Genomic DNA, 41,414 nt, shown 5'->3' with positions numbered 1-41,414 from the left:
CGGGGGGGCGGGGGGGGCTCTAGTCTGCGGCTTCCCGGGAGAGCTCGGCGAGGAAGGCGGTGAGGAGGCGGGCGGTCTCGTCCGGGCGTTCCAGGGCGGGGAGGTGTCCGGCCCAGTCGAGGTCGACGTGGCGGGCGGCGGGCAGGAGGTCCGCGAGGTCGTCGGCGACGGCGCGGAAGTCGGGCACGTCGTGGGCGCCGCCGACGACGAGGGCCGGGGCCGTGATCCGGGCGAGTTCGTCGCGGGTGACCTCGGGGTCGACGGCATCGAACTCGGCGGCGAGCTGGACCTCGAAGGCACGGCGCTGCATCCGCCGGACGAGGTCCCGGGCGGCCTCGTCGGCGTCGGGGCCGAGCCAGGTGCCGACGTTGAGCTCGACGGCGGCGTCGACGTCCCCGGCTTCGAGGAGGGCGTCCTCCCTGCGGCCCCAGGCGCGGAGTTCCTCGCTCGGCACCATGCAGGGGGTGGCTGGGGCGAGCAGGGCGAGCGCGGTGACGCGGCCGGGGTGGCGGGCGGCGAGCTCCAGGGCGACGGCGCCGCCGAAGGAGGAACCGACGACGGCGGCACGGTCGGCGCCGACGTGGTCGAGGAGGGCGCGGACGTCCTCGGCGTGGGTGTGCGGGGCGTCGACGGGGGTGTCGCCGAAGCCGCGGAGGTCGCAGCGGACGACGCGGTGGCCCGCTTCGGCGAGGGCGTGGAACTGCCCGTCCCACATGCGGCGGTCACAGACGCCGGAGTGCAGCAGGACGACGGTGGAGGGGCCTTGACCGGCCAGGTCATGAGAGAGCGTCACCGGTCGACCCTAGACCGGCCCGTGGGGGCGGGCCACCGGATAAGACGACCGGACGCGGACCGGACGCGGACCGACCGCGGACCGACCGCGAACAGGGACTTGAACACGTTCAAGAAGAGGCCTACAGTCATGACTGCCAGCTTTTGAACGCGTTCAAGGGAGCGTGGGGCATGGACCTCACTGTCATCGCGTACACCGTCTACCTGCTGATCAGCGTGGCCCTCACCGTCTGGGTCGCCCGTACGCTCAGCCGCAACGGAAGGATCTTCCTCTCCGACGTGCTGCACGGCGACGAGAAGCTCGCGGACGCCGTCAACCACCTCCTCGTGGTCGGCTTCTACCTCGTCAACTTCGGCTTTGTCGCCCTCTACCTGAGCCAGGACGCCGCCGTCCTCGACGCCCGCGCGCTCTTCGAGGCCCTCTCCGTCAAGCTCGGAGTCGTCCTGCTCGTCCTCGGCGTGATGCACCTGGGCAACGTCTACGTGCTCAACAAGATCCGCCGCCGCAGCGTGATGGAGCGCGAGCAGACACCGCCGGTCCGCCCGCAGGGCTGGACCCCCACCGGCAAGGGCGGCCCCTGGGCCCCGCCCGCGCCCCAGGCCTGAGAGACCGGCACCATGGCGACACCGGCGACACCGGCGACACCGGTGACCCACCTGACCGTGCTCTACGACGCCGAGTGCCCGCTCTGCGTGCACCTCAGGCACTGGCTGATGCGCCAGCCCCAGCTCGTCCCCCTCGACCTGGTCCCGGCCGGCTCGCAGGAGGCCAGGCGCCGCTTCCCCGCCCTCGACCACGCCGCGACCCTGCGGGAGATCACCGTGGTCGGGGACCGGGGGCAGGTCTACCGGGAGACCGACGCCTGGATCGTCTGCCTCTGGGCACTGGCCGAACACCGCCCCAGGGCCAACTGGCTCGCCACACCCGCCGGCCGGCCCCTCGCCCGGGTCACGGTCCTCGCCGCCGCGAAGTGGCGCGAGGTCCTCAAGGGTCCGGCCTGCGAGGACGGACGCTGCGAGGCGCCCGCCCCGCCCGGCTAGGCTCGGCCCCGTGACGGAAGAGAACAAGGCCGAAGAGAAGAAGGCCCCGAAGAGCGAGCAGACCCGCACGCTCATCCTCGAAACCGCGCTCCGGCTGTTCAAGGAGCGCGGTTACGACAAGACGACCATGCGGGCCATCGCCCAGGAGGCCGGGGTCTCCGTCGGCAACGCGTACTACTACTTCTCGTCCAAGGAGCACCTCGTCCAGGGCTTCTACGACCGGATCGCCCAGGAGCACCAGGCGGCCGTCGAGTCCCTCCTGACCGGTGACGAGAAGGATCTGACGGCCCGGATCAAGGGCGTCTACCTCGGCTGGCTCGACATCGCGGAGCCGTACCACGAGTTCGCGGCCCAGTTCTTCAAGAACGCCGCCGACCCCGACAGCCCGCTCAGCCCGTTCTCGCCGGAGTCCGAGGGGCCCCGTGAGGCCGCCATCGAGGTCCACCGGCGGGTCATCTCCGGCGCCTCGGTCAAGGTGGACCCGGAGCTCGCCGAGGCCCTCCCCCAGCTGCTCTGGCTCCAGCAGATGGGCCTGGTGCTGTTCTGGGTGTACGACCGCTCGGAGGACGCGGCGAACAGCCGGCGGCTCGTCGAGCGGCTCGCCCCGGTCACCGCCCGCGCGATCTCGCTCTCCCGCTTCCGGATCCTGCGCCCCCTGGTCAAGGAGACCCACGACCTGCTCTCCGACTTCATGCCGACGGCGGCCGGAATGGCGGCCTCGGGGAAGCCCAAGCGGGCCACCCCGAAGCCGCGCGACTAGGGCCCGTCCGGCGGATCATGGCCGGACAGGCCCTGGGCGACGCGTCCGGGGGCGCCTCGCCCCCGGACGGGCCCTAGATCCAGTTCAGCTCCCACAGGCGCCAGATGCCTGTGCCGTCGGAGAGGTACTGCGAGCCGCCGACCGACTCCGTCGACAGGACGTAGTCCTTCTTCTGCCAGAGCGGCACGAGCGGGACCTCGTCCGCGACCTCGGCCTGGATCGCCTTGAAGTCGCCGGTCGCCCGCGAGCGGTCGCTGTACTGCTGCGTCGAGGTGATCAGCCGGTCGATCTTCGTGCTGGAGAACCCGTTGTGCAGGGTGTTCGCCGTGCCGACGAGCGGCGCGGTGAAGCTGTCGGAGTCGGGGAAGTCGGGGAGCCAGCCGACGGTGTACGCGTCGTAGTCGCCGCGCGCGTAGCCCTTCTGGAAGCTCTTCCAGTCGGCCTCGACGACGTTCACCTTGAAGAGGCCGCTGTCCTCCAGCTGCCGCTTGATCTCGGCGGCCTCGGCGGCGTACGTCACGTCCTTGCGGAAGCCGAAGGTGAACTCCACCGGCCACTGCACGCCCGCGTCCTTCAGGAGCGTCTTCGCCTTCGCCGCGCTCGGGCCCGGGTTCTCGTCGTAGAACGCGGTGTTGTGCCCGACGAAGCCCTGCGGGATGAGCGAGTACAGCGGCTCGACCGTGTCCTTGTAGGCGCGGGCGGTGATCTCCGGGCGGTCGATGACCGCGGCCACGGCCTGCCGGACGGCCTTCTTCGCCATCGGCGAGCCGGACCGGACGTTGAAGTTGAGGTTGCGGATCTCCGCGCTCTCCGACTCGGTGAGGCGGGTGCCGCCCTCGGTCTCCAGCGTCGAGAGGAAGGTCGGCGGCATCTGCCGGTGCGTGACCTGGACCTCTCCCGACTTCCACGCGGCGGCGAGGTCCTCGGACTGGGTGTAGTACTTCACGAGGACCGGACCGCCGGCCTTGGTGACGGCGCCCTTGTAGTTCGGGTTCGGCTCCAGGAGCGCGGACTCGCCGGGCTTGTACTCCTTGAGGACGTACGGCCCGGAGCCGTCGACCGCCGAGTCGCCGCGCAGCTGCTTGGCCGGGTACTTGTCCTTGTCGACGATCGACCCGGCACCCGTGGCCAGCTTCAGCGGGAAGGTCGCGTCACGGTCGCTCAGGTGGAAGGTGACGGTGCGGCCCTCGGCCACCACGCTCTTCAGCGTGGGGAAGAGCGGCTGCGGACCGACGTCCGTCTTGATCCGCAGCATCCGGTCGAAGGAGTACTTGACGTCCTCGGCCGTGATCTTCCGCCCGGTGGAGAACGTCAGGTCGTCACGGAGCGTGCACTTGTACGTGGTGAGCTTGCTGCCGACGAAGTCGCAGCTCTCGGCGGCGTCCGGCACGGGGTTCGTGAAGCCCGGCTTGAACGTCAGCAGGGACTGGAAGACGTTGCTGTACATCGCCCAGGAGCCGGCGTCGTAGGCACCGGCCGGGTCCAGCGACGTGACCTCGTCGGTCGTGCCGACGTTGATCGCGTCCTTCCGCGCGTCGTCGGAGGGCAGGAGTTGCCACCCCCCGACTCCGGCCGCCACCAGTACTCCACAAGTGATGAGGATCCGCAGACGGACCGTCGACCGCATTGCCGTGCTTCCTTTTTTCGTACCACCCCAGGCACGACGCCCCCCGAAAACGCCGCATTGACGTCAGCCAATCACACGGCTTTCACAAGTGGAAGAGAAAACTTTCACACCGCAGGTATATGTCCGGGATATGAGAATTTAAGCCGATGAGCAGCACGTATCGACCTCGGCGCGGGGAGTGACAATCTCCGATTACGCCTGTTTCGAGGCGAGTTCGACGATGGTGATGTCGGACGGCGCGCCGACCCGGACCGGGGGTCCCCAGGCACCCGCGCCCCGCGAGACGTACAGCTGCGTGTCCCCGTACCGCTCCAGGCCGGCGACCGTCGGGTTGGCGAGCTCGGCGAGGTAGTTGCCCGGCCAGAGCTGGCCGCCGTGGGTGTGACCGGAGAGCTGGAGGTCCACACCGTGGCGCACGGCGTCGTGGATGACGACCGGCTGGTGCGCGAGGAGCACGGAGGCCCGGGACCGGTCACGGTCGCCGAGCGCGCGCACGAAGTCGGGCCCCTGCCCCGTCTTCTCCCCCGCGACGTCGTCGACGCCGGCGAGGTCGAAACCGGCCGCGATCTCCACCCGCTCGTTGCGCAGCGGCCGCAGCCCGAGCTCCCGCACGTGGTCGACCCAGGCGTCGGCCCCGGAGAAGTACTCGTGGTTGCCCGTCACGAAGAAGGAACCGTGCCGGGCCCGCAGCTGCGCGAGCGGCTCGGCCGCCGACCCGAGGTCCGCCACGCTGCCGTCCACGAGGTCGCCGACCACGGCGATCAGGTCGGGCTGCGTGGAGTTGATGGCGTCCACGATCCGCCGGCTGTGCCCGCGCCCGAGGATCGGCCCGAGGTGGATGTCGGACACGACGGCGATCCGGTACCCGTGCGCGGCGCGCGGCACCTTGGCCAGCGGCACGGTCACCCGCTTGATCGTGGGCCCGCGCAGCACGCCGTACGTCCCGTACCCCACGGTCCCGAGCGCGACGGCGGCGGCGGACCCGCCGACGACCCGCGAGACGAAGAGCCGCCGGGAGACGCCCCCGGCGCCCCCGGCGCCCCCGGCGCCCCCGGCGCCCCCGGCGCCCCCGGCGCCCCCGGCGCCCTCGGAAGGAGAATCGGGCGGGACGTCCGCGCCCTCGGACCCGTCCGCCACAGGCGCCGCCGGTACGGCCACGGGCACGGCCACCGGGGCGGCCACGGGCGCCTCGACCGGGGCCGCCCGCCGCTCCAGCGCCTTCCTCAGGAGGGGCCGCACGGCCTCCCCCACGAGCAGCGCCAGGACCAGGTAGAGCAGCACGGGAAGCCACAGGTATCCCGGCCAGGCCACGGCCCGCTCCACCCAGAACGGCGCACCCAGCCACCCGGTGGACATCGCGGCGACCGACAGCAGCGGCAGCGCGACGGCGGCCGCGGTCCCCGCCTTCCGCGCCACCCCGCCCGGCGCGGTGACATCCCGCACGAGCCGCCGCCACACGTACCAGTGGACGCCCCCGAACAGCCCGAGCACCAACGGGACCACCAGATAGACGAGCACGAACGAACCCCCCTCGTTGTCTTCTACGAACTGTGACCGGTCTCGCGCCGCACGGGGCGCACTCCACGGAACCCGAGCACCCCGATCGCCGTCCCCAGAACAAAGGACGTGACGGCGAGCAGCAGGTGAACCCAGAAATAGGGGGTCGGGTCGCCCGCGTCGTCGAAGGCCAGGCCGCTCCCGTCGTTCCAGAGGTTCTTGACGAAAGTGATCCAGATGAACCAGCTCCACACCCCGAAGGCGAGCAGGAACCAGGAGACGCGGCGGCTGAGCTTCATGGCCCCAGTATCTCCGTCGGGGTCGCGGCCCCCGCTTCCGGGTGGACGGGGGTGGGCGAACCGCCCTGCGGGGTTCGGATCCTCAGGTCGGGGCGGTACGTTCTCGGTCGTGTCTGTATCGAAGAGGGCCGCCTGGGCGGTCGCCGCTGGGGTGCTGCTGCCGCTTCTCGTCTCCGTGCCCGCCGCGCACGCGGACGGGAAGAAGGACGAGAAGGAGAAGCAGCCCAAGCCGCCCGCGATCATGTCGACCGTGGGTGGTGCGCTGCTCGGGAAGCCCGGGACGCAGGTGCGGTTGGGGCCCGGGGCGCCGGTGCTGCCGAAGGAGCTGTCGGCGCGGTCCTGGATCGTGGCGGACGCGGAGAACGGGCAGGTCCTGGCCGCGCACAACGCGCACTGGCGGCTGGCGCCCGCGTCGACGCTGAAGATGCTCTTCGCGGACACGCTGCTGCCGAAGTTCGGCAGGACGCAGAACCACCTGGTGACCCCGCAGGACCTGGCCGGGATCGGCGCCGGGTCGAGCCTCGTGGGCATCAAGGAGAAGCAGAGCTACAGCGTCCACGACCTGTGGCTCGGCGTGTTCCTGCGGTCGGGCAACGACGCCGTGCACGTCCTGTCGGCGATGAACAACGGCGTCCCGCAGACCGTGAAGGACATGAACGAGCACGCGGCCGAGCTCCAGGCGCTCGACACGCACGTGGTCTCGCCGGACGGTTACGACGCCCCGGGCCAGGTCTCGTCCGCGTACGACCTGACACTCATCGCCCGCAACGGCATGCAGAAGCCGGAGTTCCGGGAGTACGCCGCCACGGCCCGCGCCGCCTTCCCCGGCGAGCAGAAGCCGGGCAAGAAGCGCGAGACCTTCGAGATCCAGAACACCAACCGGCTCCTGACCGGCGACCTCGGCGTCGCCCCGTACCAGGGCATCGCCGGGGTGAAGAACGGCAACACCACGCACGCCGGGTCGACGTTCACGGGGGTCGCCGAGCGCAACGGGAAGGTGCTGCTCGTGACGGTCATGAACCCGTCGTCGAAGGAGCAGCACGCCGTCTACAAGGAGACGACCCGGCTGCTCGACTGGGGTTTCGCGGCGGCCGGGAAGGTGACCCCGGTCGGTGAGCTCGTGCCGCCGACGACGGCCCGTACGGGGACGGGCGCGGGGACGGGGACCGCGGACGGCGGGTCCGCGCCCGCGCCGGGCAAGGAGGCGCCGGGCACCTCGCCCGCTCCGGTCGCCGCCGAGGAGCGCTCCGGCGGGGTCGGGATCGCGCTGGGCGTGGCGGGCGGGGTGCTGGTGCTGCTCGCCGGTGCCGTGTTCCTGGTCAATCGGCGGTGGCCGCTGGGCGGGGCCGCGGGGCGTCGTCGTCCGTCGGAGGCCGCTCCTCGGGACGTGAACCCGTAGCCGTCCAGGCCGCGCAGAACAGCAGCAGTTTCGCGGTGAAGTTGATCCACAGGAGGAGGGCGACCGGGGTGCCGAACGCCCCGTACATCGACTTCGACGCGACCCCCTTCATGTAGCCGCCGAGCAGCAGTTTCAGGAGTTCGAAGCCGACCGCGCCGATGAGCGCCGCCACGACGAGCCGGCGGCGCGGCGGGGTGACGCCCGGGAGGAGCGTCAGCAGGTAGGCCAGCATGAGGAAGTCGGCGAGGACGGCGACGAGGACGGCGGCCGCTTCGAGGAGGTAGTGGCCGGCCGTCCCGTCGCCGGAGATGCCGAGGCGGTCGGCGGTCCAGCCGACGGCGGTGGAGCCGAGCCAGGACGCGGCGAGCGAGGCGAGGGCGACGCCGCCGAGGCCGAGGAGGACGAGCGTGTCCTTGCCCTTGCGGGCGAAGGGGTTGCCCTCGTCGGTGTCGTCGAGGCCCCAGACCGCGCGCAGGCAGTCCCGCATGGAGCCGATCCAGCCGATGCCGGTGACGAGGAGGAGGACGCCGGCGATGAGTCCGACGGTGCCGGCGTTGGCGACGAGTCCGTCGATGTCGAGCTGGTCGGAGATGCCGGGGACCTGGTCGGCGATCTTGTTCTCGATCTTGTCGAGCTGCTCGGTGGTGAGGAGCGCGGCGCCGATCGCCGCGGCGACGGTGATGAGCGGGAAGAGGGCGAGGAAGGAGAGGAAGGTGATCGCGGCGGCGAGCCGGCTCCAGTGGACCGCGTCGAGGGTCTCGTACGAGCGCCAGGCGTGGGTCCGCATGAGGCGGGTGACCAGCGGGCCGATGACGGGGAGCTTCGTCAGCCAGTCCATGTCGTGCGCGTACTCCTCGGTCGCGGGTGGGCGGGTGGGCTCGTACGAGGGTCTCCCGGCGACGGCCCCGGGGCGGTGAGCGACATCCCGTACGGCCGTACCAACGAACCGGCACGCAATGCGGCATATACGACAGATGCGGCGATACGGTCACCTCCATGACGGTCACCCACACGATGACGGACGCCACTCCCCGGTCCCTGCTCGTCCTCGGCGGCACCTCCGAGATCGGGCTCGCCACCGCCCGCCGACTGATCGCCCGCCGCTGCCGCACGGTCTGGCTGGCCGGGCGCCCCTCCCCCGCGCTCGCCGCCGCCGCGGAGTCACTGCGCGTGCTCGGCGCCGAGGTCCACACCGTCCCCTTCGACGCGCTCGACACCGACACCCACGAGGAGCGGCTCGGCAAGATCTTCGCCGAGGGGCCCGTCGACATGGTGCTGCTCGCCTTCGGGCTCCTCGGCGACCAGGCGCGCGACGAGTCCGACCCCGTGGCCGCCGTGCGGGTCGCGCAGACCAACTACACGGGCGCGGTCTCGGCCGGTCTCGTGTGCGCGGGCGCGCTCCAGGCGCAGGGGCACGGTTCGCTGGTGGTGCTGTCCTCGGTGGCGGGCGAGCGGGCCCGGCGCGCGGACTTCATCTACGGCTCGTCGAAGGCCGGGCTCGACGTCTTCGCGCAGGGGCTCGGGGACGCCCTGCACGGCACGGGGGCGCGTGTCATGGTCGTACGCCCCGGGGTCGTGCGCTCGCGCCGGACGGACGGACGGCGGCTGGACGCGCGGCTCGCGGACGCGCACCAGAGGGACGCCCGCCGACGGGGCTCCCGGCGGGCCGGTGCGGGGCTGACGGACGCCCGGCTGTCGACGACGCCGGAGGCGGTCGCGACGGCGATCGAGCTGGGGCTGCGGCGGCGCTCGGAGACGGTGTGGGTGCCGGGGGCGCTGCGGGTGGTGATGACGGCGGTGCGGCACGTGCCGAGGCCGCTGTTCCGGCTGCTGCCGGTGTGACCGTCAGCAGCCGGGCCGCGTGGTGACCGGGGTCCCGCCCTGCGTGGGGACCGCGGAGATCGGGCGGCCGCTGCCGAACTCGTAGTCGTACAGCTTCCGCCACACGCCGTCGGGCCCCTGCTCGTACAGCGCGAAGGAGCCGCAGGTCCAGGCCGCCTCGTAGCCGGCGAGCTCCTCGTACGCCCGGTCCATGCCCTCCTCGGAGATGGCGTGGGCGATGGTGACGTGCGGGTGGTACGGGAACTGGAGCTCGCGGGCGAGCGGTCCCGTCTCGTCGCGGATCTCCTGCTGGAGCCGGTTGCAGGACGGGACGCCCTCGTCGAGCTTCACGAAGACGACCGGGGAGAGCGGGCGGAAGGTGCCCGTGCCCTTGAGCCTCACGGGGAACGGCTCGTGGTCGGCGGCGACCCCGGCGAGGTGCGCCTCGATCTCGGGGAGCCGCTCCTCGTCGACCTCGGTCGGCGGTACGAGGGTGACGTGGGTCGGGATGCCGTGCGCGGCGGGATCCCCGAAGCCCGCGCGCCGCTCCTGGAGCAGGCTGCCGTAGGGCTCCGGGACCGCGATCGAAACGCCGAGCGTTACGGTCCCCACGTCGTTCTCCTCCGTCGTCCGTCGAGTGGTGTGCGGGTGGTGCAGTCGCCAGTGTGCGTCCTGCACCGCCCTCGTGGCCAGGGTCCTAGGACCGTGCCCCGCGCCTCAGTGCTTCGCGGGCAGGAAACCGATCCGCTCGTAGGTCTGCGCCAGCGTCTCCGCCGCGACCGCGCGCGCCTTCTCCGCGCCCTTGGCCAGGATCGAGTCCAGCGTCTCCGTGTCGTCCAGGTATTCCTGGGTGCGGGCCCGGAACGGCGTGACGAAGTCCACGACGACCTCGGCGAGGTCGGTCTTCAGGGCGCCGTACATCTTGCCCTCGTAGCTCTTCTCCAGGTCCGCGACGGAGGTGGAGGTGAGCGTGGACATGATGGTGAGCAGGTTGGAGACGCCGGCCTTGTTCTCCGGGTCGAAGCGGATCACCGTGTCGGTGTCGGTGACGGCGCTCTTGACCTTCTTGGCGGTGGCCTTCGGGTCGTCGAGGAGGTTGACGAGGCCCTTCGGCGAGGGCGCCGACTTGCTCATCTTGCTCGTCGGGTCCTGGAGGTCGTAGATCTTCGCCGTCTCCTTGAGGATGTACGGCGCGGGGAGCGTGAACGTGTCGCCGAAGCGGCCGTTGAAGCGCTCCGCGAGGTCGCGGGTGAGCTCGATGTGCTGGCGCTGGTCCTCGCCGACCGGGACCTGGTTCGCCTGGTAGAGCAGGATGTCCGCGACCTGGAGGATCGGGTACGTGAAGAGGCCGACGGTGGCGCGGTCGGAGCCCTGCTTGGCGGACTTGTCCTTGAACTGGGTCATGCGGGAGGCCTCGCCGAAGCCGGTGAGGCAGTTCATGACCCAGCCGAGCTGCGTGTGCTCGGGGACGTGGCTCTGGACGAAGAGCGTGCAGCGCTCCGGGTCGAGGCCGGCGGCGAGCAGCTGGGCGGCGGCGAGCCGGGTGTTGGCGCGGAGCTCCGCCGGGTCCTGCGGGACCGTGATGGCGTGCAGGTCGACGACCATGTAGAAGGCGTCGTGGGTCTCCTGGAGGTCCACCCACTGGCGGACGGCACCGAGGTAGTTGCCGAGGTGGAACGAGCCTGCGGTGGGCTGGATTCCGGAGAGCACGCGGGGATTCTCAGAGGCCATGCACATCATTGTCTCAGGTGCGACGGACGGGAAAGCCCCGGGCGGCGCGGACCCGGGGCTTCCGTATCGCTGGTGCGCGCTCCGTGAGGGTCAGAGCGGCAGGCCCGGCGCCGGGTACGCGGCCATCAGCTCCGCGACCTCCGCGCGGACCGTGTCGAGCGCGGCCTCGTCGCCGGTGCCGGCCGCCGCGACACCGCGGTCGATCCACTCCGCGACCAGGGCCATGTGCTCCGTGCCGAGTCCGCGCGAGGTGAGCGACGGCGTGCCGATGCGGATGCCGGAGGGGTCGAAGGGCTTCCGGGGGTCGTAGGGGACGGTGTTGTAGTTGACGACGATCCCGGCCCGGTCGAGGGCCTTCGCGGCGGTCTTGCCCGGGACCTGCTTGGGCGTGAGGTCCATGAGGATCAGGTGGTTGTCGGTGCCGCCGGAGACCAGGTCGAAGCCGCGGGCGAGGAGCGCCTCGGCGAGGGCCTTGGCGTTGGCGACGACGTCGTGCGCGTAGTCGCGGAAGGACGGCTGGGCCGCCTCGCGCAGGGCGACGGCGATGGCGGCGGTGGTCTGGTTGTGCGGGCCGCCCTGGAGGCCGGGGAAGACGGCCTTGTCGAGGGCCTTGGCGTGCTCCTCGGTGGACATGAGCATGGCGCCGCGCGGGCCGCGCAGGGTCTTGTGGGTGGTCGTGGAGATCACGTCCACGTGCCCGGCCGGGGAGGGGTGGGCGCCGCCGGCGATCAGGCCGGCGATGTGGGCGATGTCGGCGACGAGCACGGCGCCGGCCTCGCGGGCGATCTCGCCGAAGGCGGCGAAGTCGATCGTGCGGGGCAGGGCGGTGCCGCCGCAGAAGATCACCTTCGGGCGCTCCTTGAGGGCGAGCTCGCGGACCTCGTCGAAGTCGACGAGCCCGGTGTCGTGGCGCACGCCGTACTGGACGCCGCGGAACCACCTGCCGGTCGCGGAGACGCCCCAGCCGTGGGTGAGGTGGCCGCCCATCGGCAGGGACATGCCCATGACGGTGTCGCCGGGCTCGGCGAAGGCGAGGTAGACGGCGAGGTTGGCCGGGGAGCCGGAGTAGGGCTGGACGTTGGCGTGGTCGACGCCGAAGAGGGCCTTGGCGCGCTCGATCGCGAGGGTCTCGACCTGGTCGATGTTCTGCTGGCCCTCGTAGTAGCGGCGGCCGGGGTAGCCCTCGCTGTACTTGTTCTGGAGGACGGTCCCGGAGGCTTCGAGGACGGCGGCGGAGACGTAGTTCTCGCTGGGGATGAGGCGGAGGGTCTCGCCCTGGAGCCGCTCCTCGGCGCCGACGAGGGCGGCGATCTCGGGGTCGGCGGCGGCGAGCGCGGGGTGCTGCTGCGGGGTGGTCACGGTGTCGTCCTCCGGGCGTTCGGCGGATGCGGTACGGATCCGGTCCCGGAGCTGAGGTGCGCACGGGACCGAAGGTGTCGGGGCCCGTGATGCCCAGGCGGGCGGCACCTCGTGTGGTGGAGCGCGCACGGCTTCCCCGGGGTCGCTTCCCCGTACGCCAGTCGCCGTGCGTGTTTCCACAGTAGCGGGCGCGCCGTCGGGGAGGTTTCCCGGTCCGGCATGCGAGCGACGATAAGAAGGGGGCCACACGCACCCCCCGAGCCGCAGGACGAACGGAGATCCCGTGTCGAGGACTGAAGACGCGATCGCTGCCGCGGACGCGCACAGCGCGCACAACTACCACCCCCTTCCGGTCGTCGTCGCCTCGGCGGACGGCGCCTGGATGACCGACGTCGAGGGGCGCCGCTATCTGGACATGCTCGCCGGGTACTCGGCGCTCAACTTCGGCCACGGCAACCGGCGGCTGATCGAGGCGGCGAAGGCGCAGCTGGAGCGGGTGACGCTGACCTCGCGCGCCTTCCACCACGAGCGCTTCGCCGAGTTCTGCACGCAGCTCGCCGCGTTGTGCGGGAAGGAGGCGGTGCTGCCGATGAACACGGGGGCGGAGGCGGTCGAGACGGCCGTGAAGACCGCCCGCAAGTGGGGGTACGAGGTGAAGGGCGTGCCGGACGGGCACGCGAAGATCGTGGTGGCGGCGAACAACTTCCACGGCCGGACGACGACGATCGTCAGCTTCTCGACGGACCACGAGGCGCGGGACCACTTCGGTCCGTACACGCCGGGGTTCGAGATCGTCCCGTACGGGGACCTCACGGCGCTCGACGCGGCGGTGACCGAGAACACGGTGGCGGTGCTGCTCGAACCGATCCAGGGCGAGGCGGGGGTGCTGGTCCCGCCGCCCGGATACCTGGCCGGGGTCCGGGAGCTGACGCGGCGGCGGAACGTCCTGTTCATGGCGGACGAGATCCAGTCGGGTCTGGGCCGGACGGGGAGGACGTTCGCGTGCGAGCACGAGGGCGTGGTGCCGGACGTGTACATCCTGGGGAAGGCGCTGGGCGGCGGTGTCGTGCCGGTGTCGGCGGTGGTCGCCGACCGTGAGGTGCTCGGGGTGTTCCGGCCGGGCGAGCACGGTTCGACCTTCGGCGGGAACCCGCTGGCCTGCGCGGTCGCCCTGGAGGTCATCGCGATGCTGCGTACCGGCGAGTACCAGGAGCGGGCGGCGGAGCTCGGCGAGCACCTGCACGCGGAGCTGCGGCTGCTCGTCGGCGGCGGGGCGGTGGAGGCGGTGCGCGGGCGCGGCCTGTGGGCGGGGGTGGACATCGCGCCCTCGCGCGGGACGGGCCGGGAGATCTCGGAGCGGCTGATGGAGCGGGGTGTGCTGGTGAAGGACACGCACGGGTCGACGATCCGGATCGCGCCGCCGCTGGTGATCGGCAAGGAGGACCTGGACTGGGGGTTGGAGCAGTTGAGGGGGGTTCTGGCGGAGTAGCGGGTTCCGTCGGGAGGGGGTGGCGAGGGGCCGACCGGCTCCCCGGCGAGGGGCGGCCGGTTCCCCGGCGAGGGGCCGGCCGGCCCCTGGCGGGGAACCAACTGGGTCCATTGACACGGCAGTTGGTCTAGGCCAATGATGCTCGCCATGTCGAGACTCCGTCTGCGGCCCGCCCTGCGCGCCGCGCTCGCCGCCCTCGTCCCGCTCGCGCTGCTCGGCGCGTTCGCGGGGCCCGCCCACTCCGCCCCCGCGGCGGCCTGGCCCGAGCCCGTCCCGGTGGTCTCCCACGTCGAGACCGCCGACCCGGTCGTCTTCATCACCATCGACGACGGCTGGAACCACGACCCGGAGGCGGCGCGGCTGCTGCTCGACCGCCGGGTGCCCGCCTCGCTGTTCCTGCTCCCGGGCGCGTACTCGTACGACTCCGGCTACTTCCACACGCTGCTCGACCAGGGCCGCTCGCGCGTCGAGAACCACACCGTCAGCCACCCGGACCTGACCGCGCTCGACGCGGCCGGGCAGAAGGCGGAGGTGTGCGGGGCGCGCGACCAGCACCTCGCGCGGTTCGGCGACGGGCCCCGGCTGCTCCGGCCGCCGTACGGCACGTACGACGGGACGACCCGGACCACCGCGCGGCAGTGCGGGGCGAAGGCGCTGGTCACGTGGACGTACGACCTGACCACGTGGGGGTCCTGGACCCCGCCGGCGCCCGCCCTGAAGCCCGGCGACATCATCCTGCTGCACTTCAACGAGACGGTGGCGCAGGACCTGGAGCGGGCCCTGGACCTCGCCGAGGCGGCCGGGCTGAAGCCCGCGCCGCTGCGGGAGTACGTCGCCGAGTAGGCGGTCCTCAGAGAATCACGTGCGGGAGGAAGCGGGCGTACTCGTCGGTGACGGGCCCCGCCGACTCCCGGATGCCGAGCCCCGCCGCCTCGTCCTCGACGACCCACGCGCCGAGCACCACCCGGTTGCCGTCGAAGTCGGGCAGCGGGGCCAGCTCCTGGTAGCAGCAGGCCTCCCCGTCGCGGACGAACGGCTCCGTGCCGGCCTCGTGCAGCGTGACGCCCGCGCCCTCGCGGCCGAGCAGCGGCTTGGCGACCCAGCCCGTCGTCGAGGCGAGCTCGCGCGGGCCGTCGAGGTAGGCGGGGAGCAGGTTCGGATGACCCGGGTTGAGCTCCCACAGGATCGCGAGGAGCGCCTTGTTGGAGAGGAGCATCTTCCAGGCGGGCTCGATCCAGCAGGTGGTGCCGGTGCCGCCGCCGTTGTCGAGGGTGTCGAGGACGTGCGGGCCGAAGCGGTCGGTGACCAGCCACTCCCACGGGTAGAGCTTGAAGCAGCTGCGGATGAAGCGGAGCCGGTCGTCGACGAACCGGCCCGAGAGCCGGTCCCAGCCGATGCGCTCGACGGACAGCGCCTCCGTGTCGAGCCCTGCCTGCTGGGCGGTCTCGCGCAGGTACGCGACCGTCATCAGGTCCTCGCCGAGCTCGTCGGCGTCCGAGTGGGCGAAGTGGACCGGGCCGGGCGGCAGCAGGTGCGCCTGGCGCCTCCAGGCGTCGACGAGCCGCTCGTGGAGGGAGTTCCACTGGTCGGCGCCGGGGAACCGTTCCTCCATCCAGAACCACTGCGGGCTCGCGGCCTCCACGAGGGAGGTCGGCGTGTCGGCGTTGTACTCCAGCATCTTGGCCGGGCCCGTGCCGTCGTAGCGCAGGTCGAAGCGGCCGTAGAGGGAGGGGAGTTCGGCGCGGCGGTGCCAGGACTCGGAGACGCGGGAGACGATCCGGGCGTCGGTGATGCCGAGGTCGGCGAACCGGTTCTCCTCGACGATGTGCGCGGCGGCGGCGAGGCACAGCGCGTGCAGCTCCTCGACGACCTCCTCCAGCGCCTCGACCTCGGGGAGCGAGAAGGAGTAGTACGCGGACTCGTCCCAGTAGGGGCGCAGCGAACCGTCCGGGTAGCGGGTCAGGGGGTAGACGAGCCCCTGCTCCTCGACGGTCTCCTGCCAGCCGGGGCGGGGTTCGATCGTGTGGCGTTCCATGGTGCGCTGCCTGTGCCCGTCCGCTCAGCCGCCGCCGGAGCCGGAGCTCGAACAGCCGAAGCCGCCGGTGTCGACGGCCTGCTTGTCGAAGCTGCCGCCGGTGGCCACGTCCGTCACGGCGTTGCGACCGAGCGGCACCTGCTTCTCGACGGAGCCGCCGTAGTAGTACGCCCCCCGGTAGGTGGAGCCGCTGGAGCCGCTGGAGCCGCCGTCGCACTCGTAGCTGGGCAGCAGCTCACGGGTCGTGGTGTCCACGCACCGCCGGTCCGGCTCGGAGCCGCACGACGTGATCGTCGCGGCGAGCACGCCCATGCCGCCGAGCACGACCGTGCTCGACCTCAGTCTGCGCATCTTCGTCCCTCCCCTTCGCGGGCGTGTCCGTCGTGGCCACGACCGTCGCGACCGCACAGTGTAGGCCGGTGGTTTTCGGCCCCACGCCCTAGAGTCGTTTCGTGCTCTTGGGGATGGTTTGCGCTCTCGGTTCGGCCGTCTGCTTCGGCGTGGCCTCGGTTCTCCAGGCGGTGGCCGCGCGTGCGGCCGAGCCCGGGACGGGTGGCGGCGTCGACGTCGCCCTGTTGTGGCGGGCGCTGCGGCAGTGGCGGTATCTCGCCGGTCTCGGCCTGGACGTCCTCGGGTTCGGCCTCCAGGTCGTGGCATTGCGGACGCTGCCCATCTACGTGGTGGGCGCGGCGCTCGCCGCGAGCCTGGCCGTGACGGCGGTCGTCGCCTCCCGGCTGCTGCGGGTGCGGCTGAGCCGGGTGGAGTGGTGGGCGGTGGCGGTGGTCTGCGCGGGGCTGGCGATGCTGGCGCTCGCCTCGGGCGAGGAGGGGACGGATCCGGGCCCCGAGTGGCTGCGGTGGGCGCTGCTCGGGGCCGCCGGCGGGGTGCTGCTGGTCGGCGTGGCCGCGGGCCGCCTGCCGGAGAAGCCGCGCGCGCTGGTCCTGGGCCTCGGGGCGGGCTTCGGCTTCGGGGTGGTGGAGGTGGCGGTCCGGCTGATCGACGGCTTCGACCCGGCCGACCCGGTCTGGTACGCGCTCGCGCTCGGTGGCGGCGCGGCCTTCGCCCTGCTGACCTCCGCGCTCCAGCGCGGCTCGGTGACGACGGCCACGGCGGGCATGGTGCTCGGCGAGACGATCGGCCCCGCGCTGATCGGCGTGGTGTGGCTCGGCGACCGCACCCGCGAGGGCCTCGGCTGGCTCGCCGTCACCGGGTTCGCGGTGGCGGTGGCGGGCTCCCTGACCCTGGCCCGCTTCGGAGAGCCCCCGGAGACCCGGCCGGAGGACGAGACCCCGCGAGTGACGGGCGCGGGCCCGAGGCCGCAGTCGGGATAGCGGTCACGGCAGCACCCGGCACAAGGTCGTCAGCGCGCTCTGCCAGGCGCTGTCCGGCGGGGTGCCGTAGCCGACGACCAGGCCGTCCAGGGTCGACGGGGTCGTGGGGCGGCGGAAGCGGTCGAGGCCCTGGACGGCGAGGCCGTGCCAGGCCGCCGCGCGCAGGACGTCCTGTTCGGTGCCGGGCGGGAGGGTGAGGACGGCGTGGAGGCCGGCCGCGATGCCGCTGACCCGGGTGCGGGGCGAGTGCGCGGCCACCGCCGCCACCAGCTGGTCGCGGCGCCGCCGGTAGCGCAGCCGCATGGCCCGTACGTGCCGGTCGTACGCCCCCGATTCCAGGAACCGCGCGAACGCCAGCTGGTCCAGGGCGCTCGGCGCCTCCTTCGCCGCCACCACCTCGCCCACGAGCTCCTCCGGCACCACCGCCCATCCGAGGCGCAGCGCGGGTGCCAGGGACTTGCTGGCGGTGCCGAGGTAGACGACCCGGTCGGGGTCGAGGCCCTGGAGCGCGCCCACCCGCTGCCGGTCGTAGCGGAACTCGCCGTCGTAGTCGTCCTCCAGGACGAACCCGCCCGCCCCGCGCGCCCAGTCGACGACGGCGGCCCGCCGGTCCGGGGGCAGCGCGCCGCCCAGCGGGAACTGGTGCGCCGCCGTCATCAGGACGGCGCCGACCTTCCCGTACGCGCCGGGCTCCGTGGTCAGTTCCTCGACGCGCGTGCCGCGTGCGTCGAAGGGCAGGGCGGGGATGCCGAGCCCGGCGCGGGCCAGGAGGTCCGCGTGGACGTCGAGGCCGTACGACTCGACCGCCACGTCCCGGACGCCCCGGCTCCGCAGCACCTCCCCCATCAGCCGCAGGCCGTGGACGAAGCCCGAGCAGACCACGATGCGTTCGGGCCGGGCGTGCACGCCCCGCGCGCGGGCGAGGTACTCGGCGAGGGCGGTGCGCAGTTCGGGTCGGCCGCGCGGGTCGCCGTACCCGAAGGACTCGTTCGGGGCGGCGGCGAGCGCCTTGCGGTACGCCTTGAGCCACTCGGCGCGCGGGAAGGAGGCGAGGTCGGGGGTGCCCGGCGTGAGGTCGTGTGCGGGGCGGGGGCCCGGCGGCCGGGGCGGCCGGGCCGGGCGGGCGGCCGGCGGCGCGGGGCGGCGCTCGGCGACCCGCGTGCCCGAGCCCTGCCGGGCGGTCAGCCAGCCCTCGGCGACCAGCTCGGCGTAGGCGTCGGCGACGGTGTTGCGGGCCATGCCGAGGTCGGCGGCGAGCGACCGGGAGGACGGCAGCCGGCTGCCGGGCCCGAGCCGCCCGCCGCGCACGGCCTCCCGCAGGGCGTCCACGAGGCCCGCGCGCAGTCGCGTCCCGCGCAGCTCCAGGTGCAGGTCGGAACCGAAAGTGGCCCAGTCGTTCGCCATGAAAATGGACCATACCCCTGCGCCATCGCGCTCGTACGGTAGGGACATGACGATCACGGAGAAGACCGCCGCACCCACCGCGTACGCCCACGAGCACAGCCCCCGCCTCCCCATGGCCGAGCGCGTCCCCGACTTCTACCGCGCCATGCTCCGTCTGGAGGCCGCCGCCGCGAAGGACGTCGACCCGACCCTCTACCACCTGATCAAGATCCGGGCCTCGCAGCTCAACCACTGCGCCTTCTGCCTCGACATGCACACGAAGGACGCGCTCGCCGACGGCGAGACCGTCCAGCGGATCGTGCAGCTCGGCGCCTGGGAGGAGTCCCGGCACTTCTACACCGAGCGGGAGATCGCCGCGGTCGCGCTGACCGAGGCCGTCACCGTCCTCACCGACGGCTTCGTCCCCGACGAGGTGTACGCGAAGGCCGCCGAGCACTTCGACGAGACCGAGCTCGCCCGGGTCATCGCCGCGATCGTCACCATCAACGCCTGGAACCGCATCGCCGTGACGACCCGCATGGTCCCCGGCCACTACACCCCGAAGTCCGCGTGACCGCCGCCGCCCGGCTGCGGGCCCTCCACCGCGACCGGCCCGCCGCCGACGCCCCGCTCGTCCTGCCGGGGCCGTGGGACGCGATGAGCGCCCGCGCGTTCGAGGAGGCCGGCTTCCCGGCGCTGGCGACGCCGAGCGCCGCGATCGCCGCCTCCCTCGGGTACGCCGACGGGGCCACGCCGGCCGACGAGATGTTCGCGGCGGTCGGCCGGATCGTCCGCTCCGTCTCCGTCCCCGTCACGGCGGACCTGGAGGGCGGCTACGGCCTGCCTCCGGCCGAGTTCGTGGAGCGCGTACGGGAGTCGGGCGCGGTCGGCGTCAATCTGGAGGACAGCGACCGGCGGAACGGGCTCAGGGATCCGGAGGAGTTCGCGGAGTACCTCGCGGCGGTACGGGCGGCGGCGGGGCCCGGACTCTTCGTCAACGCGCGCGTGGACACGTACATCAGGGCCTCGCCGGACCCGCTGGCGGAGGCGGTCACCCGGTCCCTGCGCTACGCGGAGGCGGGCGCGGACTGCGTCTACCCGATCGCGGCCGCGCCCGCCGACCTCCCGGCCCTGCGCACCGCGCTCGGCGACCTGCCCGTCAACGCGCTCGCCACCCCCGACGGCCCGCCCTTCGCGGAGCTCGGTCGCCTGGGTGCCACCCGGATCACCTTCGGGGAGGGGCTGTTGCTGCGGGCCGCGGCGGACGTGTCGGCGACGGCGAGGGGCCTCTTCGCCACGGCGACCGCCTGAGGAGAGCGGAGGCCCGCCGGGGGTGGGCCTCCGCTCGTGTCCCCGTCCGGCTCTCAGTGCGCGCCCGGCGTGAAGAACCTCAGTGCCGTGTCGAGGAGTTCGCGCTGCTTCGGCCAGTCCTCCTCGGGCCCCGCCGCGAGGATCGCGTACTGGTTGCCGTCCTCGGCAGTGAAGGCGCGGTCGACGACCTTCCGCCGCCCGCCCTCGCGGTCGTAGACGTACACCAGCTCGACCGCGTCCGCCTCGCCCGCGACGGGCGCGAGGCCGAGCTCCTCGTAGCCCGGCTTGTTGGCCCTGCCGTCCTCGGAGACCCCGCGCAGGGCCTCGTGCGGCGTCAGGCCGGCTTCCTGGATGACGAAGACCTGGACCAGGCTCCGCCCGTCCGGGGAGTTGTAGAAGACGCCCTGGTCGGCGGGTTCCGTCCGGTTCCAGCCCTCGGGGACCGCGATCGTGAAGCCCTTGAGGTCCTTCTCGACCCGGTATCCGGGCGGCGGCGCGGACCCGTCCGACGGACGGCCCGAGGGCGTGCCCGACGGGTCCGAGGACGATTCCGAGGACGATTCGGAGGACGATTCGGAGGGCGGCTCCGAGGGCTCGTCCGTCGTCTCCGTGGGCGACGCGGACGTGGTCGGGTCCGGCGCCTGCGAGACGGAGACCGGCGGTCCCGCCGCCGGGGCGGGAGGACCGTCCTCGCCACCCCAGATCTGCCAGGCCCCCACCGACCCCGCGGCGAGCACGGCCGCCGCCAGGCCCGCCACCAGCACGGAACGGGTCCGCGCCCCCGAGGGCGGCGGCACGGACGCCGGGCCGCCGTCCCCGGGGCCGTACACCGGTGCGTACGGAGGAGTCGCGGGCAGCGGCGGGGGCGCGGGCGTCGGAGGTGTGGGAGGTGTCAGCGGCAGCGGTGGCGGGACGGGACCGTCGGCCCGGGGCACGAAGGGGACCCGGCCCGCTCCCCCGGCGACGGTCTCCCAGCTCTGCGTCTCGTCGTTCCAGCGGGCCCCCTGACCGCTCATCTCATCCTCCGAGGGCGCCGACGGCCTGCCCCAGGGCCACGCCCGAGGCGAGGATCCCGGCGACCGCGCCCGCGTCCGTGAGGGCGCGGCGCAGGGCCGAGAGGCGTCCGGTGCCCGCGCGGCCGGTGCCCTCGATCTCGTCCTCGGCGTCGGAGAGTTCGGCGTCGAGCGCGGCCGTCTGCTCGGAGGCGACGACGCCCCGCAGGTCGGCGCGGAACCGGCGGATGGCCTGGAGCAGCTCCTCCTGCTGGGGGTCGCGGGCCGGCTGGGCCCCCTGCACCGTGCTGGTGACGGTGTTGTTGTCGCCGATGGTGACGTTTCCGCCGGTGTTGGTGACGTGAATGCCGTCGCTGCGCTCAGCCACGGTCGCCTCCGCTCGTCGAAGTGGTGAAGGACTTGCTGGTGACGGTGTTGTGGTTGCCGACCGTCACGTTTCCCTTGGTGTTCTCGATGAACGTGCCGCCCTCGGCGACGTGCACGATCTTCTGCTCGAACTCGGCGGTCTCGTAACCGGCTTCGCGGAGCGCGACCGTGACCCCGTTGGCCACCCGGTCCTGCACGCTCTTCAGGTAGCGGCTGACGTCCATCTCCTGGAAGAGGGAGGCGTCGTCGTCCGAGCCGAGTTCACGCACCGAGAGCCACGGGCCCTCGGGCAGCGCGTGGGCGTGGCCCGCCGTGAGCACCCGCCAGAGGTGGGTGAGGGCGCGCGCGACGGTGACGAGGGCCCGGCCGAAGGAGTACGGGACCTGGCCGAGCGCCCAGACGGCCTTGCCGAAGTGGTGGTTGTGCCGGTACCGGTGCGCGATCCGGTCGGCGTGCCGGTAGAGCGGCTTCACGGGCCGCAGGACGTGCGGCGCGACCTCCAGCATGAGCATGCCGCCCTGGGTGTGGACGCGGACGAAGACCGTGGTGACGATCTCCTCGCCCCAGCCCCCGACACGGATGCGGAGGAAGTGGCGGCGGGTCTCGCCGCCCTCCTCGATGGAGCCCGCGCGGTGCGCCTCGAATCCCGCCGGGCCGTACGGGGCGGCCGAGCGGTCCGGCAGTCCGTCGACGGGCAGGAAGACGACCTCGTCGATCTCCATCTCGCGCAACCGGTCCCGCACGGCGGCCTGGAGCTGCGGCGAACCGTGCGAGGAGGGGACGCGCAGCGCCTGGAGGAGCGGGACGACGTGGCGCAGGACGGCGCTGTTGTCGAGGGGTTCGGGCGCCTTGCCGTCGAGGCTCTTCCTGGGACGCAGCTCGACGGAGAGCGACCAGGGCTCGTACGGGGTTCCGGCGCCGCAGAACGGGTCGTCGGAGCCATACATGACCAGCTGGGAGTGCTGCTCGGTCCGGATGCGGTCGCGCATCCGCCGGAAGCGGGCGCTTTCGGTGTTCTCGGCGGGGTCGGATCGCTGGTCGGGGAAGCGCTCGCGGGACAGCTCCTGGGTGAGGGCACGGGCGAACTGACCGCGCTGGGCGGCCACGGCCGCGGCCACGAGGAGCGGGACGGCGAGGGTGATCCACGCGGCGAGCGTGGCGCCGCCCGACGTTTCCTGGTTCAGGAGGTCCACGAAGAGGAGGAGGGTGTCGGAGCCCCAGTCGAAGGAGCTTCCGCCGGAACCGCCGTAGTCACCGAACCCGCTGCCGTAATCGCCGTAGTCGCTGTAGTCGTCCTCGTGCGCGTCGCCCGCGAACGCCACGGTGAGGAGGGTCAGCAGGGCCTGTACGAGCAGGAGCCGCCCGGACCACCGCAACAGGAAGGCGGGGACGGCCCGGTACAGGGGGGCCGTCGCGGACGTGCCGCGCACCCAGCGGGCGACGGTGAGCAGCAGGAAGGGGAGGACGAGGAAGTTGATCAGGCCCAGGGTGAGCGGGAGCGCGACGAACCAGAGGGCCAGTACGCCGACGGCCCAGGCGAGTTCGACGCGGCGCGCGCGCAGGGCGTGGGCGAGGACGCGGCTCGCGTCGAAACCGAGGGACGGCGCGGCGAAGCGCTCCTCGTGGACGTACAGCTGGTCGATGACCGCGTCGCGGAATCCGTCGTCGAGGTACGTGCCGGCGCAGAGCAGCCGGGTCGCCTCGCTGGTGGCCGGTAAGCGCCGCGGGTCGGCCGCCGCGGGCGGGCCGCTCGGCTGATGAGGTACGGACGGATGCGCCAAGATTCCCCCGATTGTCCGGAACTTTCCCTGGTCACAGCCCAGTTGACCGTGACCGGTGGGACAGCATAGGGGAGCCGGGACGGGTGCCCGAAACGGAAAAACGACGCCCCCGGTCCGTACGGTCGGTCGTACGGGCCGGGGGCGCCGGGATTTGTGCGGGGGTCAGCCCGTCGCTCAGATGAGGCCGAGCTCGCGGACCGCGTCGCGCTCCTCCGACAGCTCCTGGACGGAGGCGTCGATGCGGGCGCGGGAGAAGTCGTTGATCTCCAGGCCCTGGACGATCTCGTACTTGCCGTCCTTGCAGGTGACGGGGAAGGAGGAGATCAGGCCCTCCGGAACGCCGTAGGAGCCGTCCGACGGGACGCCCATGGAGGTCCAGTCGCCCTCGGCGGTGCCGTTGACCCACGTGTGCACGTGGTCGATGGCGGCGTTGGCGGCCGAGGCGGCGGAGGAGGCGCCACGGGCGTCGATGATCGCCGCGCCGCGCTTGGCGACGGTCGGGATGAAGGTGTCCGACAGCCACGCCTCGTCGTTCACGACCTCGGCGGCGTTCTTGCCGGCGATCTCCGCGTGGAAGATGTCCGGGTACTGGGTCGCGGAGTGGTTGCCCCAGATGGTCAGGCGCTTGATGTCCGTGACCGAGGAGCCGGTCTTCTGGGCCAGCTGCGTCAGCGCGCGGTTGTGGTCCAGGCGGGTCATCGCGGTGAAGCGCTCGGCCGGGACGCCCTTGGCGGCAGACTGGGCGATCAGGGCGTTGGTGTTGGCCGGGTTGCCGACGACGAGGATCTTGACGTCGTCCGCGGCGTGGGCGGCGATGGCCTCGCCCTGCGGCTTGAAGATGCCGCCGTTGGCGGCGAGCAGGTCGCCGCGCTCCATGCCCGGGCCACGCGGGCGGGCGCCCACGAGCAGACCGATGTTGGCACCCTCGAAGCCCTGGTTCGGGTTGTCGAAGATGTCGATGCCCTTGAGCAGCGGGAAGGCACAGTCGTCGAGCTCCATGGCGGTGCCCTCGGCGGCCTTGACGCCCTGCGGGATCTCGAGGAGGCGGAGCTTGACCGGCACGTCCGCGCCGAGCAGGTGGCCGGAGGCGATGCGGAAGAGCAGCGCGTAGCCGATCTGGCCGGCCGCGCCGGTCACGGTGACATTCACGGGAGTGCGGGTCATGGCGATCTCCGTAAGACAGCTGGCGGTGGGGGTCCCTGCCCCAGAATCTGGATAGCCCTTTGATCGATCGGTGTCTCGACGTGAAGAGATATCCAGCGGTCAGGCTATCGGACCCGGACCCCTACCGACCCCCGACCCCTTGTGGTCCGGCTCACTGCCACCCGTCCGAGTCAGGACGGAAGGTGAGGGGGATCTGCGGCGAGGATGCGGAGACGAGGTGGCGGAATGGTCACTTCCGTGCCACAGCGGGTCGTCGGAGCTTGATCGAAATTGGCACGTACATGACCCTTGAGGACGGCAACGCCCGCCCTCCCACGGGGGAGAGGGCGGGCGTTGCTCACGTTCCCGCGCGCGGGGCGGTCACGTCACCGTGAGGTGCAGGATGTCCTCGAGGAACGGAATCCGCACCCAGGGCCCCGGCTGCACCATGAGCGCGAGCAGCACGATCAGGCCGCCCATGGTCCCGTACGTGATCACGTCGGTGAACCGGGACCGTACGGCCAGCATCCCCGTCCTGGGCAGCACCCGGCGCAGCACGGCTCCGAGGAGCAGCGCCGCCCCGACCAGGATCGTGCCGATCCGGAAGGACTGCGGGAACGGGTCGAACCCCACGACGGCGAGACCGACGCCCGCGATCACGAGGACGGTCAGCAGGGGCCACTGACGCGCGGGCGCGGAGGCGTCGCCGGGCGCCGCCCGGCCCCCGCCCTCGGGGCGCGCGGTGTCGGTGGTGACGGTGGGCGGCCGCCGCGCCGCCCGCTTCGAGGCCATGGACTCAGACCCTCGGAGTTCAGACGGCCTCGGCCGCGCGCTCGGCGGCCTCGACGACGTTCACGAGGAGCTGGGCGCGGGTCATCGGGCCGACACCGCCGGGGTTCGGCGAGATCCAGCCGGCCACCTCGGCGACGTCGGGGTGGACGTCACCGAGGATCTTGCCCTCGGCGTTGCGCGAGACGCCGACGTCGAGGACGGCGGCGCCCGGCTTCACGTCCTCCGGCTTGATCAGGTGCGGGACGCCGGCGGCCGCGACGATGATGTCCGCGTTCCGCAGGTGGGCGGAGAGGTCGCGGGTGCCGGTGTGGCACTGGGTCACCGTCGCGTTCTCGGAGCGGCGGGTGAGGATGAGCGGCATCGGGCGGCCGATGGTGACACCGCGCCCGACGACCACGACCTCGGCGCCGTTGATCTCCACGCCGTGCGCGCGGAGCAGCGTGATGACGCCGTTGGGGGTGCAGGGCAGCGGCGCGGGCTCGTTCAGCACGAGGCGGCCGAGGTTGGTCGGGTGCAGGCCGTCCGCGTCCTTGGCCGGGTCCATCAGCTCCAGGATGCGGTTCTCGTCGATGCCCTTGGGCAGCGGGAGTTGGACGATGTAGCCGGTGCAGGTCGGGTCCTCGTTGAGCTCCCGCACGACCGCCTCGATCTCCTCCTGCGTGGCGGTGCCGGGCAGTTCGCGCTGGATGGACGCGATGCCCACCTGGGCGCAGTCGCGGTGCTTGCCCGCCACGTACTTCTGGCTGGCCGGGTCGTCACCGACCAGGACGGTGCCCAGCCCGGGCGTGATGCCCCGCTCCTTGAGGGCCGCCACACGGACGGTCAGATCGGACTTGATCGCGGCTGCGGTGGCCTTGCCATCGAGAATCTGGGCGCTCATGGAGACATCCTCCCGGATGACCCCCGCCTTGTTCCAATTCGACGTCATCGGACGACCCGTCATACGGAACGAAAGATTGCACTTGCACAACTCCCCCGCATACCGACTGGACAAGCGGTCGGCGGTACGACGACGATGACCGCGCAGAACCGCGGAAAGTGCCGGGGGGACATCCGCTCAGATGCCATGAAACTCCTCCGCGCCCGTCCGCGACGTCCCCGCACGGAAATCCACGGAGGAACTCCCCGATGAGCTTCGGCGACTCGAACAACCCCTACGGCCAGCCGCAGGGCCAGGGCCAGCAGCCCGGTTACGGCTACCCGCAGCAGGCCCCGCAGGGCGTGCCGCCGCAGCAGGGCTACGGCTACCCGCAGCAGCAGCCGGGCGCGTACCCGCCGCCCGCCCCGGGCACCCTCCAGGCCAACAACGGCTACATCAACCTGTACGGCCTCGGCACCGTCAAGATCGGCACGATGGGCCTGCGCTTCGCCGCCCGCCTGATCGACGGTGTCGCCATCGGCGCCATCTACTGGATCCTGGGCGCCATCGGCCTCGCCGGCGCCCTGGGCGTCGGCAGCGCGGCCGCGTCCAGCATCGAGGACTGCAACGGGATGGACCCGCTGTCCCCGGCGTACGAGGCCTGCGTGAACAAGGCCGCCGAGGACGCCGGTGCGGCCGCCGGCGGCATCATCGCCGCCCTCTTCGGCGTCCTCCTCATCCTGGGCATCGCCACGATGCTCTACGAGTGGCTGATGGTCGCCTTCGTCGGCGCCACCCTCGGCAAGATGGCCGTGGGCCTGCGGGTCGTCAAGGAGGCCACCGGTGCCAAGCCCGGCCTCGGCGGCAGCTTCATCCGCTGGATCATCCCCATGGCCGGCTCGCTCCTCTGCGGCCTCGGCCAGATCCTGGTCTACCTGTCCCCGTTCTTCGACAACTCGGGCAAGCTCCAGGGCTGGCACGACCGTGCCGCCGGCACGATCGTCATCAAGAAGTAACGCTTCGGCGGGGGACTCCCGGGGGCTTCCCCGGGTCTTCCCCCGCACACGCCGAAGGCCGTCCGGCACCTCGCCGGACGGCCTTCGGCCTTTTCGCGCGCACGATCAGACCCTCTTGAGCACCGCGAACCCCTCCGAGCGGTGCGTGATCCTGTACTGCGCCTCCGGGTGCAACTGCGAAGCCAGCTGCTCCGGATCCGTGATCTGCTGCGACCATCCGCGCAGGTCGAAGGCCAGGTAGTCCGGCGTGGCCCCCTTCGAGGTGCCGACCCAGTAGACCCGGTGGTCCGCCGTGAGGTGCGCGAGGAGCGAGACGTCGGCCTCGACGCTGACGCCGTCCGGCACCGCCTCGACCGCCGCCCGCGCCTGCTCGGCCCGGGCGTCCGTGCGGTACGTCTCCGGCTTGGTCAGCTCCCGCAGCGGGAGGTTCACGGCGAGGACGAGCGCGACGGCCGTGGCGACCGGGACGACGACCTTCCCGTACGCGGCGAGCCAGGCGTGCGGGGACGTGCGCACCGACCGGACCGCGTCCACGAGGGCCAGGAAGACCACCGGCATGAGGATCGCGCTGTAGTGCCAGTGCATGCCCCAGTGGTTGGGGTCCTGGGAGAGGAAGCGCCAGCCGAGGGTCGGCAGGACGAGCAGGATCAGCGGGGAGCGCAGGGCGAGGAAGCCGGTGATGGCGAGCAGGAAGAGGACCATCTCCCAGCGCTCGCCGGAGCCGAGGGCGTCCACGATCACCTGCCCGAAGGAGGTGTCGGCGCCCTGGCCGGTCTTCTCGATCTTGGACCAGTAGTCGTACTGGCCGAGCTTGCTCGCCGCCGGGATCAGGACGAGGACCGTGAGGGCGAAGGCGCCGACGCCGAAGGCCGCGAGGGCGGCGCCCAGCTTCTTCTGACCCTTGAGGAAGAGGACCGCGCCGACCATGGCGACGGTGAGCCCCATGTCCTCCTTGACGAGGACGAGCGGCGCGGACCAGGCGACGGCCGCCGTCCACCGCCCGAGGATCAGGGCCCGGCAGGTCAGGGCGAGCAGCGGGACGGCGAAGGCGATCTCGTGGAAGTCGGACTTCACGGCCTCCTGGAGCCCCCAGGACAGCCCGTACGCGACCGTCAGACCGATCCCGACGGCCCTGCTGCCCAGGACCTGCTGGGCGGTGCGGCCGACGACGACGGCCGAGGCGGCGAAGAGCGCGGCCTGGCCGAAGAGCAGGGAGACCGGCGAGGGCCAGATCCAGTAGAGCGGCGCGAGGAGCGCGGTGACCGGGCTGAAGTGGTCGCCGAGGATGGGGAAGCCGGGGCCCTTGATGTCGACGACCGGGGCGCGGAACTCGGCGTACGCCCTGACCGACTCCCCGAAGATGCCGAGGTCCCAGGACGGGGTGCGGAAGTGCGTGTACTGCACCCAGGAGTAGAGGAAGTACAGGCCGCAGAGGACGACCGCGACGATCACGTACGGACGTATCGGCGCCGGGGAGAGCCCGTCCGACGGCTCCGCTTCGGCGGTTTCCGCGGCGGGTCTGTTCAGTACGTCCAACACCACGACTCCCACTACCTGCGCTGCCCGCGCTGTCTGTGCTGCCTGCGGCCGACAAAAGAGCAACCCATTAGACCAGAGTCCACCCGATCGGCCGAGGTTCCCAGCGGAGTCCGCGAGGACACCGCGGGGCCCCTCGTGAAGAGGGGCCCCGCGGCGGTCACGCTCAGTGGAAGAAGTGGCGCGTACCGGTGAGGTACATGGTCACGCCGGCCTTCTTCGCGGCCTCGACGACGAGCTCGTCACGCATCGAGCCGCCCGGCTGCACGACCGCCTTCACGCCGGCCGCGGTGAGGATCTCCAGGCCGTCGGGGAAGGGGAAGAAGGCGTCGGAGGCGGCGTACGAGCCGCGCGCCCGCTCCTCGCCCGCGCGCTCGACGGCGAGCTTGGCGGAGTCGACGCGGTTGACCTGGCCCATGCCGACGCCGACCGAGGCGCCGTCCTTGGAGAGCAGGATCGCGTTGGACTTGACCGCGCGGCAGGCCTTCCAGGCGAAGGAGAGCTCGGCGAGCTCCTCGGCGGAGAGCGCCTCGCCCGTCGCCAGGGTCCAGTTCGCCGGGTCGTCGCCGTCGGCCTGGAGGCGGTCGGTGACCTGGAGGAGGGCGCCGCCGTCGACCGGCTTGACCTCGACCGGGTTGGCGGGGGCGCCGTCGGCCTTGAGGACGCGGATGTTCTTCTTCTTGGCGAGGATCTCGACCGCGCCGGCCTCGTAGCCGGGGGCGACGATGACCTCGGTGAAGATCTCGGCGACCTGCTCGGCCAGCTCGACCGTCACCGGGCGGTTGACGGCGATGACGCCGCCGAACGCGGACAGCGGGTCGCAGGCGTGCGCCTTGCGGTGGGCCTCGGCGACGTCGGCGCCGATCGCGATGCCGCACGGGTTGGCGTGCTTGATGATCGCGACGCAGGGCTCGGCGTGGTCGTACGCGGCCCGGCGCGCGGCGTCGGTGTCCGTGTAGTTGTTGTACGACATCTCCTTGCCGTGCAGCTGCTCGGCCTCGGCGAGGCCGCCGGTGCCGTCGACGTAGAGAGCGGCGCCCTGGTGCGGGTTCTCGCCGTAGCGGAGCACGCTCTTGCGCGCGTAGGTCGCGCCCAGGAAGTCGGGGAAGCCCGAGTCGTCGGCGGCGGCGTAGTCGTCGGCGAACCAGGAGGCCACGGCCACGTCGTACGCGGCGGTGTGCTGGAAGGCCTCGCCCGCGAGACGCTTGCGGGCGGTCAGGTCGAAGCCGCCGGCCTGCACGGCGGCGAGGACGTCGGCGTACCGCTCCGGGCTGGTGACGATCGCGACCGACGGGTGGTTCTTGGCGGCGGCACGGACCATCGAGGGGCCGCCGATGTCGATCTGCTCGACGCACTCGTCCGGCGTGGCGCCGGAGGCGACGGTCTCGCGGAACGGGTAGAGGTTCACGACGACGAGGTCGAAGGGCTCCACGCCGAGCTCCGCGAGCTGCTCGCGGTGGGACTCCAGGCGCAGGTCGGCGAGGATGCCGGCGTGCACGCGCGGGTGGAGGGTCTTCACGCGGCCGTCGAGGCACTCGGGGAAGCCGGTGAGCTCCTCGACCTTGGTGACCGGCACGCCCGCGGCGGCGATCTTCCCGGCGGTGGAACCCGTGGAGACGAGCTCGACACCGGCCTCGTGCAGACCGCGGGCCAGCTCCTCAAGACCCGTCTTGTCGTAGACGCTGACGAGTGCGCGGCGGATGGGCTTAACCGTGTCCGTGTTCACCGACATGAACCTTTCGTCCCTCAATGCGATAGCCGTGCCGGGCGAGGCGCCCCACGACGTCGACGAGCAGCGAGCGCTCGACTTCCTTGATGCGCTCGTGCAGAGCGGCTTCATCGTCCTCGTCCCGCACCTCGACCACGCCCTGGGCGATGATCGGGCCGGTGTCGACACCGTCGTCGACGAAGTGGACGGTGCACCCGGTGACCTTCGCGCCGTAGGCGAGGGCGTCACGCACCCCGTGGGCACCGGGAAAACTGGGCAGAAGGGCCGGGTGGGTGTTGACGACCCGGCCGCCGAAGCGGGCGAGGAACTCCTTGCCGACGATCTTCATGAAACCGGCGGAGACGACGAGGTCCGGCTCGTGGGCGGCGGTGGCCTCGGTCAGGGCGCGGTCCCACTCCTCGCGGGAGGCGTGGTCCTTGACGCGGCAGACGTAGGTGGGGATCCCGGCGCGCTCGGCGCGCTCCAGACCGACGATGTCGTCACGGTCCGCGCCGACGGCGACGACCTCGGCGCCGTACCCGTCGGGGTCGGCGGCGATGGCGTCGAGGAGGGCCTGCAGATTCGTACCGGACCCGGAGACCAGGACGACGAGGCGGGCGGCAGCCACTCAGTCACTCTTTCCGTGGTGTTTGTGCGGTCGTACGAACGAATCGTGTCGCTCGATACGGGGAACCCTACGAATGGCTCGACCGTCAGCAACGATACCGGCACTCCGGACGGCCCCCACGGGACGGGGGCGGACCAGGGCGGTAGCGTCAGGGTCCGACGCCAGCAGGGGCCGTGGGTGCGGCCGCGGTCACGACGACAGAGGGAAGACGTCTCGCAGATGCCGGAACGCCAGTCCACGGACGACAACAACCCGTTCGCGCCGCCGCCCGAGGGCCGGCCGGACCAGCCGTGGCAGCCGCGGCGACCGGAGGGCTCGGGCGACGACACGTCCGGGAATCCCTCCGGGGACACCACCGGGACTCCTGGTTCGTCGGGGTCGTCCGACGGCCGCTGGAGCCCGCGCCAGCCGGGCCCTTCCCGCGACGGCTTCGGGCGCGGGCCGTCCCGCGAGGGTCCCGAGGGCGGGCCGGGCGGACCCGGTCAGGACGGTCCGGGGCGCGGGCCCGCGATGCGCTGGGACCCGACGGACCCGGCCCAGCGGCGCGCGCGGTACGCGATCCTCGCGGGCATGTGGGCCTTCTTCTTCGCCATCTTCTCGATCCCCGAGCTGGCGCTGCTGCTGGGCGCGCTCGCGCTCTACTGGGGCGTCAGCTCGCTGCGGTCGAAGCCGCGCGAGGCCGAGGGAATGTCGCCGACATCACAGGCGGCGGATGGGACGGGGGCGGCTTCTACGGGATCGGTGGGATCTACGGGATCTACGGGATCGGTGCCGGAGGGGGCTGCCGGAGCCGGTGCGACCGGCCCTGGTGCGACCGGCCCTGGTGCGACCGGACCCCGTGGGCTCGGCGCCGCGCCCTCGCCGCTCCGCTCGATGCGGACGGCCGCGATCAGCGGTCTCGTCGCGGCGAGCGTCGCCCTGATGATCGTCGCGGTCGGCTTCACCATGCAGCTCGTCTACAAGGACTTCTACGAGTGCCGCGACGACGCGCTCACCCACGCGGGCGAGCTCGCCTGCAACGACCTCCTGCCGAAGCCGCTCCGCGACGGCTTCGGGGTCAGGGAGTAGGCGGCGGGGAGGACTCCCAGGCCGCCGGAAGGTAGTCGTAGGGCTCGTAGCCGGGATCGTCGTCGAGGTCGATCGCGGAGGCGGCCACCGGGACGAAGGGCTCGGCGTCGGTACGCGTACCGGCGTCCGGGCCCTTCTCCGTCTTCCCGGCCTGCTTGTCGTCCTGGCCGGACTGGCCGGACTGGCCGGACTGGCCGGACTTGCCGGACTGGCCGGACTGGCCGGACTGGCCGGTTTCCTCGGCCTTCTCGGCGACGGCCTCCGCCTTGCCGCCGGTCCCGTCCGCGAGCGCGTGCACTCCCGCCGTCGCGGCCGTGGCCCGTGCGGATACGGCTCCGGGGGCGGGGACCGGAACATGGGCCGCCACGGGTCCCGGAACCGCCGCGGGGGCGGGGGCGGGCGCCGGTACGGGCGCGGGCGCGGTGCCCGGCAGCGGCTTCGGGCGGAGGGAGCGGCGCCCCCAGGCCCGTACGCCCAAGGCCGCCGGCACCCCGAAACAGGCGCCCCACAGCACGGTCGCCGCGCCCACCTGCCACCACACGGGCCCGAAGGCGGAGAGCCGCCCCGAGCCGAGCGGGCCGCCGGCCGCGCCCGCGAGGACGGCGACGGCCGCCCCGCTGCCGCAGGCGGCCGCCACGGTCGTCAGAACGGTGTCCTTGACCGGCCAGCCCCGTCCCGTGCCTCCCACGCGCCACCCGAGGACCAGCGCGGCGGCCAGCGGGACCGCGGCGGCGGCCCAGTGCGTCCAGGTGCCGCGCGCGGTGTCGGGCAGCGCGGCCAGGAGCGGGAAGGGCGGCACGGCCGGGTCGCCCATGACGCCGAGGGGCGTGGCGAGGGCACCCGTACCGAGGGCGAAGCCGGGGCCGAGACCGTACGCGGCCCCCCACACCGCCATGTTCGGCAGCAGCAGGAGGGCGAGGAGCAGGACCGCGATCCGGCCCGACCACTCCCCCGTCAGGGCGTCGAAGGCGGTCTGGGCCTCGCCCGCGTGCCAGACGAGCGAGGCGGCGGCGACGACCGCACCGCCGCCGCAGAGCGTCATGAGCGCGAGCCCCGCGGCGCGCAGGGCGGCGGCGGCCTGCCGCTGTCCCGGCAGCGGGTGGCCGAGCGCCGTCCAGGCGCCCGCGCCCGCCGCGCCGACGACGAGCGCGGGGAGGCAGACCCCGGCGGTGACCAGGCCCGCGGGCAGCGGACCGCTCTCGCTGTAGACCACGACGACGGCCGCGACCAGCAGGTATCCCCCGGCGACGGCGGCGATCGCGCCGCTCGCGGAGGGGCGCGGCCGGTCGAGGTCGTCACCCGGGTCGAGGGTGTCGCGGACGGCCCGGTGGAGCAGCCAGCCGGGCAGCGCGACGAGCAGCATCGGCACGATGCCCAGCGGCGCGGGCAGGCCGGAGACGGTGTCCGTACGGATGAGGTCGACGCCGTGCGCGAGGAGCCAGAGCCCGGCGGCGACGTGCAGGGCCCCGCCGGGGCCGCCGTCGGCGTGCGGGGAACTGATCCAGGCCACGATCACCAGGACGGCGAGGGCGCCGAGACCAAGCCCGGCGGCCACCGCGCCCCGGACGCAGGCGGTTGCCAGGGCGGCGGAACGGCCGCCCTGGACCAGGGGGTGATCGGTCAGATGGGTCACGGGGGCCATGCTGCCAACGACACGCGCTCAAGCCGCGTAACAGGCAAACCTCCGTTGTGTCGCTCAAGATACGTTTATGTACTTTTCCGCCCATAGCAGCAGCTCTGCGGGAGGTCGACGCCGATGAGCCGGAGCACCACGGATTCCGCATCTCCCGCATCAGCCGTCACCCTCCCGACACCGAAGGAGCGGCGCAGGCTGCGTGAGGCCCTCGCCCTGAGCGAGGAGCAGGTCGCCGAGGCCATGGGCGTCACGAAGGCCACGGTCAAGGCCTGGGAGACCGGGCGTTCGGCACCGAGGGGCCGCAAGCGCGAGGCGTACGCGAAGCTGCTCGGCACCTGCGAGGAGGTCGAAGCGCCGCCCGCGTCGAGGCCCGCGAAGCCCGCACGGTCGACTCAGTCCGCGCAGTCATCGCAGTCCGCGCAGACCGCGCACAGCGCCCGGTCCGTGGAGTCCACGGAGGCTTCGAAGCCCGCCGAGGTCTCGAAGCCCGTGGCGGCCTCGAAGCCCACGAAGCCCGCGACGCCCGTGGCGGTGTCCGCGCCTCCCACGCCCGCCGGGCCCTCGCCGAACGTCCGGCCCAAGGCCGCGGTCAAGCGCGCCGCCAGGCCGCCGAAGGCCTCCTCCCCCGCACCCGCCGTCGAGCGCAGGAAACCCGTACCGGAGTCGACCGCCCCGGGCAGACCGGGGCCGACCCCCGTGCCCGTGCCCACGGCCGTGGCCGTGGCCGAACCGGCTCCGGCGTCGAGGCCCGCGTGGCTTCCCGACAACCCCGACCTCACCCCCGCCGAGGCCTTCGACGCGCTGTACGCGCACGCCGCGCCCGGCCTCGTGCACCAGACGTACCTGCTCACCGGGCGCCGCCGTCTCTCCCGGGAGTCCGTCGAGCACGCCTTCCACCACGCCTGGGAGCACTGGCCCGAGGTCGCCGTCGACGCGGACCCGGTGGGCTGGGTGCGGGCGGCGGCGTACGAGTACGCCCTCTCCCCCTGGCACCGGTTCCGACGGGCCCACAAGCACCCCGACTCGCCGCCGACCGAGGCCGGCCGCCGGGCACTTCTCACGGCGCTGCTCGAACTGCCGCCCGCGTACCGGCGCACCGTCCTGCTCTACGACGGCCTCGGCCTCGACCTGCCGGACACGGCGGCAGAGACGGAGGCGAGCACCCCCGCCGCCGCCAACCGGGTGATCTACGCCCGCACGGTCCTCGGCGAGCGGATCCCCGAACTCGCCGAGCCGGAAGCGCTGCACCAGCGGCTGCACGCGCTGGTCTCCGAGGCTCCGACGGCGACCCTCCCGGCGGCGCGGTCGGTCAGGACGGGCAGCGAACAGCGCACCCGCCGTTGGACGCGGACGGCGCTGGGGGCGACGGCGGCCCTGATGTGCGTCACGGCCATCACGGCGGCGACCGCGCCCACGCAGTACATCCCGGACGTCTCCCCGGGCTCGACCGTCAACGGGGTACCCGTGCGCGGCGGCTCGCAGAAGCTCGGTCCCGAGGACGTCGAGCTCCGCGACAAGCTCCGCTCGGAGCCCAACCCGGGTCCGGAACGCCTGATTCCGTCGGCCGAGTAGCCGCATGGCCGCCGCCTGACGGCATGGTCGCATGACGGCCGATACGCGAGTGGGCCCCGCCTCCGCCCGGTTACCCGGGAGGGGGCGGGGCCCGCTCAGGTACAGCTACGACTGGTGTCAGCCCGCGAGGATCGCGCGCGCCAGCTTGGCCGTCTCGGTCGGCGTCTTGCCGACCTTGACGCCGGCGGCCTCGAGGGCCTCCTTCTTCGCCTGGGCGGTGCCGGAGGAGCCGGAGACGATGGCGCCGGCGTGGCCCATGGTCTTGCCCTCGGGCGCGGTGAAGCCCGCGACGTAGCCGACGACCGGCTTGGTGACGTTGGCCTTGATGAAGTCGGCCGCACGCTCCTCGGCGTCGCCGCCGATCTCGCCGATCATGACGATCAGGTCGGTGTCGGGGTCCGCCTCGAACGCCGCGAGGGCGTCGATGTGCGTGGTGCCGATGACCGGGTCGCCACCGATGCCGACGGCGGAGGAGAAGCCGATGTCACGGAGCTCGTACATCATCTGGTACGTCAGCGTGCCGGACTTCGAGACCAGGCCGATGCGGCCCGGCTTCGTGATGTCGCCCGGGATGATGCCGGCGTTGGACTGGCCCGGGGTGATGAGACCGGGGCAGTTCGGGCCGATGAGGCGGGTCTTGTTGCCCTGCGCCACGGCGTACGCGTAGAACGCGGCCGAGTCGTGGACGGCGATGCCCTCGGTGATGACGACGGCGAGGGGGATCTCCGCGTCGATCGCCTCGACGACGGCGGCCTTCGCGAAGGCCGGCGGCACGAAGAGGACCGAGACGTTGGCGCCGGTCTTCTCCATGGCCTCGGCGACCGTGCCGAAGACGGGGATCTCGGTGCCGTCGAAGTCGACGGAGGTGCCGGCCTTGCGCGGGTTCACGCCGCCGACGATGTTGGTGCCGTCACCCAGCATGAGCTTGGTGTGCTTCATGCCCGTGGCACCGGTCATGCCCTGGACGATGACCTTGCTGTCCTTGTTGAGGAAGATAGCCATGGCTGTGGTTTCCCCTGTCCCTTACTTCGCAGCCGCGAGCTCGGCGGCCTTGTCGGCCGCGCCGTCCATGGTGTCCACGCGCTGCACGAGCGGGTGGTTGGCGTCGGACAGGATCTTGCGACCCAGCTCCGCGTTGTTGCCGTCGAGGCGCACGACCAGCGGCTTGGTGACCTCTTCGCCCTTGGAGGCGAGGAGCTCCAGGGCCTGGACGATGCCGTTGGCGACCTCGTCACAGGCGGTGATGCCACCGAAGACGTTGACGAAGACGGACTTGACGTCCGCGTCGCCCAGGATGATCTCCAGGCCGTTCGCCATGACCTCGGCGGACGCGCCGCCACCGATGTCGAGGAAGTTGGCCGGCTTCACGCCGCCGTGGTTCTCACCGGCGTACGCGACGACGTCCAGGGTCGACATGACCAGGCCGGCGCCGTTGCCGATGATGCCGACCTCGCCGTCGAGCTTGACGTAGTTGAGGCCCTTGGCCTTGGCGGCAGCCTCGAGCGGGTTGGCTGCGGCCTTGTCCTCGAGGGCCTCGTGCTCCGGCTGACGGAAGTCGGCGTTCTCGTCGAGAGACACCTTGCCGTCGAGGGCCAGGATGCGGCCGTCCTTGGTCTTGACCAGCGGGTTGACCTCGACGAGGAGCGCGTCCTCGGCGACGAAGGTGTCCCACAGGGTCACGAGGACCTCGGCGACGCCCTCGGCGACCTCGGCCGGGAACTTCGCCTGCGCGACGATCTCGCGGGCCTTCTCCAGGGTGACGCCGTCGTTGGCGTTGACCGGGACCTTCGCGAGGGCCTCGGGGGTCTTCTCCGCGACCTCCTCGATGTCCATGCCGCCCTGCACCGAGGCCATGGCCAGGAAGGTGCGGTTGGTGCGGTCGAGGAGGTACGAGACGTAGTACTCGGCCTCGATCTCCGGGGACAGCTCGGCGATCATCACCTTGTGGACCGTGTGGCCCTTGATGTCCATCCCGAGGATGTCCGTCGCGCGGGCGACGGCCTCGTCCGGGTTGGCGGCCAGCTTCACGCCGCCGGCCTTGCCGCGGCCGCCGACCTTCACCTGGGCCTTGACGACGGACTTGCCGCCAAGACGCTCGGTGGCCTCGCGCGCCGCCTCGGGCGTGTCGATGACTTCACCGGCCAGCACCGGTACACCGTGCTTGGCGAAGAGGTCCCTCGCCTGGTACTCGAACAGGTCCACGCCAGTCCGTCCCTTTTCTGATGATCGCGGTTCGTTGTCTGCGTGGGCGTGCCGCGGAGGGCAACGTGACTGCGCTGTCACAAGGGAGGCGTACACGGTGACCGTGGACGCGGCATGTCCGTCTCGCAGGTTATCCCCGAGGGACCTAGGTCCCTAAATCGCAGATCACAACAGAGCGGTGATACGGGTCACAGGTTGCAGGGGCCAAGGGTCGCTCCGTAGGGGGCGGAACCGGGGGCCGCTCGGGCCCCACGGCAGGCGGGGACTGGCCTCCCGCCGCCTCACGGCACGCCAGGGGGCGGGGTGAGGGTCCCTCGGAGGTCGATGTGATATGGGCCTCAGTCGGCCGCGGAGCGGCCATGCGGGTGGTGCCGCGGCTACGGATTCCGTACGCGTCCCCCGGCCCTCCCTACCCTCCGGGCGGCGCCTCGGGCGGTCCCTGGGCGTCGGGTATCGGCAGCGGGCGGCGCTCCAGGGCGGCGGCCATGATCTCCGGGAAGTGGTCGGGGGTGCAGGCGAAGGCGGGGACCCCGAGCGCGGCGAGCGCCGCCGCGTGGTCGCGGTCGTAGGCGGGGGTGCCCTCGTCGGAGAGCGCGAGGAGGGCGACGAACTGGACGCCGGACGCCTTCATCGCCGCGACCCGCTTCACCATCTCGTCGCGGATGCCTCCCTCGTACAGGTCGCTGATGAGGACGACGACGGTGTCGGCGGGGCGGGAGATCCGGGTCTGGCAGTAGGCGAGGGCGCGGTTGATGTCGGTGCCGCCGCCGAGGCGGGTGCCGAAGAGGACGTCGACGGGGTCCTGGATCCGGTCGGTGAGGTCGACGACGGAGGTGTCGAAGACGACGAGGCGCGTGGCGAGGGAGCGCATCGAGGCGAGGACGGCTCCGAAGACGGCGGCGTGGACGACGGAGGCGGCCATGGAGCCGGACTGGTCGACGCAGAGGACGACCTCCTTGCGGACCGCCCGCGCGGAGCGGCCGTGGCCGACGAGCCGCTCGGGGACGACCGTGCGGTACCCGGGCAGGTAGTGCTTGAGGTTGGCGCGGATCGTCCGGTCCCAGTCGATGTCGCTGTGACGGGGGCGGCTGATCCGGGCGGAGCGGTCGAGAGCGCCGGTGAGCGTGGCGCGGGTGCGGCCGGCGAGACGCCTCTCCAGCTCCGTGACGACCTTCCGCACGACGGCCCGGGCGGTCTCCCTGGTCTTCTCCGGCATCGCCCGGTCGAGGGAGAGGAGGGTGCCGACGAGGTGGACGTCGGCCTCGACGGCTTCCAGCATCTCCGGTTCCAGGAGGAGCGTGGCGAGGCCGAGGCGGTCGATGGCGTCGCGCTGCATGACCTGGACGACGGAGCTGGGGAAGTACCTGCGGATGTCGCCGAGCCAGCGGGCGACGGAGGGCGCGGAGGCCCCGAGCCCGCCGGTGCGGCCCCGCGCGCCGGGGGCGGGCGCGGTGGTGGGCCGGTCGTAGAGCGCGGAGAGGGCTCGGTCGACCCCGGCGTCGGTGCCGGTGAGCGCGCGTCCGGTGCCGTCGGCCGCCTCTCCCCCGAGGACCAGCCTCCACCGCCGCAGCCGCTCGTCGTCGGTGCTCATACGCGTGCCTCCGTACCGAGGATGAGATGGAGAAGCGGCACGACCCCGTCCGCCCGCTCGGGGTCGATCCCGTCGCCGAACCCCGGTACGCCTCCGAGCGCGACCCGCCGTCCGGCCCCGGGGCCGCGGGCGACGAGCTCGCCGAGGGTCCTGCGGACGCCGGGCTCGTACCCGGAGAAGGTCCGGCGCAGCAGCGGCAGGACGTCGGTGAACGCCTGGGGCGGTACGGAGGTGAGCCAGGCGTCGACGAGCCCGAGCAGCCGCTCGTCGTGCACCAGCAGCAGCCCGCCGCCGCTGCCGCCGACGAACCCGTCGATCCAGGCGGCGGCCTCCGCCGGCGGCGTGCCGACCGAGAGGGCCCGGCTCATGTACGGCGCGGCCTCGTCCTCGCCTATCCGCCCCTCGTCGAGCAGGATCCGCACCGCCCGGCCCCGCAGCCCACCGGCCACGCGCTCCCACCCTGCGAGCCGCCGCAGCACGCCGATCCACCGCCCGACGAGCCCGGAGTCGGCGTCGCCTCGGGTGCCGGAGCCGAGACCCGTGAGCGCGGGTGCGGGCGGGGGTACGGGTGCGGGCGGGGGCACTGGCGCGGGCAGCAGGCCGATCGCGGTGTGGATCTCGTCGAGGCGGTCGCGCATGGCCGCCGCCGCGTCGGCGTCGAGGCCCGCGCAGGCGGGTGGAAGGCCGACGCAGATGCGCTCGGCGAGGCCCGCGGCGACCTCGGCGAGGGCCGCCGTGTCGGTGGCGCGGACGTCGCCGTACCGCAGGGCACGGGCGAGGGCCGGGAGGGCCTGGGCGAGGTGGGCGACGTCCGTGTCGAGCGCGGCCCGGTCGGCGAGGGCCCGCATGACGACGGTGAGCGCGTCGCCCAGTCCCGCGAGGAGGCACTGCTCCGCGAGGGCGGTGATGTCGGAGAGCGTTGCCGCGGCCAGGGCCCGGGACTCGGCCCTGGCGGTGGCCGCGGCTTCGACGGTGGTGCCCCACACGCCCGCCTCGGCCACCTGGACGTGCAGCTCGGGCTCCCAGCACAGCCGCCACACCTCGCGGAAGGTGCCCGTACCGGCCCGTCCGGCCTGCGGCACGCCCCAGTCGACGCCGAGCAGCCGCAGCCGGTGCAGCAGACGGCTGCGGGCCGCGTCCGTCTCCTTGCGGAGGTCGAGGTCGAGCTCCCGCTCCCGCGCCTCGGGCTTGAGCCGCAGGCTCCGCTGAAGACGGCTCAGGTCCCGCTGGAGGGGGACGGCGGGGGCACCGGCCGGGACCTCTCCGAGGACGTCGCCGACGACCAGTCGGTCACGGACGAGGGCGAGCGGCACGTCGGACCCCTCGCACAGGACCGCACGGACGGCGTCCGTCGTCTCGTCGAGCCCCGGGAGAGGACGGCCGCGCAGCACGGCGAGCGTCTCGGCGAGCCGTACCGCCTCGATGACGTGGGCGGACGAGACGAGGTGGTCCTCCGCCCTGAGGAGCCCCGCGGCCTTCGCCATCCAGCGCTCGACGGGACGGTCGGGCGCGGCGAACAGGTGCCCGTACCAGCCGGGAGCCTCGACGCCCGCCACGTACCCGGAGCGGCGGGCGAGCCTGCGGTGCGTCCAGGGAACCCAGGTCATCTCGGTCTTCACCTTGGGCAGGCCCCTGAGCAGCGCCCGGTCGGCGGCGACGGTGGTCCGCCGGGCGAGGGCGGGGACGTGCCAGGCACCGCAGACGACGGCGATCCGGTCGCCGAACTCCTTGCGAGCGGCGCGCAGCCGGAGCCGCATGTACGCCTCGCGGACTCCGTCGCGGGGATGCCCGCCGTTCCCGTACGCCTCGCGCAGCACGGTCATCGCCTCGGCGAGGGCCTCGAAGGGCGCGAGGGGGTCGCCGTCGCCGCGCAGTTCGACGACGTCCTCCCACCAGCGCTCGGGGTCGTCGTGCCCGGCGGCCCTGGCGAGCTCGGCCAGGGGGTCGAGCGCGCCGCGCGGGTCGAGCGGGTCGAGCGGGTCCGTCGGCGGCCCGCCGGCGGCCTCTTCCTCGTCACCCCAGGTGGGGTCCGAGGCGGCGAGGGTGTGGGCGGCGGGCAGGTCGACGAAGCGCACGGCGGCGCCCCGGTCCAGCGCCCAGCGGATCGCGACCCACTCGGGGGAGAACTCGGCCATCGGCCAGAACGAGGCCCGGCCGGGGTCGTCGACGGCGTGCGCGAGCAGGGCGACGGGGGGCCTCATGGCCGCGTCACCGGCGAGGGCCACGAGGGCGTCGGCCTCGGCCGGCCCCTCGACGAGGACGGCCTCCGGCCGCGCCGCCTCCAGCGCGGCCCGCACGCCCCGGGCGGACCCGGGCCCGTGATGCCGCACGCCGAGCAGCAGCGGCCACCCGGGCGAGCCCTCCACCGAACGCCCGCCTGCGGTAACGGACTTCGCCACCGCCCCGGACTTCACCCCCGTCACGGGCGTCGTGGACGTGACAGGCGTCGTGGACGTGACGGGCGTCGTGGACGTCATGAGCTCACCTCCCGGCAGGCCCGGTAGAAGTCCTTCCATCCGTCGCGCTCTCTGACCACCGTCTCCAGGTACTCCTGCCAGACGACCCGGTCCGCCGCCGGATCCCGGACGACCGCGCCCAGGATGCCCGCGGCGACGTCCCCGGGCCGCA

General features: G+C 72.8%; 39 protein-coding genes and 1 riboswitch (1 of these 40 running past the window's edge). Of the genes, 13 read left to right on the top strand and 26 right to left on the bottom strand.

The genetic code is table 11. From position 1 onward, the window contains the following. Window positions 1–19: 19 nt before the first annotated feature. A complete protein-coding gene (locus tag AB0G79_RS05630) occupies window positions 20–793 on the bottom strand; it encodes an alpha/beta hydrolase (RefSeq protein ID WP_360800534.1) in 774 nt (257 codons plus the stop codon). Between the two features lie 170 nt (window positions 794–963). Here AB0G79_RS05630 and AB0G79_RS05625 point away from each other — a divergent pair, with 170 nt between their 5' ends. The 3 genes from AB0G79_RS05625 to AB0G79_RS05615 are packed head-to-tail and all read left to right on the top strand — an operon-like array spanning window position 964 to window position 2,593. Then, window positions 964–1,398, top strand: coding sequence for a hypothetical protein (locus AB0G79_RS05625; RefSeq protein WP_360800531.1), 435 nt, complete (start codon window positions 964–966; stop codon window positions 1,396–1,398). A 12-nt stretch (window positions 1,399–1,410) separates the two neighbouring features. Next, the gene (locus tag AB0G79_RS05620; RefSeq protein WP_360800528.1) at window positions 1,411–1,833 is read left to right on the top strand and encodes a DCC1-like thiol-disulfide oxidoreductase family protein; all 423 of its coding nucleotides are present in this window, start codon (window positions 1,411–1,413) and stop codon (window positions 1,831–1,833) included. Between the two features lie 10 nt (window positions 1,834–1,843). Then, window positions 1,844–2,593, top strand: a complete 750-nt coding sequence (locus AB0G79_RS05615) for a TetR family transcriptional regulator (protein WP_360800525.1) — start codon at window positions 1,844–1,846, stop codon at window positions 2,591–2,593. A gap of 73 nt (window positions 2,594–2,666) precedes the next feature. On the opposite strand, the gene AB0G79_RS05610 is transcribed toward AB0G79_RS05615, so the two are convergent. The 3 genes from AB0G79_RS05610 to AB0G79_RS05600 all read right to left on the bottom strand — a co-directional run bounded on the left by AB0G79_RS05610 (window position 2,667) and on the right by AB0G79_RS05600 (window position 6,016). Beyond that, the gene (locus tag AB0G79_RS05610; protein ID WP_360800523.1) at window positions 2,667–4,220 is read right to left on the bottom strand and encodes an ABC transporter substrate-binding protein; all 1,554 of its coding nucleotides are present in this window, start codon (window positions 4,218–4,220) and stop codon (window positions 2,667–2,669) included. Window positions 4,221–4,412: 192 nt separating this feature from the next. Then, window positions 4,413–5,738, bottom strand: a complete 1,326-nt coding sequence (locus tag AB0G79_RS05605; RefSeq protein ID WP_360800520.1) for a metallophosphoesterase — start codon at window positions 5,736–5,738, stop codon at window positions 4,413–4,415. 23 nt (window positions 5,739–5,761) lie between these two features. Then, on the bottom strand, window positions 5,762–6,016 hold the full coding sequence (locus tag AB0G79_RS05600; RefSeq protein WP_360800517.1) for a hypothetical protein: 255 nt from the start codon (window positions 6,014–6,016) through the stop codon (window positions 5,762–5,764). A gap of 109 nt (window positions 6,017–6,125) precedes the next feature. Here AB0G79_RS05600 and AB0G79_RS05595 point away from each other — a divergent pair, with 109 nt between their 5' ends. After that, the gene (locus AB0G79_RS05595; protein ID WP_360800514.1) at window positions 6,126–7,415 is read left to right on the top strand and encodes a D-alanyl-D-alanine carboxypeptidase; all 1,290 of its coding nucleotides are present in this window, start codon (window positions 6,126–6,128) and stop codon (window positions 7,413–7,415) included. Here the strand turns inward: AB0G79_RS05595 and AB0G79_RS05590 are convergent. Beyond that, window positions 7,336–8,253, bottom strand: coding sequence for a YihY/virulence factor BrkB family protein (locus AB0G79_RS05590; RefSeq protein WP_360800511.1), 918 nt, complete (start codon window positions 8,251–8,253; stop codon window positions 7,336–7,338). The genes AB0G79_RS05595 and AB0G79_RS05590 overlap by 80 nt on opposite strands. 176 nt (window positions 8,254–8,429) lie before the next feature. Between AB0G79_RS05590 and AB0G79_RS05585 the strand changes: the two genes are divergently transcribed. Next, a complete protein-coding gene (locus AB0G79_RS05585) occupies window positions 8,430–9,257 on the top strand; it encodes an SDR family NAD(P)-dependent oxidoreductase (protein WP_360800611.1) in 828 nt (275 codons plus the stop codon). 3 nt (window positions 9,258–9,260) lie between these two features. On the opposite strand, the gene AB0G79_RS05580 is transcribed toward AB0G79_RS05585, so the two are convergent. The 3 genes from AB0G79_RS05580 to glyA form a co-directional block, all read right to left on the bottom strand. Beyond that, complete coding sequence (locus AB0G79_RS05580; protein WP_360800508.1) at window positions 9,261–9,848, bottom strand: 2'-5' RNA ligase family protein; 588 nt, start codon at window positions 9,846–9,848, stop codon at window positions 9,261–9,263. A gap of 105 nt (window positions 9,849–9,953) precedes the next feature. Beyond that, window positions 9,954–10,967: a tryptophan--tRNA ligase gene (trpS, locus tag AB0G79_RS05575; RefSeq protein ID WP_360800505.1), complete on the bottom strand. Its 1,014-nt coding sequence runs from the start codon at window positions 10,965–10,967 to the stop codon at window positions 9,954–9,956. A gap of 90 nt (window positions 10,968–11,057) precedes the next feature. After that, window positions 11,058–12,326 carry a serine hydroxymethyltransferase gene (gene glyA, locus AB0G79_RS05570; RefSeq protein ID WP_360800502.1) on the bottom strand — a complete coding sequence of 423 codons (1,269 nt, stop codon included), beginning with the start codon at window positions 12,324–12,326 and terminating at the stop codon, window positions 11,058–11,060. A gap of 84 nt (window positions 12,327–12,410) precedes the next feature. After that, window positions 12,411–12,501, bottom strand: a riboswitch (ZMP/ZTP riboswitch). Window positions 12,502–12,609: 108 nt separating this feature from the next. Between glyA and rocD the strand changes: the two genes are divergently transcribed. Both rocD and AB0G79_RS05560 read left to right on the top strand, forming a co-directional pair. Then, on the top strand, window positions 12,610–13,815 hold the full coding sequence (rocD, locus tag AB0G79_RS05565; RefSeq protein WP_360800499.1) for an ornithine--oxo-acid transaminase: 1,206 nt from the start codon (window positions 12,610–12,612) through the stop codon (window positions 13,813–13,815). Window positions 13,816–13,962: 147 nt separating this feature from the next. Further along, a complete protein-coding gene (locus tag AB0G79_RS05560) occupies window positions 13,963–14,658 on the top strand; it encodes a polysaccharide deacetylase family protein (protein ID WP_360800496.1) in 696 nt (231 codons plus the stop codon). A 7-nt stretch (window positions 14,659–14,665) separates the two neighbouring features. On the opposite strand, the gene AB0G79_RS05555 is transcribed toward AB0G79_RS05560, so the two are convergent. Next, complete coding sequence (locus AB0G79_RS05555) at window positions 14,666–15,850, bottom strand: glutathionylspermidine synthase family protein (RefSeq protein ID WP_360800493.1); 1,185 nt, start codon at window positions 15,848–15,850, stop codon at window positions 14,666–14,668. Window positions 15,851–15,874: 24 nt separating this feature from the next. Beyond that, the gene (locus AB0G79_RS05550; protein ID WP_360800491.1) at window positions 15,875–16,201 is read right to left on the bottom strand and encodes a hypothetical protein; all 327 of its coding nucleotides are present in this window, start codon (window positions 16,199–16,201) and stop codon (window positions 15,875–15,877) included. A gap of 113 nt (window positions 16,202–16,314) precedes the next feature. On the opposite strand from AB0G79_RS05550, the gene AB0G79_RS05545 reads away from it, so the two are divergent. Continuing rightward, window positions 16,315–17,181 (top strand): hypothetical protein, encoded by an 867-nt coding sequence (locus tag AB0G79_RS05545; RefSeq protein ID WP_360800488.1) that lies wholly within the window; start codon window positions 16,315–16,317, stop codon window positions 17,179–17,181. Between the two features lie 3 nt (window positions 17,182–17,184). Here AB0G79_RS05545 and AB0G79_RS05540 read toward each other — a convergent pair whose 3' ends face one another. Next, window positions 17,185–18,585 carry a PLP-dependent aminotransferase family protein gene (locus AB0G79_RS05540; RefSeq protein ID WP_360800485.1) on the bottom strand — a complete coding sequence of 467 codons (1,401 nt, stop codon included), beginning with the start codon at window positions 18,583–18,585 and terminating at the stop codon, window positions 17,185–17,187. 46 nt (window positions 18,586–18,631) lie between these two features. Between AB0G79_RS05540 and AB0G79_RS05535 the strand changes: the two genes are divergently transcribed. Both AB0G79_RS05535 and AB0G79_RS05530 read left to right on the top strand, forming a co-directional pair. Next, window positions 18,632–19,138, top strand: a complete 507-nt coding sequence (locus AB0G79_RS05535) for a carboxymuconolactone decarboxylase family protein (RefSeq protein ID WP_360800482.1) — start codon at window positions 18,632–18,634, stop codon at window positions 19,136–19,138. Further along, window positions 19,135–19,875 (top strand): isocitrate lyase/phosphoenolpyruvate mutase family protein, encoded by a 741-nt coding sequence (locus AB0G79_RS05530; protein ID WP_360800479.1) that lies wholly within the window; start codon window positions 19,135–19,137, stop codon window positions 19,873–19,875. Before AB0G79_RS05535 ends, AB0G79_RS05530 begins: the two co-directional genes overlap by 4 nt. A 53-nt stretch (window positions 19,876–19,928) precedes the next feature. Here AB0G79_RS05530 and AB0G79_RS05525 read toward each other — a convergent pair whose 3' ends face one another. The 6 genes from AB0G79_RS05525 to AB0G79_RS05500 all read right to left on the bottom strand — a co-directional run bounded on the left by AB0G79_RS05525 (window position 19,929) and on the right by AB0G79_RS05500 (window position 25,850). Then, window positions 19,929–20,891, bottom strand: coding sequence for a serine/arginine repetitive matrix protein 2 (locus AB0G79_RS05525; protein ID WP_360800477.1), 963 nt, complete (start codon window positions 20,889–20,891; stop codon window positions 19,929–19,931). A 1-nt stretch (window position 20,892) separates the two neighbouring features. Next, window positions 20,893–21,255 carry a hypothetical protein gene (locus AB0G79_RS05520; RefSeq protein WP_360800474.1) on the bottom strand — a complete coding sequence of 121 codons (363 nt, stop codon included), beginning with the start codon at window positions 21,253–21,255 and terminating at the stop codon, window positions 20,893–20,895. Continuing rightward, window positions 21,248–23,035: a hypothetical protein gene (locus AB0G79_RS05515; RefSeq protein WP_360800471.1), complete on the bottom strand. Its 1,788-nt coding sequence runs from the start codon at window positions 23,033–23,035 to the stop codon at window positions 21,248–21,250. Before AB0G79_RS05515 ends, AB0G79_RS05520 begins: the two co-directional genes overlap by 8 nt. A gap of 174 nt (window positions 23,036–23,209) precedes the next feature. Then, complete coding sequence (locus AB0G79_RS05510; protein ID WP_360800468.1) at window positions 23,210–24,199, bottom strand: malate dehydrogenase; 990 nt, start codon at window positions 24,197–24,199, stop codon at window positions 23,210–23,212. Window positions 24,200–24,559: 360 nt separating this feature from the next. Continuing rightward, window positions 24,560–24,970, bottom strand: coding sequence for a DUF3017 domain-containing protein (locus tag AB0G79_RS05505; RefSeq protein WP_360800465.1), 411 nt, complete (start codon window positions 24,968–24,970; stop codon window positions 24,560–24,562). Between the two features lie 19 nt (window positions 24,971–24,989). Next, entirely contained in the window at window positions 24,990–25,850 is an 861-nt protein-coding gene (locus AB0G79_RS05500) for a bifunctional methylenetetrahydrofolate dehydrogenase/methenyltetrahydrofolate cyclohydrolase (RefSeq protein ID WP_360800462.1), read from the bottom strand. Between the two features lie 248 nt (window positions 25,851–26,098). On the opposite strand from AB0G79_RS05500, the gene AB0G79_RS05495 reads away from it, so the two are divergent. Further along, window positions 26,099–26,845, top strand: a complete 747-nt coding sequence (locus AB0G79_RS05495) for an RDD family protein (protein ID WP_360800460.1) — start codon at window positions 26,099–26,101, stop codon at window positions 26,843–26,845. A 105-nt stretch (window positions 26,846–26,950) separates the two neighbouring features. Here the strand turns inward: AB0G79_RS05495 and AB0G79_RS05490 are convergent, their stop codons facing one another. The 3 genes from AB0G79_RS05490 to purN form a co-directional block, all read right to left on the bottom strand. Then, entirely contained in the window at window positions 26,951–28,372 is a 1,422-nt protein-coding gene (locus tag AB0G79_RS05490) for a DUF2079 domain-containing protein (protein WP_360800608.1), read from the bottom strand. A gap of 175 nt (window positions 28,373–28,547) precedes the next feature. After that, entirely contained in the window at window positions 28,548–30,113 is a 1,566-nt protein-coding gene (gene purH / locus AB0G79_RS05485) for a bifunctional phosphoribosylaminoimidazolecarboxamide formyltransferase/IMP cyclohydrolase (RefSeq protein ID WP_360800457.1), read from the bottom strand. After that, the gene (gene purN, locus AB0G79_RS05480) at window positions 30,088–30,717 is read right to left on the bottom strand and encodes a phosphoribosylglycinamide formyltransferase (protein WP_360800454.1); all 630 of its coding nucleotides are present in this window, start codon (window positions 30,715–30,717) and stop codon (window positions 30,088–30,090) included. The genes purH and purN overlap by 26 nt, the downstream gene beginning before the upstream one ends. Window positions 30,718–30,936: 219 nt before the next feature. Here purN and AB0G79_RS05475 point away from each other — a divergent pair, with 219 nt between their 5' ends. Next, window positions 30,937–31,785 carry a hypothetical protein gene (locus AB0G79_RS05475; protein ID WP_360800451.1) on the top strand — a complete coding sequence of 283 codons (849 nt, stop codon included), beginning with the start codon at window positions 30,937–30,939 and terminating at the stop codon, window positions 31,783–31,785. Here AB0G79_RS05475 and AB0G79_RS05470 read toward each other — a convergent pair. Continuing rightward, window positions 31,775–33,418 (bottom strand): DUF6350 family protein, encoded by a 1,644-nt coding sequence (locus AB0G79_RS05470; protein WP_360800448.1) that lies wholly within the window; start codon window positions 33,416–33,418, stop codon window positions 31,775–31,777. The genes AB0G79_RS05475 and AB0G79_RS05470 overlap by 11 nt on opposite strands. 123 nt (window positions 33,419–33,541) lie before the next feature. On the opposite strand from AB0G79_RS05470, the gene AB0G79_RS05465 reads away from it, so the two are divergent. After that, window positions 33,542–34,993 carry a helix-turn-helix domain-containing protein gene (locus AB0G79_RS05465; RefSeq protein ID WP_360800445.1) on the top strand — a complete coding sequence of 484 codons (1,452 nt, stop codon included), beginning with the start codon at window positions 33,542–33,544 and terminating at the stop codon, window positions 34,991–34,993. 117 nt (window positions 34,994–35,110) lie between these two features. On the opposite strand, the gene sucD is transcribed toward AB0G79_RS05465, so the two are convergent. The 5 genes from sucD to AB0G79_RS05440 form a co-directional block, all read right to left on the bottom strand. After that, complete coding sequence (sucD, locus tag AB0G79_RS05460; RefSeq protein WP_360800442.1) at window positions 35,111–35,995, bottom strand: succinate--CoA ligase subunit alpha; 885 nt, start codon at window positions 35,993–35,995, stop codon at window positions 35,111–35,113. A gap of 21 nt (window positions 35,996–36,016) precedes the next feature. Next, window positions 36,017–37,195 carry an ADP-forming succinate--CoA ligase subunit beta gene (gene sucC / locus AB0G79_RS05455; RefSeq protein WP_190226560.1) on the bottom strand — a complete coding sequence of 393 codons (1,179 nt, stop codon included), beginning with the start codon at window positions 37,193–37,195 and terminating at the stop codon, window positions 36,017–36,019. Between the two features lie 409 nt (window positions 37,196–37,604). Next, window positions 37,605–38,786 carry a VWA domain-containing protein gene (locus AB0G79_RS05450; RefSeq protein WP_360800438.1) on the bottom strand — a complete coding sequence of 394 codons (1,182 nt, stop codon included), beginning with the start codon at window positions 38,784–38,786 and terminating at the stop codon, window positions 37,605–37,607. After that, window positions 38,783–41,263: a DUF5682 family protein gene (locus tag AB0G79_RS05445; RefSeq protein ID WP_360800435.1), complete on the bottom strand. Its 2,481-nt coding sequence runs from the start codon at window positions 41,261–41,263 to the stop codon at window positions 38,783–38,785. Before AB0G79_RS05445 ends, AB0G79_RS05450 begins: the two co-directional genes overlap by 4 nt. Beyond that, on the bottom strand, window positions 41,260–41,414 hold the end of the coding sequence (locus tag AB0G79_RS05440; RefSeq protein ID WP_360800432.1) for an AAA family ATPase. 961 nt of this gene lie beyond the right edge of the window; 155 of the gene's 1,116 nt are visible here — the last part of the coding sequence; the start codon falls outside the window, past its right edge; its stop codon occupies window positions 41,260–41,262. Before AB0G79_RS05440 ends, AB0G79_RS05445 begins: the two co-directional genes overlap by 4 nt.

The sequence above is a fragment of the Streptomyces sp. NPDC020807 genome, assembly GCF_040641575.1.
In the GTDB taxonomy this organism is placed as follows: Bacteria; Actinomycetota; Actinomycetes; order Streptomycetales; family Streptomycetaceae; genus Streptomyces.
This window is presented reverse-complemented; position numbering and strand designations above follow the sequence as displayed.

Excerpts from the sequence above, each read along its gene's own strand:
- AB0G79_RS05625 (WP_360800531.1), top strand. The coding sequence starts at position 964 with ATGGACCTCACTGTCATCGCGTACACCGTCTACCTGCTGATCAGCGTG.
- AB0G79_RS05620 (WP_360800528.1), top strand. The coding sequence starts at position 1,411 with ATGGCGACACCGGCGACACCGGCGACACCGGTGACCCACCTGACCGTG.
- AB0G79_RS05610 (WP_360800523.1), bottom strand. The coding sequence starts at position 4,220 with ATGCGGTCGACGGTCCGTCTGCGGATCCTCATCACTTGTGGAGTACTG.
- AB0G79_RS05600 (WP_360800517.1), bottom strand. The coding sequence starts at position 6,016 with ATGAAGCTCAGCCGCCGCGTCTCCTGGTTCCTGCTCGCCTTCGGGGTG.
- AB0G79_RS05590 (WP_360800511.1), bottom strand. The coding sequence starts at position 8,253 with ATGGACTGGCTGACGAAGCTCCCCGTCATCGGCCCGCTGGTCACCCGC.
- AB0G79_RS05585 (WP_360800611.1), top strand. The coding sequence starts at position 8,430 with ATGACGGACGCCACTCCCCGGTCCCTGCTCGTCCTCGGCGGCACCTCC.
- trpS (WP_360800505.1), bottom strand. The coding sequence starts at position 10,967 with ATGGCCTCTGAGAATCCCCGCGTGCTCTCCGGAATCCAGCCCACCGCA.
- AB0G79_RS05560 (WP_360800496.1), top strand. The coding sequence starts at position 13,963 with ATGTCGAGACTCCGTCTGCGGCCCGCCCTGCGCGCCGCGCTCGCCGCC.
- AB0G79_RS05555 (WP_360800493.1), bottom strand. The coding sequence starts at position 15,850 with ATGGAACGCCACACGATCGAACCCCGCCCCGGCTGGCAGGAGACCGTC.
- AB0G79_RS05550 (WP_360800491.1), bottom strand. The coding sequence starts at position 16,201 with ATGCGCAGACTGAGGTCGAGCACGGTCGTGCTCGGCGGCATGGGCGTG.
- AB0G79_RS05545 (WP_360800488.1), top strand. The coding sequence starts at position 16,315 with ATGGTTTGCGCTCTCGGTTCGGCCGTCTGCTTCGGCGTGGCCTCGGTT.
- AB0G79_RS05540 (WP_360800485.1), bottom strand. The coding sequence starts at position 18,585 with ATGGCGAACGACTGGGCCACTTTCGGTTCCGACCTGCACCTGGAGCTG.
- AB0G79_RS05535 (WP_360800482.1), top strand. The coding sequence starts at position 18,632 with ATGACGATCACGGAGAAGACCGCCGCACCCACCGCGTACGCCCACGAG.
- AB0G79_RS05525 (WP_360800477.1), bottom strand. The coding sequence starts at position 20,891 with ATGAGCGGTCAGGGGGCCCGCTGGAACGACGAGACGCAGAGCTGGGAG.
- AB0G79_RS05510 (WP_360800468.1), bottom strand. The coding sequence starts at position 24,199 with ATGACCCGCACTCCCGTGAATGTCACCGTGACCGGCGCGGCCGGCCAG.
- AB0G79_RS05505 (WP_360800465.1), bottom strand. The coding sequence starts at position 24,970 with ATGGCCTCGAAGCGGGCGGCGCGGCGGCCGCCCACCGTCACCACCGAC.
- AB0G79_RS05500 (WP_360800462.1), bottom strand. The coding sequence starts at position 25,850 with ATGAGCGCCCAGATTCTCGATGGCAAGGCCACCGCAGCCGCGATCAAG.
- AB0G79_RS05495 (WP_360800460.1), top strand. The coding sequence starts at position 26,099 with ATGAGCTTCGGCGACTCGAACAACCCCTACGGCCAGCCGCAGGGCCAG.
- purH (WP_360800457.1), bottom strand. The coding sequence starts at position 30,113 with ATGTCGGTGAACACGGACACGGTTAAGCCCATCCGCCGCGCACTCGTC.
- AB0G79_RS05475 (WP_360800451.1), top strand. The coding sequence starts at position 30,937 with ATGCCGGAACGCCAGTCCACGGACGACAACAACCCGTTCGCGCCGCCG.
- AB0G79_RS05465 (WP_360800445.1), top strand. The coding sequence starts at position 33,542 with ATGAGCCGGAGCACCACGGATTCCGCATCTCCCGCATCAGCCGTCACC.
- sucD (WP_360800442.1), bottom strand. The coding sequence starts at position 35,995 with ATGGCTATCTTCCTCAACAAGGACAGCAAGGTCATCGTCCAGGGCATG.
- AB0G79_RS05450 (WP_360800438.1), bottom strand. The coding sequence starts at position 38,786 with ATGAGCACCGACGACGAGCGGCTGCGGCGGTGGAGGCTGGTCCTCGGG.
- AB0G79_RS05445 (WP_360800435.1), bottom strand. The coding sequence starts at position 41,263 with ATGACGTCCACGACGCCCGTCACGTCCACGACGCCTGTCACGTCCACG.